General features: G+C 70.1%; 48 protein-coding genes and 1 pseudogene (1 of these 49 running past the window's edge). 29 read left to right on the top strand and 20 right to left on the bottom strand.

Annotated elements, in window-relative coordinates; genetic code table 11:
* The 3 genes in view from ACT3T9_RS15560 to ACT3T9_RS15550 are tightly spaced (at most 31 nt apart) and all read right to left on the bottom strand, a layout consistent with a single transcriptional unit that may run on beyond the window.
* A protein-coding gene (locus ACT3T9_RS15560) for a DUF885 domain-containing protein (protein ID WP_444606980.1) crosses the window boundary here: on the bottom strand, positions 1-1,337 show its 5' portion. It extends 343 nt beyond the left edge of the window; only the first 1,337 of its 1,680 coding nucleotides appear in the window; it begins with the start codon at positions 1,335-1,337; its stop codon lies off the left edge, out of view.
* A gap of 31 nt (positions 1,338-1,368) precedes the next feature.
* Positions 1,369-1,653 carry a hypothetical protein gene (locus tag ACT3T9_RS15555; protein ID WP_444606979.1) on the bottom strand — a complete coding sequence of 95 codons (285 nt, stop codon included), beginning with the start codon at positions 1,651-1,653 and terminating at the stop codon, positions 1,369-1,371.
* On the bottom strand, positions 1,650-3,239 hold the full coding sequence (locus tag ACT3T9_RS15550; protein WP_444606978.1) for an acyl-CoA carboxylase subunit beta: 1,590 nt from the start codon (positions 3,237-3,239) through the stop codon (positions 1,650-1,652). The genes ACT3T9_RS15555 and ACT3T9_RS15550 overlap by 4 nt, the downstream gene beginning before the upstream one ends.
* A gap of 180 nt (positions 3,240-3,419) precedes the next feature.
* Between ACT3T9_RS15550 and ACT3T9_RS15545 the strand changes: the two genes are divergently transcribed.
* From ACT3T9_RS15545 to ACT3T9_RS15505, 9 genes are all read left to right on the top strand, one after another.
* Positions 3,420-4,337 carry a biotin--[acetyl-CoA-carboxylase] ligase gene (locus tag ACT3T9_RS15545; RefSeq protein WP_444606977.1) on the top strand — a complete coding sequence of 306 codons (918 nt, stop codon included), beginning with the start codon at positions 3,420-3,422 and terminating at the stop codon, positions 4,335-4,337.
* A 45-nt stretch (positions 4,338-4,382) separates the two neighbouring features.
* Positions 4,383-5,603 carry an adenylate/guanylate cyclase domain-containing protein gene (locus ACT3T9_RS15540; protein ID WP_444606976.1) on the top strand — a complete coding sequence of 407 codons (1,221 nt, stop codon included), beginning with the start codon at positions 4,383-4,385 and terminating at the stop codon, positions 5,601-5,603.
* A gap of 128 nt (positions 5,604-5,731) precedes the next feature.
* On the top strand, positions 5,732-6,427 hold the full coding sequence (locus tag ACT3T9_RS15535; RefSeq protein WP_444606975.1) for a response regulator transcription factor: 696 nt from the start codon (positions 5,732-5,734) through the stop codon (positions 6,425-6,427).
* Positions 6,428-6,430: 3 nt separating this feature from the next.
* Complete coding sequence (locus ACT3T9_RS15530; protein WP_444606974.1) at positions 6,431-7,894, top strand: ATP-binding protein; 1,464 nt, start codon at positions 6,431-6,433, stop codon at positions 7,892-7,894.
* A gap of 153 nt (positions 7,895-8,047) precedes the next feature.
* Positions 8,048-9,229, top strand: a complete 1,182-nt coding sequence (locus ACT3T9_RS15525) for a 5-(carboxyamino)imidazole ribonucleotide synthase (RefSeq protein WP_444606999.1) — start codon at positions 8,048-8,050, stop codon at positions 9,227-9,229.
* A complete protein-coding gene (gene purE, locus ACT3T9_RS15520) occupies positions 9,226-9,744 on the top strand; it encodes a 5-(carboxyamino)imidazole ribonucleotide mutase (protein WP_441443319.1) in 519 nt (172 codons plus the stop codon). The genes ACT3T9_RS15525 and purE overlap by 4 nt, the downstream gene beginning before the upstream one ends.
* A 113-nt stretch (positions 9,745-9,857) precedes the next feature.
* Positions 9,858-10,544, top strand: coding sequence for an acyltransferase (locus ACT3T9_RS15515; RefSeq protein ID WP_441443318.1), 687 nt, complete (start codon positions 9,858-9,860; stop codon positions 10,542-10,544).
* A complete protein-coding gene (locus ACT3T9_RS15510; protein ID WP_441443317.1) occupies positions 10,541-11,650 on the top strand; it encodes a DegT/DnrJ/EryC1/StrS family aminotransferase in 1,110 nt (369 codons plus the stop codon). Before ACT3T9_RS15515 ends, ACT3T9_RS15510 begins: the two co-directional genes overlap by 4 nt.
* A complete protein-coding gene (locus ACT3T9_RS15505; RefSeq protein ID WP_444606973.1) occupies positions 11,647-12,654 on the top strand; it encodes a Gfo/Idh/MocA family protein in 1,008 nt (335 codons plus the stop codon). The genes ACT3T9_RS15510 and ACT3T9_RS15505 overlap by 4 nt, the downstream gene beginning before the upstream one ends.
* A gap of 73 nt (positions 12,655-12,727) precedes the next feature.
* Here the strand turns inward: ACT3T9_RS15505 and ACT3T9_RS15500 are convergent, their stop codons facing one another.
* Positions 12,728-13,861 (bottom strand): glycosyltransferase family 4 protein, encoded by a 1,134-nt coding sequence (locus ACT3T9_RS15500; RefSeq protein ID WP_444606972.1) that lies wholly within the window; start codon positions 13,859-13,861, stop codon positions 12,728-12,730.
* 80 nt (positions 13,862-13,941) lie between these two features.
* Here ACT3T9_RS15500 and ACT3T9_RS15495 point away from each other — a divergent pair, with 80 nt between their 5' ends.
* From ACT3T9_RS15495 to ACT3T9_RS15485, 3 genes are read left to right on the top strand one after another with little or no spacing between them, the layout of a single operon-like run.
* Positions 13,942-15,306, top strand: a complete 1,365-nt coding sequence (locus tag ACT3T9_RS15495) for a lipopolysaccharide biosynthesis protein (protein WP_441443314.1) — start codon at positions 13,942-13,944, stop codon at positions 15,304-15,306.
* A gap of 41 nt (positions 15,307-15,347) precedes the next feature.
* Entirely contained in the window at positions 15,348-17,033 is a 1,686-nt protein-coding gene (locus ACT3T9_RS15490) for a hypothetical protein (protein ID WP_444606971.1), read from the top strand.
* Entirely contained in the window at positions 17,030-19,129 is a 2,100-nt protein-coding gene (locus ACT3T9_RS15485; protein ID WP_444606970.1) for a DUF6541 family protein, read from the top strand. The genes ACT3T9_RS15490 and ACT3T9_RS15485 overlap by 4 nt, the downstream gene beginning before the upstream one ends.
* On the opposite strand, the gene ACT3T9_RS15480 is transcribed toward ACT3T9_RS15485, so the two are convergent.
* Both ACT3T9_RS15480 and ACT3T9_RS15475 read right to left on the bottom strand, forming a co-directional pair.
* Positions 19,126-20,667 (bottom strand): glycosyltransferase, encoded by a 1,542-nt coding sequence (locus tag ACT3T9_RS15480; protein WP_441443311.1) that lies wholly within the window; start codon positions 20,665-20,667, stop codon positions 19,126-19,128. The two genes, ACT3T9_RS15485 and ACT3T9_RS15480, sit on opposite strands and share 4 nt — an antisense overlap.
* A 24-nt stretch (positions 20,668-20,691) precedes the next feature.
* Positions 20,692-21,834 carry a hypothetical protein gene (locus ACT3T9_RS15475; RefSeq protein ID WP_441443310.1) on the bottom strand — a complete coding sequence of 381 codons (1,143 nt, stop codon included), beginning with the start codon at positions 21,832-21,834 and terminating at the stop codon, positions 20,692-20,694.
* 125 nt (positions 21,835-21,959) lie between these two features.
* Between ACT3T9_RS15475 and ACT3T9_RS15470 the strand changes: the two genes are divergently transcribed.
* Positions 21,960-23,129, top strand: a complete 1,170-nt coding sequence (locus ACT3T9_RS15470; RefSeq protein ID WP_444606969.1) for a glycosyltransferase family 4 protein — start codon at positions 21,960-21,962, stop codon at positions 23,127-23,129.
* A 36-nt stretch (positions 23,130-23,165) separates the two neighbouring features.
* Here ACT3T9_RS15470 and ACT3T9_RS15465 read toward each other — a convergent pair whose 3' ends face one another.
* From ACT3T9_RS15465 to ACT3T9_RS15450, 4 genes are all read right to left on the bottom strand, one after another.
* The gene (locus ACT3T9_RS15465; RefSeq protein ID WP_444606968.1) at positions 23,166-25,121 is read right to left on the bottom strand and encodes a DUF6541 family protein; all 1,956 of its coding nucleotides are present in this window, start codon (positions 25,119-25,121) and stop codon (positions 23,166-23,168) included.
* A gap of 148 nt (positions 25,122-25,269) precedes the next feature.
* Positions 25,270-26,325: an acyltransferase gene (locus tag ACT3T9_RS15460; RefSeq protein WP_441443307.1), complete on the bottom strand. Its 1,056-nt coding sequence runs from the start codon at positions 26,323-26,325 to the stop codon at positions 25,270-25,272.
* Positions 26,322-26,750, bottom strand: a complete 429-nt coding sequence (locus ACT3T9_RS15455; protein ID WP_444606967.1) for a DUF2304 domain-containing protein — start codon at positions 26,748-26,750, stop codon at positions 26,322-26,324. Before ACT3T9_RS15455 ends, ACT3T9_RS15460 begins: the two co-directional genes overlap by 4 nt.
* Positions 26,751-26,754: 4 nt before the next feature.
* Entirely contained in the window at positions 26,755-28,080 is a 1,326-nt protein-coding gene (locus ACT3T9_RS15450) for a nucleotide sugar dehydrogenase (RefSeq protein WP_444606966.1), read from the bottom strand.
* A gap of 168 nt (positions 28,081-28,248) precedes the next feature.
* On the opposite strand from ACT3T9_RS15450, the gene ACT3T9_RS15445 reads away from it, so the two are divergent.
* Positions 28,249-28,968 (top strand): glycosyltransferase family 2 protein, encoded by a 720-nt coding sequence (locus ACT3T9_RS15445; protein ID WP_442332587.1) that lies wholly within the window; start codon positions 28,249-28,251, stop codon positions 28,966-28,968.
* A 30-nt stretch (positions 28,969-28,998) separates the two neighbouring features.
* Here ACT3T9_RS15445 and ACT3T9_RS15440 read toward each other — a convergent pair whose 3' ends face one another.
* A complete protein-coding gene (locus ACT3T9_RS15440) occupies positions 28,999-29,979 on the bottom strand; it encodes an LCP family protein (RefSeq protein ID WP_444606965.1) in 981 nt (326 codons plus the stop codon).
* Between the two features lie 609 nt (positions 29,980-30,588).
* Between ACT3T9_RS15440 and ACT3T9_RS15435 the strand changes: the two genes are divergently transcribed.
* The 6 genes from ACT3T9_RS15435 (at position 30,589) to ACT3T9_RS15410 (ending at position 37,655) form a co-directional block, all read left to right on the top strand.
* Positions 30,589-31,596: a glycosyltransferase gene (locus tag ACT3T9_RS15435; protein ID WP_444606964.1), complete on the top strand. Its 1,008-nt coding sequence runs from the start codon at positions 30,589-30,591 to the stop codon at positions 31,594-31,596.
* Positions 31,597-31,649: 53 nt separating this feature from the next.
* Entirely contained in the window at positions 31,650-32,489 is an 840-nt protein-coding gene (locus ACT3T9_RS15430; RefSeq protein ID WP_444606963.1) for a glycosyltransferase, read from the top strand.
* 135 nt (positions 32,490-32,624) lie between these two features.
* Positions 32,625-33,785: a UDP-galactopyranose mutase gene (gene glf / locus ACT3T9_RS15425; RefSeq protein WP_444606962.1), complete on the top strand. Its 1,161-nt coding sequence runs from the start codon at positions 32,625-32,627 to the stop codon at positions 33,783-33,785.
* 57 nt (positions 33,786-33,842) lie between these two features.
* Positions 33,843-35,948: a glycosyltransferase gene (locus ACT3T9_RS15420; protein ID WP_444606961.1), complete on the top strand. Its 2,106-nt coding sequence runs from the start codon at positions 33,843-33,845 to the stop codon at positions 35,946-35,948.
* Positions 35,945-36,871, top strand: coding sequence for an ABC transporter permease (locus tag ACT3T9_RS15415; protein ID WP_444606960.1), 927 nt, complete (start codon positions 35,945-35,947; stop codon positions 36,869-36,871). Before ACT3T9_RS15420 ends, ACT3T9_RS15415 begins: the two co-directional genes overlap by 4 nt.
* Before the next feature lie 13 nt (positions 36,872-36,884).
* On the top strand, positions 36,885-37,655 hold the full coding sequence (locus tag ACT3T9_RS15410) for an ABC transporter ATP-binding protein (RefSeq protein WP_441443297.1): 771 nt from the start codon (positions 36,885-36,887) through the stop codon (positions 37,653-37,655).
* Between the two features lie 92 nt (positions 37,656-37,747).
* Here ACT3T9_RS15410 and ACT3T9_RS15405 read toward each other — a convergent pair whose 3' ends face one another.
* Both ACT3T9_RS15405 and cofE read right to left on the bottom strand, forming a co-directional pair.
* Complete coding sequence (locus ACT3T9_RS15405) at positions 37,748-38,494, bottom strand: TIGR03089 family protein (protein WP_444606959.1); 747 nt, start codon at positions 38,492-38,494, stop codon at positions 37,748-37,750.
* Positions 38,491-39,594: a coenzyme F420-0:L-glutamate ligase gene (cofE, locus tag ACT3T9_RS15400; protein WP_444601068.1), complete on the bottom strand. Its 1,104-nt coding sequence runs from the start codon at positions 39,592-39,594 to the stop codon at positions 38,491-38,493. Before cofE ends, ACT3T9_RS15405 begins: the two co-directional genes overlap by 4 nt.
* A 141-nt stretch (positions 39,595-39,735) precedes the next feature.
* On the opposite strand from cofE, the gene ACT3T9_RS15395 reads away from it, so the two are divergent.
* The 3 genes from ACT3T9_RS15395 to ACT3T9_RS15385 are packed head-to-tail and all read left to right on the top strand — an operon-like array spanning position 39,736 to position 45,190.
* Positions 39,736-40,035, top strand: a complete 300-nt coding sequence (locus ACT3T9_RS15395) for a WhiB family transcriptional regulator (RefSeq protein ID WP_299304560.1) — start codon at positions 39,736-39,738, stop codon at positions 40,033-40,035.
* 12 nt (positions 40,036-40,047) lie between these two features.
* Complete coding sequence (locus ACT3T9_RS15390; RefSeq protein ID WP_444606958.1) at positions 40,048-43,548, top strand: hypothetical protein; 3,501 nt, start codon at positions 40,048-40,050, stop codon at positions 43,546-43,548.
* A complete protein-coding gene (locus tag ACT3T9_RS15385; RefSeq protein WP_444606957.1) occupies positions 43,541-45,190 on the top strand; it encodes a DUF5719 family protein in 1,650 nt (549 codons plus the stop codon). Before ACT3T9_RS15390 ends, ACT3T9_RS15385 begins: the two co-directional genes overlap by 8 nt.
* Before the next feature lie 134 nt (positions 45,191-45,324).
* Here ACT3T9_RS15385 and ACT3T9_RS15380 read toward each other — a convergent pair whose 3' ends face one another.
* Positions 45,325-45,780, bottom strand: coding sequence for a metallopeptidase family protein (locus ACT3T9_RS15380; RefSeq protein ID WP_442332191.1), 456 nt, complete (start codon positions 45,778-45,780; stop codon positions 45,325-45,327).
* Between the two features lie 159 nt (positions 45,781-45,939).
* Here ACT3T9_RS15380 and ACT3T9_RS15375 point away from each other — a divergent pair, with 159 nt between their 5' ends.
* Together ACT3T9_RS15375 and ACT3T9_RS15370 are read left to right on the top strand one after the other, a co-directional pair.
* Positions 45,940-46,257 (top strand): DUF3499 family protein, encoded by a 318-nt coding sequence (locus tag ACT3T9_RS15375; RefSeq protein WP_442332192.1) that lies wholly within the window; start codon positions 45,940-45,942, stop codon positions 46,255-46,257.
* Positions 46,250-48,052 (top strand): phosphomannomutase/phosphoglucomutase, encoded by a 1,803-nt coding sequence (locus tag ACT3T9_RS15370; RefSeq protein ID WP_444606956.1) that lies wholly within the window; start codon positions 46,250-46,252, stop codon positions 48,050-48,052. Before ACT3T9_RS15375 ends, ACT3T9_RS15370 begins: the two co-directional genes overlap by 8 nt.
* A gap of 80 nt (positions 48,053-48,132) precedes the next feature.
* Here ACT3T9_RS15370 and ACT3T9_RS15365 read toward each other — a convergent pair whose 3' ends face one another.
* Positions 48,133-48,981: an RDD family protein gene (locus ACT3T9_RS15365; RefSeq protein WP_441443289.1), complete on the bottom strand. Its 849-nt coding sequence runs from the start codon at positions 48,979-48,981 to the stop codon at positions 48,133-48,135.
* 116 nt (positions 48,982-49,097) lie between these two features.
* On the opposite strand from ACT3T9_RS15365, the gene ACT3T9_RS15360 reads away from it, so the two are divergent.
* Together ACT3T9_RS15360 and ACT3T9_RS15355 are read left to right on the top strand one after the other, a co-directional pair.
* On the top strand, positions 49,098-50,093 hold the full coding sequence (locus ACT3T9_RS15360; protein WP_441443288.1) for a stage II sporulation protein M: 996 nt from the start codon (positions 49,098-49,100) through the stop codon (positions 50,091-50,093).
* A gap of 41 nt (positions 50,094-50,134) precedes the next feature.
* On the top strand, positions 50,135-50,788 hold the full coding sequence (locus tag ACT3T9_RS15355) for a class I SAM-dependent methyltransferase (protein WP_441443287.1): 654 nt from the start codon (positions 50,135-50,137) through the stop codon (positions 50,786-50,788).
* Positions 50,789-50,835: 47 nt separating this feature from the next.
* On the opposite strand, the gene ACT3T9_RS15350 is transcribed toward ACT3T9_RS15355, so the two are convergent.
* The 5 genes from ACT3T9_RS15350 to ACT3T9_RS15330 all read right to left on the bottom strand — a co-directional run bounded on the left by ACT3T9_RS15350 (position 50,836) and on the right by ACT3T9_RS15330 (position 56,272).
* Positions 50,836-52,134, bottom strand: a complete 1,299-nt coding sequence (locus ACT3T9_RS15350; protein ID WP_442332194.1) for a DUF58 domain-containing protein — start codon at positions 52,132-52,134, stop codon at positions 50,836-50,838.
* A gap of 10 nt (positions 52,135-52,144) precedes the next feature.
* Positions 52,145-53,173, bottom strand: coding sequence for an AAA family ATPase (locus ACT3T9_RS15345; protein ID WP_441443285.1), 1,029 nt, complete (start codon positions 53,171-53,173; stop codon positions 52,145-52,147).
* The gene (locus ACT3T9_RS15340; protein ID WP_444606998.1) at positions 53,170-54,264 is read right to left on the bottom strand and encodes a DUF4350 domain-containing protein; all 1,095 of its coding nucleotides are present in this window, start codon (positions 54,262-54,264) and stop codon (positions 53,170-53,172) included. Before ACT3T9_RS15340 ends, ACT3T9_RS15345 begins: the two co-directional genes overlap by 4 nt.
* 188 nt (positions 54,265-54,452) lie before the next feature.
* Positions 54,453-55,127, bottom strand: a complete 675-nt coding sequence (locus tag ACT3T9_RS15335; RefSeq protein ID WP_441443284.1) for a DUF4129 domain-containing protein — start codon at positions 55,125-55,127, stop codon at positions 54,453-54,455.
* Entirely contained in the window at positions 55,124-56,272 is a 1,149-nt protein-coding gene (locus ACT3T9_RS15330; protein WP_441443283.1) for a glycerophosphoryl diester phosphodiesterase membrane domain-containing protein, read from the bottom strand. Before ACT3T9_RS15330 ends, ACT3T9_RS15335 begins: the two co-directional genes overlap by 4 nt.
* A gap of 190 nt (positions 56,273-56,462) precedes the next feature.
* On the opposite strand from ACT3T9_RS15330, the gene mtrA reads away from it, so the two are divergent.
* Together mtrA and ACT3T9_RS15320 are read left to right on the top strand one after the other, a co-directional pair.
* Entirely contained in the window at positions 56,463-57,158 is a 696-nt protein-coding gene (mtrA, locus tag ACT3T9_RS15325; RefSeq protein WP_441443282.1) for an MtrAB system response regulator MtrA, read from the top strand.
* A gap of 61 nt (positions 57,159-57,219) precedes the next feature.
* A pseudogene (locus ACT3T9_RS15320) lies at positions 57,220-57,671 on the top strand (MtrAB system histidine kinase MtrB); the annotation flags it as partial.

Raw genomic sequence — 57,671 nt, 5'->3', positions numbered from 1 at the left:
ATTCCCAGCCGGTCACCGTCATCGGACAGATGGCCGAGCTGGTCCATCAGCCGCTCGGCATAGAGGGCCCAGCCCTCCCCGTGGCCGGAGACCCAGCACATCAGGGCGCGCCAGCGGTTCAGCGTGCTCGCCTGGAGGGTCTGCGTCCCTACCTGCAGGTGATGTCCGGGGACTCCCTCGTGGTAGACGGTCGTGGTCTCCAGCCAGGTGTGGAACTCGGTGGTCCCGGTCGGGACGTCCCACCACATCCGGCCAGGACGGGTGAGGTCCTCGCTGGGGCCGGTGTAGTAGATCCCGCCGGAGCCGGTGCGGGCGATCCTGCACTCCAGCCGACGCAGCGGCTCCGGGATGTCGAAGTGGGTGCCGGCGAGGTCCTCGATCGCCCGGTCACTGAGGTTCTGCATCCAGCTGCGCAGCTCCTCGGTGCCGTGCAGGATCCGGGCCGGGTCGGTGTTCAGCGCGCCCTTGGCCGCGTCGACGGAGCGACCGCCCCTATTCCCGGCGCGGGCGTTGATGCGCTCCGCGACCTCTTCCTGCTCGGCGACCACCGAGCGCAGCTCCTCGATGCCCCAGGCGTAGGTCTCGTCGATGTCGATGTCGGTCCCCAGGAAGGTGCGGGAGGCCAGGGCATAGGCGTCGCGCCCGACGGCGTCGTGCTCCGGGGCGCGGGGGGCGAGCGCCTCAAGCTGCTCGGCGAGGTCGAGATAGCCGCGCGCGGCGGCGCCCGCCGCCTCTGTGACCTGCGCGCGCTGGGCGTCATCGCCCATGGCGTCCCGGGCGAAGCCGGCGAAGAAACCGTCCTCAGCGGCATAGCCGCGAGCCTGCTCCGCGCCGAGCAGGAGCTGGCGGCGGGAGGAGAGCACACCGTGCTCGGCGGCCTCCTGCAGCGACTGGACCCAGGTGCTCAGCGTGCGGGGCATCGCCTGCATGCGCTGGGCGATCACGTGCCAGTCCGCGGCGGTCTCGGTGGGCATCTGATCGAGCACATCGCGGGACTGCAGCGGGGACGCGAGATTGTTGACGGCCGCGATATCCAACCGCTGCTCGGCGCGCTCGAGCTCGAGCCCCAGACGCTCGGTGAGTGCGGCGCGGGTGACGGAGTCCACCGCGTCCTGATCGGGGAGCTCGGCAACGCGGGACAACAGGGTCCGGGCGGCCTCGGTGCGCTCCTCGACCGCGGCCGGAGAGTAGTCGGTGACCTCGGTGTCGTAGCCGGGGATGCCGAGCGAGGTGGCGAGGAATGGATCCAGGCGGGCACTCAGCTCGACGTACTCGTCGGCCAGGCGATCGAGGGCAGAGGCGGTGCGCACGGGGGCGGAAGCAGCAGGCTCGGGCATGCGCCGCAGTCTAGTGCGGAGCGCGGCCGGTTCAGCGATCCGAGAACTGCCAGGCCGACGGAGAGGGCAGCCCTCTCAGGCCGTGGGCCCGGGGATGGCAGTGCACGGGGTCGGCCCATGCACCAGCGCCGGCGCCCTGGCCCTCGGCGAGAGTGCGTTCCTCGGCCTCGAGCCGGCTGGTGACGCTCATCGCGGAGATCACCACCGCGATCGCGGCGAACTCGTCATCGCGGAGGTAGCCCTGCACGAGTCGGACGTCGGAGGGCCGCACCGGCGGCGTGCTGGCGGGGCCCGTCGTGGTCTGCGGAGCGGTCACAGCGGGATGTTCCCGTGCTTCTTGGTGGGCAGGGTGTCCCGCTTGGTGCGCAGCGCGCGCAGCGCGCGGGCCACCTCCACCCGGGTGTCGGCCGGGCGGATCACGCCGTCGATCCACCCTCGCTCGGCAGCGGTGTAGGGGTTGGCGAACTGCTCGTCGTACTCCGCTTCGAAGCGTCTGCGCTCGGACTCGACGTCCCCGCCCTGCTCGGCGACCTGGCGCAGATCGCCCCGGTGGAGGATGTTCACTGCCCCCTGGGAGCCCATCACGGCGATCTGGGCAGTGGGCCAGGCGAGGTTGATGTCCGCGCCGAGCTCCTTCGAGCCCATCACGATGTAGGCGCCGCCGTAGGCCTTGCGGGTGATCACGGTGATCAGCGGGACGGTCGCCTCGGCGTAGGCGTACAGCAGCTTCGCGCCGCGACGGATGATCCCGCCGTACTCCTGATCGGTGCCGGGGAGGAACCCGGGCACGTCCACGAAGGTCAGCACCGGGATGTTGTTCGCGTCGCACAGCCGCACGAATCGTGCCGCCTTCTCGGAGGCGTCGATGTCCAGGGTGCCCGCCAGATGCGAGGGCTGGTTGGCGATGATGCCCACGCTGTGCCCCTCGACGCGGCCGAAGCCCACCAGGATGTTGCGTGCGAACAGCGGCTGGACTTCGAGGAACTCCTCATCGTCGAGCACCGCCCGCAGCACCGTGAGCATGTCGTACGGCTGGTTCGGCGAATCCGGCACCAGGGCATCCAGAGCGGTGTCCGCCGGGGTGGGGTCCTGCACGAAGGGGACCGGGAAGGAGGGGGCTGGGCTCAGCGTGTTGGCGGGGAGGTAGCTGAGGAGGTCCTTGACGTACTCGATCGCCTCGGCCTCGTCGGGCGCCATGTAATGGGCGACCCCGGAGCGGGAGGAATGGGTGCGCGCACCGCCGAGCTCCTCGAAGCCGACGTCCTCACCGGTGACCGTGCGGATCACATCGGGCCCGGTGATGAACATGTGGGAGGTCTTCTCGACCATCACGATGATGTCCGTCAGTGCCGGCGAGTACACGGCACCGCCGGCCGCCGGCCCCATGATCAGGGAGATCTGCGGGATCACGCCGGAGGCGCGGGTATTGCGCTTGAAGATCCCGGCGAACATCGCGAGCGAGGCGACGCCCTCCTGGATGCGGGCACCGCCGCCGTCGAGAATGCCGATGATGGGCACCCCGGTGCTCAGTGCAAGGTCCTGGATCTTCTGGATCTTGCGACCGTGGGCCTCGCCGAGGGAGCCGCCGAAGACCGTGAAGTCCTGTGAGTACACGCACACCTGGCGGCCGTCGATGGTGCCGTAGCCGGTGACGATGCCGTCCCCGGCCGGCCGCTTGGCGTCGATCCCGAAGCTGCTGGCCTGGTGGCGCACGAAGCGGTCCGTCTCGACGAAGGAGCCATCGTCCAGCAGATCGGAGATCCGTTCCCGGGCGGTCTTCTTGCCCCGGGCATGCTGCTTCTGGACCGCGAGCTCATCGGCGGCGGCGACCGCAGCGGCGTCACGCTCGCGCAGGTCCTCGAGTCGCTGGGCGGTGGTGAGCGGCCGCGGAGCGTCGGTCACGGAGCCTCCTGCTGCGGCCTGCGAGGCCGCGTAATGATCCGGCGGATGGACATCGGGATACTACGCTACAGAGGTCCGACGGCGGTCGCTCACGCCGCGACGGCACCAGCGTCCGCCGCGGCTCGGCGATCGGCGAGGTCCACCCCGGACAGCAGGACGAGCGGCAGCACGAGGAGCGGCATGACGAGCACGGCTGACCCCGCAGAGCCCGACAGCTCAGGATCCCGCGACTCCGCAGCGGTGCAGCGCCCTGCCGGACCGGGACCCGTCATCCTGCGGCGCGGCACGGTCACCTCGACCCAGGACGAGGCGGCGCGCCGGCTGCGTGACGGGCAGGAGCCGCCCTTCGCCCTCACCGCCCGCCGCCAGACGGCCGGCCGGGGACGTCTCGGCCGGGCCTTCGCGAGCCCCCAGGGGTCGAGCCTCTCCCTCACCTACGTCCACCGCAGCGGACTGGCGCCGGCCCACCGCGGCTGGATCCCACTGGCGGCCGGGCTGGCCGCGGTCACCGCCCTCGGCGAGGTGCTCGGTCTGCGGGCGACGCAGGAGATCGGCCTCAAGTGGCCCAATGATCTGCATACGGCGGACGGGCAGAAGCTCGGAGGGATCCTGGTGGAGGGGCGGGGTGCGCAGGCGGTGCTAGTGGGCATCGGACTGAATCTGCGTGGGCCGGTGCGTCAGCAGGACGGCGCCGTCGTGCCCGGCGCCGCCTGGCTGCGGGGAGAGGGCGGTCTGCGCCCGACGGGCGACGCAGGGCGGCCGGATGACCTGCCGGATGAGGAGCTGCGGGAGCGGCTCGAGAGAGCGCTGGTGAGGGCACTCGCGCAGGAGCTCGACCGCCTCGAGTCCACTGGGGGAGACGGCGTCCGCTCCGGGATCCGCGACCGCTACACTATGACGTGCCTCACAGTGGGGCGTCACATGCGAGTCGATCCTCTGGGGGATCTCGACACGGGGGGAGAGCGTTCGAGCTCCTGGTACGGCCTCGCCCGGACCGTGGACGACCACGGCAGGCTGGTCGTCGACCGTGAAGGAGTCGGGCAGGTGGCCGTGGATGTCGGAGATGTGAGGCATCTGCGGCTCGGACAGTCCCCGTGACCTCATGAAGCACTTGAAGGACATCGAGCAGGAGGAGCACGTCACGTGACCGGAGGCATGGAAGACCTGGAGCGCGCCGCAGGCCAGGAGGGGAGCACCGCTCCCCGTGAGCCGTCGCCGGTGCCGCAGGAGGCCGTCCCGGTGGAGTCCGTTCCCGTCGAGACGGCGGAGCTGCCCGATCTTTCGGAGACCGGGTCCGGCCAGGCCTCGCTGGACGACCGGGAGATCCTCGACCTCAACAAGCGGTTCGCCGCCGTGCGCCGCAGCGTCGGCGCCCTGGAGAAGGTGCTGCTGCAGGGGCCGCGCAAGTACTCGCGCCGAGATCTCGCCGATCAGCAGGACATCCCCGAACGCCTCACCTCCGTGTACTGGCGCTCGCTGGGCTTCACCCCCGTGGACGAGGACACGGTCGTGTTCACCGAGGAGGATGCCAATGCGATCGGCGACCTCTCCGCCATCGTCGAGGAGGGGGTGATCACCGAGCGAGCCTTCGCGAGCATCTCCCGCGGCCTGGGCTTCCATATGGGCCGGCTGGCGATGTGGATCACCGAGGCGCTCGTGGACGAGGCGAAGTACGCCGACGGCCTCGACGACGCCCAGGCCCGTCAGCAGATGCTCGATTCGATCCCGGAGCTGCTGGAGATCTTCGAGTCTCAGGTGATGTTCACCTTCCGCCGGCAGCTCGCCGCCTACGCGGCACGCGCCGGCAGCGAGGTCCTGCATCGCGACACCGATGAGCTGTTCCCGCTCCATCGGGCCATCGGCTTCGCGGATCTGGTCCAGTTCACCCGTCTCGCCCAGGACCTGCCCGGTGCCGAGCTGGCCGACATGGTCGGCCGCTTCGAATCGGTGAGCCGGGATCTCATCTCCGTGGGCGGCGGGCGCGTGGTCAAGACGGTGGGCGACGAGATCATGTTCCTCGCGGACACGCCCGAGGACGGCGCCCAGATCGCGGTCAGCCTCGCCGAGACGATCACCGCCTCGCCCGACCTCCCGCCCGTGCGGGTGGGGCTGGCGTGGGGATCGATGTTCTCCCGCTACGGAGATGTGTTCGGCCCCACGGTCAACCTCGCGGCCCGCATGGAATCCGTGGCGCGACCGGGAGTCGTGCTGGTCGATGCGGAGACCGCCGCGGCCGTGTCCCAGGCGCTGCCCGGCGGATTCGCACTCACCGACGGCGAGGAGGTCGAGCTCCACGGGATCGGCGGCGTGCGCGTCCACGAGATGCGGCGCGACCGCTCGGCGCCGCTGGACATGGGCCTGTGAGCCGCAGCCGGCGACTGCCGCCAGTTCCCGGGTTCGCTGAGATCGCGGCGGACCTGTGATGATGGACGGACGCCTGGCCCCGCCCCGGACCGGGCAGTCCCTGCCGGCATCGTCGTAGGATGGAACCCGTGACACGACTGCTACTCGTCGAGGACGACTCGGCCATCGCCGAACCACTCTCCCGCGCACTGGACCGGGAGGGCTACACCGTGACGCGTGCGTCGCGGGGAATGGACGCGCTTGCGATCGCGGCGGGACCCGAAGCGATCGACCTGGTGATCCTCGACCTCGGCCTGCCCGATCTCGATGGTCTCGAGGTCGCTCGGCGGCTGCGCAAGGGCGGGCTCGAGTCCCCGATCCTGATCCTCACCGCCCGCGCCGATGAGGTCGACGCCGTGGTGGGTCTCGACGCCGGCGCCGACGACTATGTCACCAAGCCGTTCCGCCTCGGAGAGCTCCAGGCCCGCATCCGGGCCCTGATGCGGCGCTCCCAGGCGATGGAGGAGTCCGGGGACAGCTTCGACGTCAACGGCGTGATGCTCGACGTCTCCGCCCGCCGCGCCTACGCCGACGGCGAGGAGCTGAGCCTCTCCGCCAAGGAGTACGACCTCCTCACCGTGCTGGTCAGGGAGTCCGGCAGCGTCGTCACCCGCGACGATCTGATGCGCGAGGTGTGGGGCGCCGAATGGTGGGGCTCCACCAAGACCCTGGACATGCACGTCTCCTGGCTCCGTCGCAAGCTCGGCGACGATGCCACCGATCCCCGCCGGATCACCACGGTGAGGGGAGTGGGCTTCCGCTTCGAGACCGGCTCGGAGAGCTGACCGGTGCGGCAGCGCGTGCTGCAGGCCACCATCATCACCGTGCTGCTGGCCGTGCTCATGCTCGGGATCCCGCTGGGCGTCTCCTGGCTGACACTGGCCAGGCAGAGCCTCACCAATCAGGCGAACAAGATCGTCGACACCGTGCGCATCGACACCGAGGCGCGGCTCCAGGAGGGCGGCGAGATCGATGAGGCGCTGCTCCAGCGCCGTGTCGATGCGCAGACGGACCTGAACATCGCGATCTCGGTGGTCCACGACGGCGTCACCTACTCCGCCGGCGACCCACCCGGAGAGGGCCCGGAGAAGGTCACGACCAACGGCGCCTCCGGGCAGTCGATCGCCGTCTACATCCCGCAGTCGGATGTGCGTGCGCACAACGCGAGCGCCTGGGTGCTGATCACCGTCGCCGGACTGGCGGCGCTGTCCATCGGCGTCTCCGTGGCGCTCTGGCAGGCGCAACGGATCTCGATGCCGCTGGCCCGCCTCAGCCGACGTGCCGAGGAGATGGGCTCCGGTCGCTCCCGAGGCCCCTGGCACGCCTCCGGGATCGCCGAGATCGACGACGTCGCCGAAGAGCTCGCCCGCTCCGGCGCGATGCTCAACGAACGCCTTGAGGCGGAGAGCCGGCTGGCCTCCGACGCCTCCCACCAGCTGCGCACCCCGCTGACCGCGCTGTCGATGCGGCTGGACGAGATCCTCTCGACCAGCTCCGAGGAGTGGGTGCGCGAGGAGGCCCGCATCTCGCTCGAGCAGATCGATCGGCTCACCGAAGTGGTCCACGACCTCATCAACGCCCCTCGCGCTTCCCAGCGCCGCACCCCCGGTGTGGTCGAGCTGCGCAATGTGCTGACCCAGCAGAGCGAGGAGTGGTCGCCGGCATACCGGCGTGCCCACCGGGAGCTGCGCGTGCAGGTGCCGCGCAGCGCTGCGGTCTGGGGTTCGACGGGACCGCTCACCCAGGTGATCGCCACGCTGGTGGAGAACGCGCTCGCCCATGGCGGCGGGCGCACCACGGTCAAGGTGCGCCGCAACGACCACTCGACCGTGGTCGAGGTCTCCGACGACGGCGGAGGCATCGACCCCGAGCTCGGGGCGCGGATCTTCGAGCGATCCGTCTCCGGGCGGAGCTCCAGCGGCACCGGCGTGGGCCTGGCGCTCGCCCGCACCCTGGTCGAGGACGACGGCGGGCGGCTCGAGCTGCTCACCGAGAACCCCACCACCTTCGGAGTGTTCCTGATCTCCGCGCCCGGTGACGACGGTGATGAGGACGACTACGAGGAGAAGCGCAGCGGTCGCAGCGCACGAGCCGCACGGGACAGCCGCAGCGGACGATTCGCGAAGGCCGCCCGCGGGGTCCGCGCCGATATGGCGCCGAGTGCTGCACAACGGCTGCGCCACGGCGCGGATGACCTCGATTCCCTGCCTCAGGGGTCCGTGGTCCGGCGCCGTCCGCGCTCCCGCAGCTGACCTCGTACACTGGCCGCCGTGTCGATGACCCCGCCCCACCCTGAGCAGACCATCCCTCCGACGGCGACAGTCGCCCCTGCGGCCGCTGCCGCTCCTCAGAGTCCGGTGGGTGCCCGCAGCGTCGGTCTCATCGGCGCCGGGCAGCTGGCCCGGATGATGATCGGCCCCGCGATCGAGCTGGGCCTCACCACGCCGGTGCTGGCCACCGACCCCGCCGAGAGCGCCGCAGCCGTCGCCGCGCAGGTGCGGATCGGTCGGCACGACGACGCGCAGGCGGTGAGCGCCCTGGCCGCCGAGGTGGACGTGATCACCTTCGACCACGAGCATGTGCCCACCCAGATCCTCGAGGACATCGAGCACGCCGGGATCGCCGCGGTGCGACCCGGCCCCGCGGCTCTCGTCCACGCCCAGGACAAGCTGGTGATGCGCGAGCGCCTCACGGCCCTCGGCCACCCCTGCCCGCGCTGGTGGCGGATCGGATCCGCGGCGGATCTGGAGGATGCGCTCGCCGAGAGCGGCGGCCGCATCGTGATCAAGACCCCTCGCGGCGGCTACGACGCCCACGGAGTGCAGATCATCGAGCGCGCCGAGCAGGCCCAGGACTGGCTCGCCGAGCACGGCGAGCTGCTCGCCGAGGAGCTGGTGCCCTTCACCCGCGAGCTCTCCGCCCAGGTCGCGCGCCGGCCCGGGGGAGAGGTCGTGGCCTACCCCGTGGTGCAGTCGGTGCAGAAGGACGGGGTCTGCTACGAGGTGGTCGCACCCGCGCCCGGCCTCGATGCGCAGAGCCAGCAGCCGATCCAGGCCCTCGCCCTCGCCATCGCGGAGGACCTCGGCGTCACCGGGATGCTCGCCGTCGAGCTGTTCGAGACACCGGGCGGCGAGGTGCTCGTCAACGAGCTCGCCATGCGCCCCCACAACACCGGCCACTGGTCCATGGACGGCGCCGTCACCGGCCAGTTCGAGCAGCACCTGCGAGCAGTCGCCGATCTGCCCCTCGGCGCCACCACCCCGGTCGCACCGGTCTCGGTGATGGTCAACCTGCTCGGCGGCGCCGCCGAGGACCTCGCCCCCGGCGCCCACGCCGCACTCGCCGCCGATCCGGAGCTGAAGATCCACCTCTACGGCAAGTCCGTGCGACCCGGTCGCAAGATCGGGCACGTCACCCTCACCGGCACGGACGCGGACGAGCTGCTCGAGCGCGCCCACCGGGCCGAACGACTGATCATCGACGGGCCCGCGCCCGTCACCGCAGCGCCTGCCACAGGCGCGCCCGCCACCGCAGTGCCCGCCACCGGCGCGCCCCTCACTGTCGAGACCTCAGGAGAGACCCGATGACCGAGAACACCCTCCGCCCGCTGGTCGGCATCGTGATGGGCTCCGACTCCGACTACCCGGTGATGAAAGCCGCGGAGGAGGCGCTCGCCGAGTTCGAGATCGGAGCCACCGTCGAGGTGATCTCCGCCCACCGGATGCCCGAGGACATGGTCACCTGGGGCCGCAGCGCCGCCGAGCGCGGGCTGCGGGTGGTGATCGCCGGAGCAGGCGGCGCCGCCCACCTGCCCGGCATGCTCGCCTCCCTCACCCCCCTGCCCGTGATCGGGGTGCCAGTGCCGCTGAAGCATCTCGACGGCATGGACTCCCTGCTGTCGATCGTGCAGATGCCCGCCGGGGTGCCGGTCGCGACCGTCTCCATCGGCGGAGCGCGCAACGCCGGACTGCTCGCGGCCCGGATCCTCGCCGCCGGCGCTGATCAGGAAGCGGAGCGCCTCCGGGAGCGGATGATCGCCTTCCAGGCGGAGCTGCGAGAGGTCGCGCTCGCCAAGGGGGAGAAGCTGCGCGCCTCGCGGTGACTCAGCCCGCCAGGTGAGAACGCGGTGAGGATCGTGTGCACGTTCTCCCATCACGCTGCATCGCAGGGCGTTCCTCCCGATCATCGGCCAGTGCTCGCGGTATCGTCGGCTCCATGAGCGATACCCCTGCCTACCGGGTCGCCCCGGGGGCCGACATCTCGGACGACGCGACCATCGGCGACGGCAGCTCCGTCTGGCATCTTGCCCAGGTGCGCGAGGGCGCCCGGCTCGGGACGGACTGCGTGATCGGCCGCGGTGCCTACATCGGCTCCGGGGTGCAGATGGGCAACGGCTGCAAGGTCCAGAACTATGCGCTGGTGTACGAGCCCGCGAAGCTCGCCGACGGCGTCTTCGTCGGCCCCGCCGCAGTGTTCACCAACGACCACTTCCCGCGAGCGGTCAACCCGGATCTCACCCCGAAGTCCGCCTCCGACTGGGAGCCCGTCGGCGTGACCTGCGAGACCGGCGCCTCGATCGGAGCCCGCGCCGTCTGCGTGGCTCCGGTGACCATCGGTGCCTGGGCGATGGTCGCCGCGGGCGCCACCGTGGTCAAGGACGTCCCCCCGCACGCGCTGGTGGCGGGCGTTCCGGCCCGGCGCCTCGGCTGGGTGGGCCGCTCCGGCGAGAAGCTGATCCCTTCCTCCGACGGGACCGATGCCTGGATATGCCCCACCACGGGCGAGTGGTACATCCACGATGACTCCACCGGCGGGCTGCTGCTCGCCTCCTCACCCTTGGCCGACGCGCCGCGCCCGGCCACCCTCACCGACCCCGATGGACAGGATGGACTCCCCGCATGAACAGCGAACTCACGATGATCCCGCCGGCGAAGCCAATCATCGGCCAGGAGGAGCGGGACGCAGTGGATCGCGTGCTGGCCTCGGGCATGGTGGCGCAGGGACCGGAGGTCGCGGCGTTCGAGCAGGAGTTCTCCGCCGCGCTGGCGGGTGGCCGTGAGGTGGTGGCGGTGAACTCGGGCACCTCGGGTCAGCATCTGGGGATGCTGGCGCTGGGCCTGAAGCCCGGTGATGAGGTGATCGTGCCGTCGTTCACCTTCGCGGCGACGGCGAACACGGTGGCTGTGTCGGGCGGTGTCCCGGTGTTCGTGGATGTGGATCCGGAGACGTTCACGGTGGATCCCGCGGCGATCGAGGCGGCGGTCACGGAGCGGACGGTCGGGATCCAGCCGGTGCACCTGTATGGGCATCCCGCGCCGATGGACCAGATCCTGGCGATCGCGGCGAAGCATGGTCTGTGGGTGTTCGAGGATGCGGCGCAGGCCCATGGCGCGACCTGGCAGGGTGCCCAGGTGGGCACCTTCGGGCAGGGTGGGATGTACTCGCTGTATCCCACGAAGAACATGACCTCGGGGGAGGGTGGGATGGTCTCCTGCGCCACGCCGGAGATCGCGCGTCAGGTGAGGCTGCTGCGCAACCAGGGGATGGAGAAGCAGTACGCGAACGAGGTCGCCGGGTTCAACAACCGGATGACGGATATCCATGCGGCCATCGGGCGGGTCCAGCTGGGCAAGCTTCCGGCGTGGACGGCGACGCGGCAGGAGAACGCACGGTTCTTCGATGCGAATCTGACCGGTGTGGTGACGCCGGTGGTGCGTGAGGGTGCGACGCATGTGTATCACCAGTACACGATCCGGATCGAGGGCGCGACGGCGGCGGAGCGGGATGCCTTCGCGGCTGCTCTGCGGGAGGAGCACAAGGTGGGCTGCGGGGTGTACTACCCGACCCCGGTGCATCGCCTGGAGACGTTCAAGACTGAGGTCGATCTGCCGGTGACGGAGATGTTGGCGGAGGAGGTGCTGTCGTTGCCGGTGCATCCGAGCATCTCGGAGCTGGATCGGGAGCGGATCGTGGCGGCTGTGAACACTGTGGCGAAGGCGGGGGCATGAGCATGCTGGGCAGGAAGAAGCCGCTGCGAGCCGGGCTGATCGGGCTGGGGATGATGGGGCGCCATCACGCGCGGAACCTCCGCGCGCTGGAGGGCGTGGAGCTGGTTGCAGCGGCGGATGCCCACGGCGATCCCCATGGTGCGGCGCCCGGGCTGGAGGTGCTCCCGGATGTGGACGCGCTGATCGCGGCGGGGATCGACTATGCGGTGGTCGCGGTGCCGACCCAGTTCCATCGTGATGTCGCGATCGCGCTGGCGGAGGCCGGCGTGCACACCCTGGTGGAGAAGCCGCTGGCCTTCGACATCGGGGAGGCGGAGGAGATCACCGCCGCGTTCGAGAAGGCTGACCTGGTCGGCGCGGTGGGGTATATCGAGCGGTACAACCCTGCGCTGCAGGAGATGCGTCGCCGGATCGCCGACGGCCAGCTGGGGGAGATCTACCAGATCGTCACCCGTCGGCAGGGCGGATTCCCGGCCCGGATCGCGGATGTCGGGGTCGTGAAGGACCTCGCCACCCATGACCTGGATCTGACGGCGTGGGTCGCGCAGTCGCCCTATGCCTCGGTCGCGGCGACGTCGACCCGTCGCTCCGGCCGGGAGGACGAGGACATGGTCTCCGTCGCGGGCCGGTTGGAGGATGGCACGATCACCAATCATCTGGTGAACTGGCTGACGCCCTTCAAGGAGCGGGTCACGGTGGTCACGGGGGAGAAGGGCGCTCTGGTGGGCGACACCCTGAACGCGGATCTCACCTTCCACGCGAATGCTGATGCGGCGACGAACCTGTGGGAGTCGATGGCGTCGTTCCGGGGTGTCAGCGAGGGTGACTCGATCACCTACGCGCTGCAGCGTCACGAGCCGCTCGCGACCGAGCACCGGGCCTTCCGCGACGCGATCAACGGGGACCCCTCGAACATCGTCACCATGCGCGAGGGCCTGCACACCGTCCGCACCGTCGAAGCCGTGCTCGAGAGCGCGGAGAACGCGAAGGTCGTCGAACTCTGAGTCGACCCGACACATAGCCGCGAGGCCGTCCCGGAACGCATCCGTTCCGGGACGGCCTCGCTGCTCATATGCGTCAGCGCAGAAGGGTGCCGTAGTGCTCTGCCAGCGCTGCGGCTCCTGCATCCACGCTGCGGTCACGGATCACGAAGCTCCGGGCAGCCTCACCGATCTGCGCCCGCATCGCCGGCCCGTCCGGAAGCCACTGGCGCAGCGCCTGGGCGACGTCTGCCGGCTGCGGATCTGCGCTGAGCACCGCTCCGGTGACTCCATCGTCCACCATCTCCGCCTTGCCATCGTCGCCGCTGACGACCGCGGCCATCCCGCAGGACTGCGCCTCGAGGATCACCAGCCCGGCCCCCTCGCTGTGGGACAGCAGGAGGAGCACGTCGGACCGACGCATGTGCTCGCGCACCCCGTCACGATCGGTGCGCCCTGCGAAGCGGATGTGAGCGCTGCCCGCAGCCTGTTCCTCGAGCGTCCGGCGCAGGGGCCCCTCGCCGAGGATGACCAGCTCGTGGGGAACATCTCGTGAGAGCTCCTGGGAGGCACGGATCACGAGGTCGACACGCTTCTGCGGGATCAGGCCGCCGACATAGAGGAGGCGCGCGGGTCGATCCTCCGTGTCGGCCGCCGGGGCAGGGGTGAAGAAGTCGGTATCGATGCCCTGGTAATGGACATGGAGATGCGCGGACGACGCACCGGCGGAGACAGCCAGCCTGCGCTGATGGTCGCTCACAGCGAGCAGCAGCTGCGAATGCTCGAAGGCGCGACGCACCTCGCGCGCGTGGACCCGCTGGAGCCCGCGCGGCCCCACACGACCTGCATGGACGACATCGGTCCCGTGCAAGGTGGTGACCAGGGGGGTGCCCATCGCCCTGGCCGCCCGGATCGCGCCGCTGCTCCAGGTCCCATGGTGCTGATGGATCAGATCAGGCTGCAGTCGCATCAGCACCGCGGTCTGGAGCGGCATCGCCAGCTTGGCGAGTGAGGCGCGGGCGCGGTAGGAGACGGGAAGGTCGAGGGCGGCCGTGGCGGGGATGACCGTCTCTCCCGGTTCGATCGAGGCCGCGAGCGGCACGGCATGGAAGCGATATGGCGCGCGGCGGCGGAGGAGTGCCTCGGCGTGCGCGGTGACGAAGTAGGTAGGGGGGATCGCCAGCAGAGCGGTGGTGAGCGCGACGTGCGCGCTCTCATGCGTCGTGGTCAATCCCGGCCTCGTCTCTTCTTGGTCACATCTGCCCTCGGTGCGCGGCAGGCGTCCTGATCCTACCGAGACCGTCGCCTAGCATGGCGATGTTCAGAACCGACGGCCCTGCCCCGGCCGATCGACGTGGAGGGGGCGACCTGATGGCGAAGAAGGGCTGGCTCGTCGACCGCTTCCAGCGTCTGATGCAGAAGTACCCCACGCTCCGGCACATCGCCACGCTCGCCTCGGGGACCGCGATCGCTCAGATGATCGCGCTGGGCGCCTCGATGATCACGGCACGACTCTTCACCCCGGAGACCTTCGGCCAGTTCGCGATCTACGGATCGATCGTGTCGATCGTTGCGACCATCGCCTCGCTGCGCATGGATCTGACCATCGTGCTGCCTGACAACGACGACTCGGCGCGCCGCATCGCGAAGATCGGGACCGTCTCGAACGTGTTCTTCGCCGCTGGGGCATCTCTTGCGGCGTTCCTGCTCCATGACCTCATCGTGGACATCTACGGGAGCCGGGAGCTCGCGATCTGGATGCCCTTGGTGGGCCTCTCCATCTTCTTCCTGGCTCAGGTGACGGTGCTCCAGTACTGGTTCAACCGCAAGAAGGACTACCGCACGATCTCGCGGAACCGCATCCAGCAGATGGCCGGGTCCAGCGGTGGGCAGGTGACCGCCGGCCTCGCGGGCTTCACCACGCTGCCCGGGCTCATCATCGGCACGGCGATCGGACCCGCGTTCGCGTTCTTCAATCTGCGGCGGAAGTCCCAGGAGCTGCTCGCACCGATCCCGGAGGACACCCCGAGCAGCCTGGATCTCCTGCGGCGCTACAAGAAGATGCCGCTGCTGAATCTGCCCAACGCACTGATCGACGGTATCCGGCTGAACGGGATCCCGCTGATGATCGGCCTGGTGGCACTGGATTCGGTGGGCCAGTTCAGCCGTGCCTGGAGCATCTTGCAGGTGCCGATCGGGCTCATGAACGGCGCGATCTCCCAGGTCTTCTTCCAGAAGATGTCCACGGTGAAGCCCGGCGAGATGTACCCCCTGGTGAAAGCCACGATGATCCGCGCCATCCTGATCTCCATCGTCCCGTTCGGGCTGATCTACCTCGTCTCGCCATGGTTCTTCCTGCTCGTGTTCGGATCGCAATGGGATCTCTCCGGCGAGATCGCGCGAGCACTGACACCATGGCTGGCCATGCAGTTGGTGACCTCCCCGATCTCGACGCTCTTCGTGGTGACGGAGAACCAGATCTGGCTGCTCGGATTCTCGATCGTGTTCGCCGCCGCGCCGCTGAGCCTGCTGTACTTCTCCACTCTGCCGCTCGTCACTACCCTGACAATCGTCGGTGGGGTCATGGCCCTGCTGCTGGTCGGCCTGCTCGGCATGGCGCTGGTGGCGGCGCGCCGTTTCGATGCACGCCCTCACGAAGCGGCGCACGCGTCATGACAGACAAGAACCGTCAGAAGGGCTGCTCTATGCGCATCCTCATGATCACTGCTGCTCGAACGGACTCCGCCGGGCCGCTCTCCTTGGCGTCCGTCATCGAGCGGGCCCGCGTGCTGCAGGCCCAGGGCAACGAGGTCGCTGTCCTCCATCTGCGTGCTGCGCCGCTGCTGCGACGGGCTCGCTCGGCCCCGCAGCTGTCGACGGACGCCGGCATCGAGGTGCTGGGCGTCCAGGTTCCGCTGCTGAGCGGCCCCCTCCGTGGCCAGCTGCCGGGAGTGCTCCGGCGGGTGCTGCCCCGCGCGTTGCGTGCTCAGGGCTTCCTCCGTCCCGACCTGGTTGTGGCCGAGGCACAGCTTCCTGCGGCGAGCGCGGCGCAGGTCCTCTCGGTGCTCTCCGGGATCCCGCACCTCATCGTCGCCGCGGAGGAGCACGACACCGTGCCGAGCGGCCGGCGCGACAGGGAGATCCTCGGCCATGCGCTCCTGGAGGCCGTCGCAGTGGCCGCGACCCCGGATGTCGGGGTTCAGCTGCGGCGCCATTGGGTGCTGCCCCATCTGGAGACCCTCGCCGCAGAGAACCGGGAGGAGTGGGCCGCCGCACTCGATGCGCTCTCGCAGCGGGCACTTGCGGCGGCCGTCGGTCCGCGAATGGTCTTCCATGCCCCCTATGTCCTCGCCCCCTCACCGACGACCGCGAGTCGGCAGCGTCCGAACATGATGCTCGAGGCGTTCAAGGCGAACGGCCACCGCGTCCATCTCATGACCGGGGATCCTGTGCAGCGCCGCCGCGACTTCGCGGATCTGCGACGTCGCCGCCGGGCAGGGCAGGAACTCTCCTTCGTGTACTCGGAGAACTCGACCCAGCCGAATCTGCTGTCCACGAGTGCTTTTCACGGGATCTCCCCGGTTCTGGAGGCGCTGCTGCTGGCGTGGTGCTCACGAGCTGGCATCCCCTTCGGCCAGTTCTATCGTGATGTGTACTGGCGCTACCCCGAGAAGCAGGCGAGCGTCGCACCCTTGCGACGCCTGGTGATGCAGGCCGGATACCGCTTCGACCTCCTGGCTCTGCGAGCGTTCGATGCGCACTTCTTCCTGCCGTCGAAGTCGATGGGGCCGGTCATCCCCGCGCCGGAATCGCGGTGCACCGAGCTGCCGCCGGGGGCGCAGATCCGGGATGCCGAGCCGGGGCAGGGTCTGCACCTGCTGTATATCGGCGGGGTCGGGCCCGGCCATGAGATCGACGAGTGCCTGGCCGCACTGCAGCGGGTCGAGAAGGTGAGCCTGACGATGGTGGTCCCGCCCACCGCGTGGGAGGCGCAACGCGAGCGCTATCTCCCGCTGCTCACCGAACGGGTGCACGTCGTGCATGCCAATGCGGGCGAGCTCGCAGAGCTCTACGACGGAGTCTCGGCGTGCCTCCTGCTCGTCGAGCCCAACGAGTATCGGAAATTCGCAGTGCCGATGAAGCTGTACGAGTACCTCGGCTATGGCAAGCCGACCCTCGCCTCTGAGCACACGCTCGCGGGCGAGATCGTGGAGGGCCTCGAGATCGGGTACACCGCTGCCTACGAGAGGGAGTCGATCATCGAGCTGCTGGAGCGTCTCCTTCGCGATCCCGCGGAACTCGAGCGCTGCACCGAGCGGGTGCAGGAAGTGCGGCATGAGCAGAGCTGGGCCGTCAGGGCCGGTACGGTCCAGGAGACGCTGACGGGTGGCCCCGGCGCATGACTCTGCAGCTCGTTCTGGACTGGATGGCGCTGCTACCCGTCGCGGCGCTCCTCGTGCTCGCCCTCTACCTTCCCGGCGTCGGTGCGCTGGTCATCCTCCGCACCCGACTGAGCGTCGCGCTCGCCGGAGGGCCGTTGCTGACGGCGAGCCTGCTGGGCATCGGCGGAGTCATGCTGCACACGCTCGGTCTCCGATACCACGCCCTGTCCTACCTGGTGCTGATGCTCCTGCTCTGGGGCGTGGCGCTGCTCCTGCGGTACCTGCTGAGCAGGAAGGCGCGCTGGCGCCGAAATGCCACCGGGCACTCCGTGAGGCGTCACCTGCTCCAGCTCTCCCGGTCCCACGTCCTCATCCTGGCGGGCGCTCTGGTGCTGGGCATGGCCAGCATGTGGATCCCCACGATGCTGATGATCGACCCCGCCGTGCCGAACCCACGGGTGGACCCCATGTACCACTACAACGTGCTCAATTCGATCGGAGAGACCGGATCGGTCTCGATGTTCGCCGCCGTGGACTACACCTACGGCGTGCAGGTGCGGCACGTGACCTATCCGACGGTCTGGCATGCGATCACCGTCCTGGCCGTGCCTCTGGTGGGCATCGTGCCGGCCGCCAACCTGGTCGCCTACTTGGTGACGCCGATCCTCTTCGTGGTCAGCAGCGCCCTGTTGGCGCGCATCGTGTTCCGGCGACAGCTCCTCGCGACCGCGGTCGGCGCGATCGCCGCCGGCATCCTCCCGGCCTTCCCCGGCGGTCTCGCGTTCACGAAGTCCTTCTGGCCCAATGAGCTGGCGGTGGCCATGCTCCCCGGTCTGCTCGTCGTCCTCATCATGTTCCTGCGCCGCTGCCGCTGGGGCCTGTTCCGGCGCCGGCCCGCCACCTTCCTGCTCGACCTCACGATCATGCTCGCCGCGGCCGGAGGGCTGGGGCTCACACACCCCTCCGTCTTCTTCAGCTTCGTCATGATCGTACTTCCCCTGCTGATCCTCGAAGGGACGAGGGCGCACAGCGTGGTGCGACGCAGCATGTCGCCGCGGGCGCGCACCATCCTGGCGAGCGTTCTGGCCGCGGTCGTGATCGTCGTGGTGCTCCTGCTGCTCGTCCCGGATCAGGTGCGCAGCTTCCTGATGCGGGAGAGCATCGCGCAATGGAACGATGTCACGCTCAAGGGCGTCAGCATGATCGCGAACTGGCCGACCGACGTCTCCAATCCCGCGGGCGTCCTCACTGCGCTGGTCTACATCCCCCTCCTGCTGGTGGGCATCGCCCTTCTCTCGCGGCGCCGCGACCAGCGCTGGATCGTGTGGGCATGGGCCCTCCAGATCGCGATCATCATCGGCTCCTACTTCCCGGTGCCGGTCCTCTCAGCCCTCGCGGGTCTCTGGTACGCCGACACCTTCCGGCTCTATGCGATCCAGGCGGTGATACTGCCCTTGGCCGTCGCGGCGGTGGTGCTCTGGGCTCATGGGCGGGAGCCTGCCGCGCCGTCCGGCCTGAGGAGGGTGCCGATACGGCTGCGACAGGTCTGGGCCTGGGGCGCGATCAGCGCGGCTCTGCTGGGCACCGGATACATCACCACGGGTGGCGCACGGCAGGTCGGTGTGGGGTCCACGTCTCCGCGGCCTGTCGCCTCCGCGGAGGAGGCCGCTCTGCTCGAAAGGATCGGCGATGACCTGCCTGAGGGCTCCGTCGTGGTGGGCGATCCGGCATCCGGGGTCGCCTATCTGCCGGTCGGAGCGGAGGTGGAGTCGGTCTTCACCCAGATGAACGTGCGTGATGTCGATGAGGACGGCATCTTCCTGATGGAGAACTTCGACGAGATCGAGACCGACCCACGGGTATGCGAGGTCCTGGAGTTCTACGGGATCGGGTACTTCTACCAGGACGTGAGCTACGAGTACAACTACAGCGAGCGCGATGAGGTGATGCCCGGCTTCTACACCGTGGACACCTCCGACGGCTTCACGCTCCTCGACGAGGGCGGCGACGCCCGGTTGTGGCGGATCGATGCGTGCGGGCCGGTCGAGGCTCCGGGTGAGGATTGGTGGAACCGCGAGAAGCGGATCCAGCCCTATGTGGAGGAGCTCGGTTCCTAGCCCTGGAGGAACGAGAGGTAATCGGCGCGGATCGCGTCCGGCTGCCGGGAGCTCCGGATCCAGGCGCGGGCCCGCTCCGCCTCGGCGTCGAAGGCGCCCGGAGTGCTCAGGGATCGGATACGGTCCACTGCGGACTCGACGTCCTCGATGATCCAGTCCGCGGGATACACCATCTCGGCGCCGCCCCAGGGAGCGATCTCGGGCCAGTTGCGCACCACCGGCACACAGCCGGATGCGGCGGCCTCGGCGACGGACTCGTGCGTCCCCTCGCTCACCGAGGAGGACAGGATGAAGCCGGTCCGAGCCAGGAGCTCGGGCACATCGGAACGGTATCCGTCCACCATGACCCCCTCGCCGAGCTCCTCGATCTGTGCGGCGATGTCCTGTGCCCAGGAGGCCGTGCTCGCGATGGCGGTCTGCTCCAGAGTGGGGCCGACCAGTCGCAGGACGTATCTCGGATCCTCGGCGCGGAGCCTGCGGAGCATCTCGAGGGAGAGCGCGACGTCCTTGGTCGGGACGGCCCAGCCGATCTGCACCAGCTCGAACCGTCGGCGATCCTCTGCCGGGGCGAAGGCCTCGAGGCTGTGCACATTGTGGAAGGTGGGCCGCTGCGGTGCCTGCCGGATGCGCGGGGAAACGGCCTCCAGCATGGTGCGGAGCGGAGGCGAGACGAAGCCGATCGCGTCATAGGCGCCACCGCGGGCGAGCAGAGGGTACGGGGTGAGGCATTCGAAGCGGTGGATCCGGGCGACGGTCCTGACCTGATGGGCCGAGAGATCCAGGAAGCTGAACCAGGCGAAGGGCTGCACCCCCCATTCGACGAAGACGGTGTCCGCCCACGCGAGTGGCTCCTCGAGTGCGGCGGGCACCGGATGGAGGCGGCCCGAGCGGTTCCAGGTGCTCCGCTGGCGCATCACGAGCCCGTGGGTGGGGCGCTCCGCGAGCGGCAGCTGCGAGACGTCCACGGTGCGGAACTCGATGCCCGCGTGCTCGTGGAGATCCTCCTCGACGCGGCGGATGAAGGTCCAGGAGGAATGGCACAGGATCAGCACGCGCAGCGGCTGGCCATCCCCTCTGCTGCGTGGTGGCGTCCCCCCGGTGGGGGCCGGTGCGGGATCCGCCTCGAGCAGCATCGCCCTGCCGGCGGCGGAGTCGCGGAAGGGCGCGAGGAACTCGTCGGTGCGCAGCGCGAGCGGTGAATGCAGGGGCCCGTAATGCGTGGAACGGTGATAGGCCAGCAGGATGGCCAGGTTCGTCCATGTCACACTCTGCTGGTGACGGCCGCGCGCCAGGGCGTTGTCGGCCAGGGCCAGCAGCTCGGTCAGCAGGGGGAGGAGGTCATCCCACGGGATCTGGTGCCCGCCCTCAAGTTCGGCGAAGGCCTGCGCACTGCGTGTGAAGGTGCGCCCGGCGCGGCCGCCGGCGCGCTCGGCCACTGCACGCCCTGCGCCTCCGATCGGGCTCGCAGAACCGAGGACCTGCACGGAGCGGTTCCGGAGGAAATCGGTGATCTGATCGACGCGGGGGAGTGAGGACACGGTCTTCTCCTGGATGGGGTCAGCTCAGCCCTGGAGCAGGCCGCGCATGATGTCTCGGGCCACCTCGGCGTCCTTCTCGAAGCTGAGCTCGCGGGAGGCGGTGTCGGAGGCGTTCTTCCAACCCCGGAGGTCCTCCGCGGTGATCGATGCCAGTGATGCCCTGCACTGCTCGACGGAGAAGCCCTCGGCGATGGGCCCGAGCCCGTGCTCACGCACGACCGGCACCATCTCCTCGCTCGGGCCGATGGCGACGCCGAGACGGCCTTGCACGAAGTCGAAGAGCTTGTTGGGCAGCGTCAGGCGGGCATTGGTGTTGAAGGGCTCGATCCAGAAGACGCCGAGGTCGTACTGGTTCAGGACCTCCGGGAGCTCGGTCGGTGCCACCGGATCGTGGAAGCGGATGCGCGCGTCGCCGGCAGCCCGTGCGTGCAACGCACGCATATACGCACCACCGTCATTGGCGGGCACGAGGTAGAGGTCGAGGCTGAAGCGGGCTGGCAGCGCCTTGACCACGTCCAGCATGAGCTCGAGGTTCCGCCCGGGGACGGCGGATCCCGAGTGCACCAGGCGCACCTGGTCCTCGAGCACCGGCGAGGGGGCGAGCTCCTGCCACCGGGAGGCGTTCCGCATCACGCGGGCGGCGACCCCGTATCGCTCCCGGTAGAGCTCGGCGATGCTCCCGCCCACTGCCGTCACCGCAGCATTGCGCGGCAGATAGGTGCGGCACAGGTAGTCCATCAGGGGAGCGACGAGCAGTCGCCAGGACAGCACATGGGTGCGCTCCTCGGGGGCCCACTCGTGCATGTCCGCCCAGATCGGCGCACCATGGGCGACGGCGTCGGCGAGAGCCAGGATCCGCGCCTCGTTGGCGACCACGGCATCGAATCGGCGACCCTCGAGCGCACGCATCGTCCACCGGATGGCGGGGGCGGCGGGCGCTGCCCTGCGCCACTGCCGCGTTGCCAGGAGCGCCACGCCGGGCAGATCCTGGGGGAGGGTCTTCAGATGGTCGGGAACTTCGATGTGCTCGCTCGCACCCTCGGGCGTCGGACCGTAGCCGACCGTCGTGACCCGACCGAACTCAGCGACGACGGAGAGCTGCCGCAGGACGCGTGAATCACGGTGGATGGGGGAGAGGCTGATGAGGAGGATCTCGGGCTCGGACACGCCTTTCATTGTATAGACGCGCCCGGCGTGCACCGACCGTCGGAGCCGCGTTCGAGGGTGCTACGGTGAACCGGCCCAGGAGGGCCCGGATGACCCGGATGACAAGAACGGAAGGTCACCACGTGGTGTCGAAGCACTCCCCCCTGACTCGAGGCACGTTCGTCGTCGCCACCCGGCTGTTCGCCCCTGAACCGACTCCCGCGGCATCCCGCAACGAGGCGCTGGTGCGGGCGATGGAGCGCGCAGGGCACACCGTGCGCGTGATGACCACCACCGCGCCAGGGCTCAAGCAGATCCCTGACCGGGTCTCCGAGATCTCCCGCTGGCCCGTCAAGCGGGACCGCCAGGGGCATGTCAAGGGGTACGTCTCCTACCTGAGCTTCGATATCCCGCTGTTCTTCCGTCTGCTGGCCCAGCGTGACCTCGCCGGCGTCGTCTCCGAGCCGCCTCCCACCACGGGACTGGCCGTGATGGCCGCAGCCGCGCTGCGACGGGTGCCCTATGCGTACTACGCCGCCGATGTGTGGGCGGATGCGACCGGCACCGTCGAGGGTGTCCCGTGGATCGTGCGGAAGGCGGTCCGCGTCATGGAGAAGCTGGTCTGGCGCCGCGCGAGCGTGCTGCTGGCCACCTCGCAGGGCGTCCACGATCGGATCATCGAGCTGATCGGGCCGCGGGCTTCGGTGGCAGTCGTCGGCAACGGCATCAACATCGACGACTTCACGCCGGAGGGGCCGAGCGCGGAGGAGCCCGGTCCGTACTTCGTGTACACCGGGACCGTGTCCGAGTGGCACGGCGCAGGGATCTTCCTGGACGCGTACGAGCGAGTGCGGGCTGATCATCCTGGCCTGCGGATGCTGTTCTTCTCCGAGGGTGCGCACCGGGACGAGCTCGAGCAGCGGGCCCGGGACCGAGGGCTCGACGGGGTCGAGTTCCGTCGTCGCCTGCCCGCCCAGGAGATCTCCGCCTATATCCGAGGCTCCGTCGCCTCCCTGAGCTCGGTCACCCCGGGCCAGGGCTACGACTTCGCGGTCGCCACCAAGATGTTCGCTGCCACGGCCTGCGGGATCCCGGTGATCCAGTCCGGTGACGGCTACGGCAACCGCCTGGTCGAGGAGAACGGCCTGGGCTGGTCGACCCCCTACGACGCGGAGTCGGTCGCCGCGGCGATGCGGGCCGCGCTCTCGGGCGAGGACCGCCCGGATCCCGCACTGCTGCGTCGCTGGACCGAGCAGGACGCAAGCCTCGACGCGAGCGGGGACCGCGCGGTCACGGCGCTCGCGCCGCTCTTCTGACCGACTGGTTTTCCGAACGACTGGTCTTCTAGACGACTAGTCGGCCGCGCAGTCGATCTCGATCATGATCGAGTGGTCGGTGCGGCCGATCACCGTCCCCAGCGCCGGGCTCGCCTGGTCCAGGCGGGTGAACCTGCCGCCCACGTTGTACGGTCGCTGATCTGCGTACACGTAGCCGATGTTCGCGTCTTCGAGCCGCGCACAGGCGGCTGGATCCTCGGGAGCGGCGAGCACATCGTCCATCCGCTGCTCATCCGTCGAACTGGGGCGCATCCCCGCCGCGGGAAAACGCACGGTCTGGCCTGTCATCCCGTAGAGGTGAGCGCCGCCGGAGAAGGGACTGGCCAGCAGCACCTTGTCGGTGTCCATCATAGCCCCGACCTCCTGGAGCATCGCGTACTCCTCGGCGTCGAAGTAGCGGGCTCTCCCGGTCATATCCAGATCCAGGTTCCGCCCGGCGTACTCCAGGCGCGGCCCGATGGTCGAGGCGGCCAGCAGCACGCAGGCGGCCAGGCCCAGGATCCTCAGGAACTGCTGGGCAGGTCGTTCGATCCTGCGCACTTGACGGTCGAGGTGGGCCAGCCCCGGGACCACCAGCAGGCACACCACCAGGGTGAACAGCATCGAGATGCGGTCCTGACCGCTGTACCAGAGCGCCGAGAGGCGCAGCGAGGAGTCGATCGCGGCGTCCATGTACAGCACCAGCGGCACCAGCAGCACCACCGGCAACACCGCGCTGCCTCGCCGCAGATGTGCCCAGACCCCCAGGTAACCGAGCAGCCACAGCAGCGGCCCGGTCGCCATCGCCCACACCGTCAGCAGTCCGGAAGACATCTCGCCCACCGCGCGGAGGGGGGAGATCACCAGCCCCCCGACGAAGTCGCCGGCGACCCCGGAGGCGGGGAGCACGGCGATCACGAGGACCGGGAGCAGCCCGAGCAGGACCACCACAGCGCTGAAGCGTGCGAGGCGCGGGCGTCGACGGCGCTGCTCGACGGCTCCGGCCAGGGCCGCAGCAGTGATCAGCAGGCACAGCGCGATGAAGACGTTCGGATGCATCAGGCCCAGTCCCACAGCGCCCAGGACGATCGCGACCACGAGCGGGAGCACCGTCTCTCCGTGGTGCCCGGAGAGACGGAAGCGCAGGGCGCGGAACCCGGCGACGGTCACCCCGAGCACGCCCGGCAGGAAGGCGGAGGCGACGAGGTTGGGGATGGCCGCGAGATGGATCCATTCGCTCAGCGGCACCGCGGGGGCGATCGCGGCGGCCGTGCCCGCAGCCAGCGGTCCCCAGCTCAGTCGTGGCCACAGCATACGGGTCAGGAACATGATGCCGTAGACCCAGGGCACCAGGGCGAGCATCAGGGTCGCGGCGTTCAGGACGATGGGCGTCGGGGCGAGCGGCACCAGTGCCGCGATGTCATGGAACGCCGCGGGGTAGACCCCGCCTGAGCCGTCGGTCGTCGAGAGTGAGGCGAACCTCAGGGTCGAGCCGTAGCCGGTCTCCCGGATCCATTGCAGCGCGCTGAGATGGAACAGCGCATCCCATCTCTGCAGCGGCTGCCCCGGTGAGCCGAAGGAGGCCAGGATCGGGACCACGGCGAGAGCCGTCGCAGCGGCCAGGACCAGCAGAGAGACAGGCCCTCGAACCAGCAGCGGACGGGAGGTGCCCGCCGGTGCGGTGTGCAGGTCCGACCCCTGGCCGTGACGGGCTCGTGCAGAGCGCAGCCATCGTTCGATGGCGAGCCGCAGTCCCCAGAGCACGAGGCCGGCGAGCACCGTCATCAGGAGCGCGGACACCAGATTCCACGGCATCCCGATCAATGCGACGACGATCGCGCCGCTGCCGAAGACGCAGGCGGTCACCGCTGGTGCGACGGCTGCGGCGGCGCGCCACGCGATGCCGAGCGCGCGAGCGAGGACGACGCCCGGCAGGTAGGCGAGAACCAGGGCGAAGGCGGCCGCCCAGGAGAACCAGAGCAGATCGATCATGCGCGAAGGGGGAGGACCCCGGTGACCGAGAAGCCACGACGAATGGAGAGCACGGGCTTCCTCCTGGAGTAGGACTCGGGGCGCGGACCTGGAGGCCCCACCACTGGGCAGTGGTGGGGCGAAGCCAGCGTATCTGCCAGGCGGAGGATCAGAAGATCCGCCTCAACAGCGGAGTCCGCTGACCGATCAGCGCGATGACGGTCGAGAGCAGCACGGTGAGCGTCCAGGTGAGAGCCATCGGGCCGACATCGTAGACATCGAGCACCGGGAACACCTCGCGCAGCACGACGAGCACCGCGAAGTGCACCAGGAAGATGCCGAAGGTCGCGTTCCCGAGGGTGCGGAGCCTCCGCTCGGTGCGTTCGGAGACCCGCCAGCCAGCGCACAGGCTGGAGACGGACGCCATCAGCACGACGGAGTAGGCGACGACGGGCAGCGACCCGTAGACGGGGGCGAGGACCGCGACCCACGTCGGGGCAGCTCCTCGACTGGCGACGAACAGCCAGGTGATCAGGGCGATGAAGCCAGGGACCGTCACCAGGCCGAGGGCCCCCGCCCAGCGGGGTATCGGTTTTACCAGGACTGCGCGGCCGAGCACGAAGTACCCGGTGTACAGCAGGAAGAACGTGAGGCTGCCGGCGGCGACCGGGACCATCGAGATCGACCCGCGTCCTCCCGCCTGCCCGGCGACCGTCACCAGGACGGTCCAGCTCGCTGCGAACAGCCCCACGATCCAGCTTCGCCGACCCTCATCGTCCGCGAGGAACGACGCCAGCAACGGGGTGATGAGGTACAGGCCTGCGATCGCGAAGAGGAAGTACAGGTGCGTGTACGTCTCGCCCGTGATGATCAGGTCGACCAGCTCCGCGAAGGAGCCGACCGGGCTCCCCGACACCAGCCCGCGGATCACCACCAGGTAGAAGGCCGACCAGACGACCAGCGCCGGGACGACGCGTGTCATCCGGCGGCGCAGGAACTCTGCGGGGCCGTGGCGATGTGCTCGAGGGTCGAGGCTCAGCGCCCCGGACATCATGAAGAAGATCGGCACGGCGCACTTGAACGCCATGTCGAGCGCGACGATCCCGAGGCCCGCCTCACCGGCCCCGACCCCTCCGCCGACGACATGGATCACCACGACGCCGAGGACGGCGAGGATCCGGGTGACGTCGAGAAAAGGCAGGTAGGTGCGCTCTTCTCCGTTCATTCCGAGCGGGGGGTGCGGAGCTCGCGCTCGCGGTACTGCCAGGGCTGCTCAGCCTCGTCCAGCGCGAGCCGGCGCGCCAGGTGCGTGGTGCGCTTCTCCGCGGCCTTGGTGCGGGCCTCCTGCAGAGCGAGGAAGCCCAGCAGCACCAGCACCGTCGCATAGAGGAGCAGGTCAGCGCCGCGGCCCACCCCGACGATATTCGCGACCCGGCTGAGCGCTCCCGGGAACAGCACTGTCACCACGGCGAATGCGGCGAAGGCGAGGATCAGCAGGCGGCGCACCGCGAGCTGCTTGGCGCCACGCTTGATGAACAGCCAGGCGACGATCGCCACGATGCCCAGCACCAGGAGGAGCTGGATGATGAAGGTCCGGCTGCCCACCCCGAGGTCGGGGCCGAGGGCCAGGATCATGTCGGTGGCATCCATCGGCTCAGGCCTGGTCGGTCTGCTGGTGGGTGGAGGCGGAGCCGTCGCCGAGGACGAGGCGGGGGGTGCCCTGCCAGTTCTCGGCGGTGGTGATGTTGCGGCCGTCCACGATCAGCTTGATCCCGGGCACGTCCGCTGCGGTGAGGTCCTTGTACTCGGCGTGGTTGGTCTGGACGATCACCAGATCCGCGGCGTCGCCGAGGTGGTACGGCGCCCAGCCGAAGCCCTCGATCTCCGCGTCGTCGTAATAGGTGTCGTGGACCGCGACCTCGGCGCCATGCTCACGCAGCGCCTCGACCACGGGGAACACACCGGAGAACGCGGTCTCCTTCACCCCGGTGCGGTACGAGGCGCCGAGCACCACGGCCTTCATGCCCTTCAAGGAGCCGAGCAGGTTCGCGGCCCGGTCCACGAGCTTCGCCGGGACCGATGCGTTCAGGGTGCGGGCGGTGCGGACCGTCTCCGCGTGCTGGTCGGTCGACAGGTACAGCCGCGGGTAGACCGGGATGCAATGCCCGCCCACGGCGATGCCGGGCTGGTGGATGTGGGAGTAGGGCTGTGAGTTCGACGCCTCGATGACCTTGTAGACATCGATGCCGTTGTCCTGCGCGAACAGCGCGAACTCGTTGGCGAGCCCGATGTTCACATCCCGGTAGGTGGTCTCGGCGAGCTTCGCCAGCTCGCTGGCCTCGGGGGAGCCGAGGTCCCACACGCCGTTGGGCTTGTTCAGGTCCGGGCGCTCGTCGAACTGGAGCGCGGACTCGTAGAACTCGCGGGCCCGCTGCGTGCCGGCCTCGCTGATCGCGCCGATCAGCTTGGGGTACTTGCGCAGGTCCTCGAACACGCGCCCGGTCAGGACCCGCTCGGGGGAGAACACGGCGAAGAAGTCCACAGACTCCTTCAGCCCGGAGATTTCCTCGATCATCGGCACGAAGCGGGTGCGCAGCGTGCCCACCGGCAGGGTCGTCTCGTAGGAGACGAGGGTGCCGGGAGTGAGGTGCTCGGCCAGGGACCGCGTCGCGGCATCCATCCACGCGAAGTCGGGCTCCCAGGTGGCGTCGTTCACGAACAGCGGCACCACGATCACGACCGCATCCGCGCCGGGGATCGCCTCGGCGTAGTCGGTGGTGGCCTTCAGCTTCCCGGCCGGAACCAGCTCGGAGAGCTTCTCCTGCAGGTGCGCCTCACCCGGGAACGGCTCGGTCGCGGCATTGATCAGCTCGACCTGGCGCGGGTTCACATCGACCCCGACCACCTCGTGGCCGGAATCGGCGAACTGCACCGCGAGCGGCAGCCCGATCTTGCCCAGAGCGACAACAGCTGTCTTCATGTCGATTCCTCCTCGTGGGGCACCTCTCGGATGCCGCGTGCGCGTCGATGACCACCAGGGGCAGTCCACCGTGACAGGGTATCCTCAACGGCCGTTCGGGATCCTGCATCCCGTGCCGCCGAATCGTCGGTGTTCTCACGTCCGTCCGGCACCCCAGAAGGAGAGCACTTGAGCACGTCCGATCCCGCACCCGAGGTGCCCGCCACCTCAGAGTCGCCCGGTGCTGACAGCACCTGGTTCGTGGTCCCCCTGTTCAACGAGGGCCAGGTCGTCGCGGACGTCCTGCGTGACCTGCGCACCCGCTACCCGCTCGTGGTGTGCGTGGATGACGGCAGCCATGACGACTCCGGCAGGATCGCCGAAGAGGCCGGTGCGGTGGTCGTCCGCCACCCGTACAACATGGGGCAGGGCGCCGCACTCAAGACGGGCATCGACTACGCGCTGCGTGACCCGAACATGCGGCAGATCGTGACCTTCGACTCGGACGGTCAGCATCAGGTCGACGACGCCGCCGCGATGATCGCCCAGCGCGAGGCCGAGGGTGTGGACATCGTGCTCGGCTCCCGCTTCCTGGACTCCCGCACCAAGCCCGGGCTGCTCAAGCGCGTCGTGCTGCGCGGCGCCATCTGGTACACGAATCTCACCACCGGCGTGAAGCTCACTGATGCGCACAACGGGCTGCGGGTGCTGGGACGCGAGGTCTGCGAGAAGATGGCCATCGAGCAGAACCGGATGGCGCATGCCTCCGAGATCGTCGAGGAGATCGGGCGCCACAAGTTCACCGTGGCCGAGCATCCGGTGCACATCCTCTACACCGACTACTCCCGCTCGAAGGGCCAGTCGGTCCTGAACTCGGTGAACATCGTCATCGACATGCTGTTCCGCTGACGCCGCAGCTCTTGCAGCCTGCGGCGCTGCTCATGGCGCGGGGGCAGGCTCCGCGGAGCCGTCCGCCACGGAGGCGAAGAAGGCGGCGACGTCGTCCTCATCGGTGAGCAGTGCGACCCCGGAATGCTTCGTCTGGTACTCGGGGTTCTCGATCGGGATGCTGAGCGTCCCTCCCGAGTTCATGGCGCTGCGAGCGGTCAGGGCCATCCGGCCCACATCGACGATCCCGGTGCCCTCGCTCGTGGTCAGCGCTCCCGAACCGGCCCCGGCCAGGCGCAGCTGGCTGATCGGGTTCAGCATCACCGCCGGTGAGGTGACGCGATCCATCAGCGCCCCCACGAACTGCTGCTGGCGCTGCTGGCGTCCCATGTCTGCGGTGGGATCGAAGTAGCGGGCCCGCACGAAGGAGAGCGCCTGCTCCCCGCCCACGTCGTGGCAGCCCTCGGTCATGACCAGCCCCGAGCGTCTGTCGTCGACATCCCGGTCGATGCACAGGTTCACGTGGCCCACCGCATCGACCACCTGCGCCACGCCGTCGAAGCCGACCTCGACGTAGTGGTCCACGGTGAGTCCGGTGAACTGCTCGACGGTCTCGACCAGCAGCGGAGCCCCGCCGAAGGCGTAGGCCGCATTGAGCTTGTATCCACCCTTGCCGGGGATGTCGACCAGGGTGTCCCGGGGCAGCGAGATCAGGTAGCTGTTCCCGCCCGGGGCCTTGTGCAGGAGCATGATCGTGTCCGTGCGGGCACCTTCGGTGCCGTCGGACTCGACGGTGTCCCCGCTGCGGCTGTCGGAGCCTGCGATGAGATAGGTGGTTCCCGGGGTGTTCGCGGCCTCGGACAGCGTCTCGACGTGTTCGATCCGGCCCTGCGTCCACAGCAGCAGCCCGGCGCCCCAGCCCAGCACCACCACGATCACCAGGACCAGCAGCGTGGCTCCCAGCCGCACCGGGCGGGAAGTGCGCCGGGGGTTCCGGGAGGTGCGGGGGAGCGGAGCCCCGCCGGGCGGCACGACGGAGGGCCTACCAGTCTCCCGGTCGCCAGGGCCGTGATCACGATGGCCGTGGTCACGATGGCCGCGGGCAGGCCGTCCATCGAGGTCGGCGTCGCGACGCGGGCCCTGCGGGGGAACGTCGGCGCGGGCCTCGGGGACACCCTGCCGAGCTCCCGGCAGAGCAGCGTCGGCGCGAGGCATCGGACGGGTGGGGGTCGGGCCGTCGGCGGCGGGGGAGGCTGGACGCCGTCCCTGCCTCGGAACCGGGCGGGCGCTGCCACCGGCTCGCGCGCGGTGGCCGCCGGGACGTCGAGGCCCTCCCGGTCGAGGGGAGCGTGGCGGTGGCTGGTCGCTCACAGCTGTCTCCTTCCGGCCGGAGCCGTGCATTCGGGGGCATCGGGGGCATGCGGGCTCCGGTGGGCGAGGTCCCTCGGCGCATGCGGCGTTCGTCAGGGTAGCCGCCCGGGCGCATCCCGCGGCGCTGCGGCACGATGGCGCGTCGCTGTTCCCAGGAACCTCCCGAGAACCTTCACACCGTGGTCATCAGGGAGGTGGGCCCGGGTGCCCGGCGCTCCGTACACTGGGGCCGTGCCGCCGAGGCGGCGCGGACCAGCAGCAGGAGGCGCAGTGACCCATTCCGCACCCGCAGGCGACCGGACGTCGCGGCAGAGCACCGCGCACCCCGACGCGCTCTCTGCGCGCGTGGTCGCCGTTGTGGTGACCTACAACCGCGAGACGCTGCTGCAGGAGTGCCTGGATGCACTCGCGGCTCAGGAGCGACGCCCCGATGCGGTGATCATCATCGACAACGCCTCGACCGATGCCAGCGGCACCGTCGCGGACCTGCATCCGCTGAATGCGGACGTCGTCCATCTGCGCCGCAACGTGGGTGGAGCGGGCGGCTTCGCCGCTGGCATAGCCCGCGCACTGGTGCGCCATGAGGCGGACTGGGTGTGGGTGATGGATGACGACACCGTGCCGCGCCCGGGCGCGCTGCATGAGCTGCTGCGCTCCCTCGAGGCCTCCCCGGTGCGGTTGAGCGTGCTCAGCTCGCGGGCCGTGTGGACCGACGGGCGCGACCACCCCATGAACACCCAGCGCAGCAGGCTCGGGGCGAGCGCGCAGGAGAAGCGTGACGCCGCCCGTGCCGGCGGGCGGCCGATCCGCACCGCGAGCTACGTCTCCGCGCTGCTGAACGGCCAGGACGTGCGCCGGCTGGGCCTTCCCTATGCGGACTACTTCATCTGGTCCGACGACTTCGAGCACACCGGGCGCCTGCTGCGGCACGGCCGGGGGCTCCAGGTGCCCGGCTCCGTCGTCGAGCATCGCACCGCCCGGTTCAGCAATGCCCAGACCAGCCCCGGTTCTCGTTTCTACTATGACGTGCGCAACCGACTCTGGGCCCTGCTGCGCACCAGCTCCTTCACGCCGCTGGAGAAGGTCGTCCACGGCGGCGCCACCGCTCTGGGCTGGCTCCGGCTCCTGCTGCGCCACCGCGGTGACCTGCTCGGCGTGGGGCTGCGTGGCCTGCTCTCCGCTCTACGCCGCGGCCCGCGACCGTCCACGACGGTGCTCCAGGCCGATGGCGAAGCCGCGGCCGACATCCGCGCGATCGAGAGGGCGGCCGGTCGGTGAGCGAACCGGATCACCCTCCCGCGACCGGGCACCCTGCCCCGTTCGCGGTGCTGATGCCGTTATGGGGACGCGATCTCCCGGATCGTGTCGAGCTCGCCCTCAGCTCGGCGACCGTCGATCAGCAGCGTCGCCCCGAGCTCCTGATCCTCACCGTGGACGGACCGCTGCCGGAGGCGCTCGAAGCGCTGGTGCAGCGAGTCGTCGCCGGGGAGTTCGGACCGTCGCAGGTGCTTCGACATGACTCTCACCGAGGGGTCGCCGCAGCGCTCCAGGACGGGCTCGAGGCCAGCCCCTACGAACTGGTCGCGCGCGCGGATGCGGACGACATCTGCCGGCCCGAGCGGTTCGCGCTCCAGATCCCGAGCATGGAGGAGCAGGGCCTCGACCTGCTGGGCGGTGCGATGCGAGAGTTCAGTGACCGGGTCGAGCCCGGCCAGGGGCCCTTGCGCACGAGGCCGCTCGAGCACGACGAGATCGTGCGCTATTTGCCGCATCACAGCCCCCTCCATCACCCCACAGTGGTGCTGCGGCGCTCGGTGGCGCTCGCCGTCGGCGGCTATCGGGACCTTCCGCTGCTCGAGGACTACTGGCTGTGGGAGCGGATGATGCTCGGCGGTGCCCGGATGGGGAACCGTCCCGAGGTCCTCGTCGACTATCGGGTCGACGAGGAGCTGTTCGCCCGCCGGGGCGGCTGGAGGCTGTTCTCGAGCGACCTGCAGCTGCAGCGCCGGATGCTGCTGGACCGGGTGATCGGCCCGGGACGGTTCGCCCGGAACGTCGTGCTGCGGGGCGCCTACCGCTTCGCCCCGGGCTGGGTCCGCCGCATCGGCTACCGTCGCTTCATCGAGCAGAACGTCGAGGTCCCGCACCCCTCGGTGTCCATCACGTCATGAGGCAAGCCACACCTCTCGGCGCGCCGAGGGCGGGGCTCCTCCCATCGGTCGGGCTCCGATACTGTGAGCGAGTCTCCGGCGGACTCCACCGCACGCATCGAGCGGACTCCTCCGCACGCATCGAAAGGACCTCCTGTGTCGACTCCTGATCTCCTGATCGTCGGTTCCGGCCTGTTCGGCCTGACCGTCGCTGAGCGCGCGGTCGCTGAACACGGCGCGAAGGTGACCATCATCGACCGGCGTCCTCACGTCGGCGGCAACGCCTATTCCGAGGCCGATGAGCAGACCGGCATCGAGGTGCACAAGTACGGCGCGCACCTCTTCCACACCTCGAACGAGCGGGTGTGGGAGTACGTGAACCGCTTCACGGATTTCACCGGCTACCAGCACAAGGTCTTCACGAACCATCAGGGCGTGGTCTACCCGATGCCGATCAACCTCGGCACCGTCAACCAGTTCTTCCAGTCCGCATACACGCCGTCGGAGGCGCGTGCGCTGATCACCGAGCAGGCGGGTGAGTTCGCGGGCAAGGACCCCGAGAACCTCAACGACAAGGGCATCTCGCTGATCGGGCGACCGCTGTACGAGGCGTTCATCAAGAACTACACCGGCAAGCAGTGGCAGACCGATCCCAAGGACCTGCCCGCGTCGATCATCTCGCGCCTGCCCGTGCGCTACACGTACAACAACCGCTACTTCAACGACACCTACGAAGGGCTGCCCACCCAGGGCTACACCGCGTGGCTCGAGCGGATGGCGGACCATCCGAACATCGAGGTCAAGCTCGACACCGACTTCTTCGACACCTCGCAGCCGCTGAACAAGGACGCTGTGCGCGGGAACATCCCGGTGGTCTATACCGGCCCCATGGACCGCTATTTCGACTTCGAGCTCGGAGAGCTGGGCTGGCGCACCATCGACCTGGAGACCGAGCACCTCGACGTCGGCGACTTCCAGGGCACCTCGGTGATGAACTATGCCGACGCCGAGACCCCGTACACCCGCATCATCGAGCCTCGCCACTTCCACCCCGAGCGCGACTACTATCCCACCGATCGCACCGTGATCCAGCGGGAATACTCGCGCTTCGCCGAGTCCGGGGACGAGCCGTACTACCCGATCAACTCCGGCAGCGATCGCGAACGGGTGCTGGCCTATCGCGAGCTCGCCGATGCCGAGCCCCGCACCCTGTTCGGTGGCCGGCTGGGCACCTACCAATACCTGGACATGCACATGGCCATCGGTTCGGCCCTGTCCATGGCCGATAACAAGCTGTCCGACCTGCTGCGGGCGTGACCCGAGCGCCCCGCCGCCCTGCCGCGGGGCATCCGCCGAACGCCGACGAGGAGCACCATGAACGCCACCACCGCCACTGCGGCACCCCGTGAGACCGACCAGCCCGTACCGGGCGCCCCGCAGCGCCTGCTGCAGCGTCTGATCCTGCCTTTCGAAGCCTCCCCGGACATCGTGCCGCTGTACATCGAAGCGTCTGACGCCCGCTCCGGAGCCACCGGCGGAGCCTTCGGGCTCGGCGGGAGCTCGGACCGCGCCGACAAGGGTGAGGCGGACGGTCACGGAGCGCACCGCACCACACAGGCGGTGGTCGACATCAGCGAGCTCAGCGAACGGCATGCGGCCCGCATCCCGGCGCAGACGATGCGCTCCTTCGGCACCTACTTCAATGCCTTCCCGGCCAGCTACTGGCGGCGCTGGACCCCGGTGCGGGCGATCCGGCTGACCATCCGCACCGCCGGCTCCGGCCATCTCGTGGTGATGCGCTCGACCGCTCGCGGCACCCTGCAGCGCCAGGAGTCCCGCACCATCAGCGGTGCTGGCGAACAGGTCTTCGAGCTGCCGTTGACGGCCTTCGGCGATGGCGGCTGGTACTGGTTCGACGCCTATGCCGGGGCGGAGGATCTGACGATCCTGGGCGCTGAGTGGACCGCCGACGCGGACCTCGCCCGCACCGAAGGCAGCTTCTCGATCTCCATGACCACGATGAACAAGGTCGAGTACTGCCTGGAGAACATCCGCACCCTTGCCGAGGATGACGATCTGCGTGCGCTGCTGGACGTCATGTACGTCATCGACCAGGGCTCCGATCGGTTGAACGACCATGCTGAGGAGCTCGCACCGCTGCAGGAGTCGCTGGGCTCGAAGCTGCGGGTCATCGAGCAGGGGAATATCGGTGGGTCGGGCGGCTTCTCGCGCGGGATGTATGAGGCGTCGACCGCCGGTGCCTCCACCTATGTCATCAACTGCGACGACGACATCGTGCTCGAGCCGGAGTCGCTGATCCGGATGGTGACCTTCGCGGACTTCGCCACCCGCCCCACCCTGGTCGGCGCCCACATGTTCGACCTCAACAATCGTTCGGTGCTGCACACCTTCGGCGAGGTCGTCGATCCCTGGCGCATCCAGCCGGCGCTGGCGAACGACGGCGGCGAGATGGGCCACGACTTCGCGCTGGATCCGCTGCGCTCGACCCCCTGGCTGCATCGCCGCGCGGACGTGGACTACAACGGCTGGTGGAGCTGCCTGATCCCCACCGAGACGGTGCGCGCGATCGGTCTCAGCCTGCCGGTGTTCATCAAATGGGACGACGCCGAGTACGGGCTGCGGGCGAAGAAGGCCGGCTATCCCACGGTCTCCCTGCCCGGCGCGGGGGTCTGGCACATGAGCTGGGTGGACAAGGACGACCTGGTGGGCTGGCAGGCCTACTTCCATGAGCGCAACCGCATCATCACCGCGCTGCTGCACTCCCCGTACGCCCGGGGCGGCCGGGTGGTCAAGGAATCGCAGTTCATGGATGTCAAGCACCTGATCTCCATGCAGTACTACACGGAGGCGGGCCGGCTGATGGCCCAGCAGGACGTGCTCGAGGGCCCCGACGCCCTGCACCCCTCGATCGGGACCAAGCTTCCCCAGATCCGGGGGATGGCCGCGGACTTCGACGACGCGGTCGCCAAGAAGGACCAGGACCTGTACCCGCCGGTCCACATCGACAAGCCGCCCCGGAAGGGACGTCCCTTCACTCAGCCGCATCGGCTGATGCTCCCGGTATGGACGGCGAAGACCCTCGCCAAGCAGCTGCTGAAGCCCACGCAGCCCCGGTCCGCGGAGAACCCGCAGACGGTGATCCCGCACCTCGACGCGAAGTGGTGGCGGCTGTCCGCCTACGACAGCGCACTGGTCTCCAACGCCGAGGGCACCCAGGTCGCCTGGTACAAGCGCAACCCGCAGCAGGTGCGCGAGATGCTCACCGAAGCGATCACCGCCCACCTCGAGCTGCACCGCCGCTGGAACGAGCTGCGTGACAGCTATCGCGAGGCCTCCTCGCGGATCACCTCCTTCGACGCCTGGGAGCAGACCTTCGCGGACAACCCGGCGCCAGTGCGGGAGCGTGACCGGGAAGAGGGCTCTGAGCTCGGCGGCGGCACCGGAGGCTCTGCGGCGTGACCGCGACCGGAACCGGCAGAACTGCGCGGCTTCCGTCGCGCGCGGAGCAGGCCGAGGGCTGGCGGGCCCCGGGGCAGGACGCAGGTTGGCTGAACCCGATCCGCGAGCGCTTCCTGCTGCGCCTGCTGGTGCGCAAGGAGCTGCGGGTGCGTTACCGCGGCAGCGCCCTGGGCATGCTGTGGAGCTACGTCAAGCCCGCCGTGCAGTTCATCGTCTTCTACATCGCGCTGGGTGTCTTCCTGCAGCTCCAGCGCGACACCCCCGCCTACGCGGTGTACCTCTTCAGCGGGATCGTGGTGGTTAACCTCTTCGGTGAGGTGTTCGGCAACGCCACCCGTTCGATCACGGGCAACCAGGCGTTGGTCTCGAAGATCTATCTGCCCAGCGAGCTGTTCCCCTGGGCGAGCATGATCGTGGCGCTGGTGCACTTCCTGCCCCAGCTCGCGGTGCTGGTGGTGGGCGCCCTGCTGTTCGGGTGGTTGCCCTCGTTCACCGCAGCGATCGCCTTCGTGCTCGGGATCGTGATCCTGGTGGTGTTCACCATGGGGCTCGGCATGATCACCGCGGCGCTCAACGCCGCCTTCCGCGATGTCGAGAACTTCGTGGATCTGATCGTCATGGTCGCGACCTGGCTCTCGCCGGTCCTCTACCGGATCTCGATGGTCCAGGACGCGATCGGGGGGACCGTGTGGTGGTGGCTGTATCAGCTGAACCCGCTGACCATCGTGGTCGAGCTGTTCCACGTCGCCTTCTGGCGCTATTCACCCTCCGTGGTCGAGGCCGTCGCCGCGGATCCCTCGCTCACCGCCGCGGGCGAGCCCTTCGGGCTGTGGTGGGCCGGGCTGCTGATCGCGGCGGTGACCTTCGTGGCCGGCAACGTCCTCTTCGAGCGCTCGAAGCGGCGCTTCGCCCAGGAACTGTGACAGGAGCGCCCGGATGAGCCCGAACATCGACTCCGTGCCCGCCTCCGCCGCGGTCCCCACCGACCGCGAGATGGTGCGCATCGAGCACGTCACCAAGCAGTTCTCCCTGCGCCACGACCACTCCCTCAAGGAGCTCGTGTTCTCGGCGCTGAAGCGCAAGAAGCTGGCCGACTCCTTCCTGGCCCTGGACGACGTGGACCTCACGGTGCACGCGGGGGAGACGGTGGGGCTGATCGGCTTCAACGGCTCTGGGAAGTCCACCCTTCTCAAGACCATCTCCGGAGTGCTCTACCCGGACCACGGACGGGTGCTCCTGCGGGGCCGGGTGGCGGGCCTGATCGAGGTGGGCGCCGGCTTCCACCCCGACCTCTCCGGGCGCGAGAACGTCTACCTCAACGGCGCCATCCTCGGGATGAGCCGCGAGCAGATCGATGAGAAGTTCGAGGAGATCGTTGCCTTCAGCGAGATCGAGGAGTTCATCGACACCGATGTGAAGTACTACAGCTCAGGGATGTTCCTGCGCCTGGCCTTCTCCGTGGCGGTGCACACCGAGCCGGACATCTTCCTGGTCGACGAGATCCTCTCCGTCGGCGACGAGCCGTTCCAGCGCAAGTGCCTCGAACGGATCCGTGAGCTGCAGGAGGCCGGCCGCACCATGGTGGTCGTCTCCCATGAGCTCGAGATGCTCGAGAAGCTGTGCACCCGCATCGTGGTGCTCCGTAAGGGGCAGGCCATCTTCGACGGTGACCCCACCGAGGCCGTCGCGACGCTCCGCGCGGGCTGAGCCGCCTCTCTCAGCTCTCAGGGCTGCCCGAGCCGTCCGAACAGCTTCCGCCGGGCCATCTGAGCGGTCCGAGCAGCACCCGTCTCGGGCTGTCAGCGAGGGCGGAGCCTTTCGGTCACGCCCTCCTCGCGCTCCTGGTGCTCGCCCACCGCGCTCGCGGGCCCCACGATCCCGCCACCGGCCAGGAGTGCCCCGAGCAGCTGCGCGGCCGCGGGCAGCCCGTCGTCCTCCACCAGCACCCGGGGGAGGGGCGTGCCGTGCGCCGTGCTCGGCCGCTGCGGGACAGCCGGCTCGAGCGGCGCGGGGCCGCTCCAGCGGGGCAGAGCCACCCCGAGCCGGTCGGAGCTCCCTCGCACCTCGCTGAGCCAGTCGTGGACCAGCGCAGGCAGCTCCCCGTCGTAGCGCGGTGCGAGCGAGACCGCCTGGAGGGCGAGCACCTCATCCGCGCTCTCGGCCAGCTCCGAGTCGGGTCGGTCGGTGGCGACCACCTGCGGCGACGGGACCGGAAGCACTGCATCTCCAGTGCCCGCTGCGTCACCTGCGGAGCCCTCACGGTCGTACCAGGTCACCTCCGCGCCGAGGGACCAGGCCGCCAGGGCCAGCACCAGGCGCTTCCAATGGGGAGGGAGATCCAGGACCATCTGGTCGCCCGGGGCGAGCGCGATCTCGTCGTGAAGATGCCCGATCGCCTTGATCACCCAGTTGGCGAGCACGTGGCCGGACAGCTCGATCCGAGACGCTTCGCCGTACCAGGCGAGCACCGGGTTCGGACCGGTCTGTTCCAGGGCGCGCAGCAGCTGGGCACCGGTGTCCATGCTCGGCGTGCGGTGCTCGCTCATGTCAGGTCCTCCAGAGGATCGGGGACGGAGATCTCGAGGGAGATCTCCGGCAGGGCGGCGGCGAGGGATTCGGCACCCAGCGCGGTGCGGATCCGTTCTGCGAGCGTCGCAGCGTGGATCAGCGCGGCGGTCGAATCGTCCGCGGCCTCCACCACGATATGCGGACGATCCTGTGCACCCGCTCTCAGGTGGGCCGCTGCGGTGCCGGGCAGCTGCCCGGCCCGGGGCAGGGACGCGACAGCGAGTGCCCGGGCGATCCGCTCCCCATCAGGCTCGGGAGACATCCGGGCGATGGGCTCCTGCTCCGGAGTCAGCCCTAGGGAGACCCAGACCGATTCGAGGCTGGGCCGACGGAACCAGTCATCGCTCCCGGTGCGGGAGAGCTCCCGAGCCGGCACATCATCCGCGGTCGCGGAGGCGACTCCCCGCACCAGAGCGGCCGGCACCCCGCTGGCCTTGCCCTTGACCAGATCGGCGGCGGCGGCGAGCTCATCGGCGAGGTTCCGCACCGTGACATGCAGCGGCCGACCATCGGCGTCGGTCCCTCCGCGCAAGTCCTGCAGCGCACTGACACCCGCGGCGCCGAGCGCGATGTCCCCGACCCCCACTCGCCAGACGCGGGAGGAGGTGTCGGTCAGCAGGACGCCCAGATCCACGCCCAATGACTCGACCAGGTGGGCGCGGAGCTCCCGCGCGCAGGCATCGGGATCCTCGGGCAGCAGCAGCGGTCCCTCGGGAGCGTTGGACGAATCGACCCCGGCGGCCGCCATCACCGGGCCGGACGCAATCTGCACCACGGAGGTGACCACCCGCGTGTGCAGACGGCGGGCGACGGTGCGCACCGCCGCGGCACGGATCGCTTCGTCACGATCCTCGGGGGCCACGCGCAGTCCCAGCGCCTTGGAGACGACCTTCGTGGAGATGCACAGCACGTCGCCGTCGGCCGGGGACAGCGGGGCCAGGGCCGCGGTGAGCAGGGCGCCGAGGTCGTCGCCCTCGCGGATCTCGCCGAGCCCGGTGACGGGCAGTACGGTGACCGGCGAGGGGGCCGGATCAGGCGTGCGCGATGCTGCCTGTGCAGGCGGTGAAGCGATGGACACGGGGCCTCCCGGGAATGTGATTCGGATGCGATATGCAAGGCGACGCGCCGACGCCGCTTGACGGACCATAACTACACCGGTGTACTTTAGGGCTCCAACGGGCCTTCGGTGGTCGACACAGCAGTGGAAGGAGTGGTGGCCATGGATGCGGAACGAGTCGAAGACGACGCGCGTGCCGAGCTGTCCCTGCTCGATTTCGCCGGGCAGGACTCCGACGACGTCGAGCTGACCTGGCAGGAGCGTGCCCTGTGCGCGCAGACCGACCCGGAGGCGTTCTTCCCCGAGAAGGGCGGCTCCACCCGCGAGGCCAAGAAGGTCTGCGTCTCCTGCGAGGTGCGTGCCGAGTGCCTCGAGTATGCCCTCGAGAACGATGAGCGCTTCGGGATCTGGGGCGGACTGTCCGAGCGTGAGCGTCGCAAGCTCAAGCGCCGGGTGGTCTGACATCCTTCCCTGGTGAGCGACCGTCACATCACCGCGGTCGTCCTGCTGAGCGGGACGACGACCCCGCGCACCCATGACGCGCTGCGCACCGCGCTGACGGCGCAGTCCCGTCAGGCCGATCGGATCGTGGTGGTCGCCCCGTCGAATCTTGCCGAGGAGGTCGGCGACGCTGTCGCGAGGGACCTCGGTGACGGCACGATCGATGAGATCCTGCCCGTCTCTGGCGCGCTCAACCGCGCCGGGACGGTCCGTGAGACCCTCGCGCTCCTCGCCCGCGACACCGATTCGCGCGACCGCACAGACTCCCGCGACCGCACAGACTCCCGCGACCGCACAGACCCCCGCGGCGGCGACTCCCACAGCGGCGACCACTCCCACAGCGGCGACGATTCCCACAGCAACGACGACCTCTCCCACCGCGACGCGGCACCCGGAAGTGACGCAGAGCCCCGAGGAATCCCCGAGAGCAGCGAGAAGGCAGCGCGGCCCAGCAGACGCCGCGCCCGCGCGGTCGACAGCGCCGCCGTCGAGCGTGAACGCACCCAGCAGGCCGAGGACCTCGCCCGGGTTCCTCTGCGCCTCCGCGAGGAGACCTCCCGGACAGGCCGTCGCGTCGCGGCCGCTGAGGGCGCGGCCAGCGAGTCCTGGCTCTGGTTCGTGGTCGATGGCGCGACGCCAAGCCTCGACGCCCTCGAGCATCAGCTGGAAGTGGTCGAGCGCTCGCCGAACACTGCGGCGATCGGCGCGAAGCGCGTACGCCAGGTGGAGAACGGGGACGAGCTGCCCCTGACCGCCGAGAGCGCGGATGCCCTCGTGGACGTCGGCCTGACCCTCACCCATGGAGGCCGGATCATCACCGGGGTCGACCCCGGCGAGATCGATCAGGGACAGGCCGACTGGCGCCAGGACGTCCTCGCGGTCCCGCTGCCGGGCATGCTGGTCCGTGAGCTGACCCTGCGGGAGGTGGGCGGCCTCGACCCTGATCTGCCCGCGCCCTGGGCCGAGATCGACCTGTGCCGGCGCATCTGGCGGTCCGGCGAGCGGGTCGCGGTCCAGGCCTCCGCCCGGGTGCTGCACCCCTCTCCCACCCGCCCCCTGCTCGAGCGCCTCCAGGAGCAGCGCACCGGGCAGGTGCTCACGCTGCTCAAGCAGCGTCGGCTGGTCCACGCCCTGCTCACCCTGGTGCTGCTGCCTCTGGAGACGCTGCTGCGGATGCTCGGCGCGGTCGCCGCGTCCGCTCCGCGCCTCGCGCTGATGGAGCTGCGTGCCGCGCTGGCGGTCCTGCCGCGGGTGCGCCGTGTTCTCGCCCGCGGGCGGAAGGACCGGCGCCGGTCGCGGGTGCCGCGCGGGCGCCTGGCCCCGCTCTACCTGCCGCGCGGCGAGGGAATGCGGCGGTGGGTCGACGACACCTGGAGCCGGCTGTTCGCAGACGACGACCGGCGCCGACGGATCCGGTACACCACCTGGGGGATCGCTGGGACCCGGCACGGACTCGAGGATGCCGACTACGGCCGTCACATCGTGTGGACCGGCGTGGTCGGTCTCGCGGCGGCGGTCCTCGGGCTGTTCGCCCTGCGAGGCCTCTTCGGCCGCGGGGAGCTCGCCGGCCCCGGGCTGCGCCCGCTGCCCGAGAGCTGGGATGCCCTCTGGGCCGCGGCCTGGTCGAGCTGGATCCCCGGCGGGCTCGGAGAGCGTGGGCCTGGTGACACCCTCATCAGGCTGCTGGGGCATCTCCCTCTCGGCGGGGGGCTGCTGATCGAGGTCCTGGTCTTCGCCGCAGTACCGATCAGCGCCCTGCTGGCGTGGTGGGCCTCCGGCGCCATCACCCGCGCTGTCGGCGCCCGCCTGGTGATCACCACCGTGTGGGCCCTGGCACCGTCCCTCCTGACCGCGCTCGCGGTCGGGGCCTGGCCGCTGCTGCTGGTGCACATGCTGCTCCCGCTGCTCGCTCTGGCCCTCGGCCGCGCCATCGGACTGCCGCACAAGGTCTCGCAGGCCAGCACGTCCGCCGCCGCTGCGGGCGGGCTGCTGCTGCTGGTGATCGGAGCGGTCCAGCCCGTGCTGGTGCTGCTCGCCGCGGCAGCACTGGCGCTGATCGCGATCGCCGTCCCCGGCCGGCGGCGCCGTCTGCTCTGGGTGCTGCTGCCGTCCCTCGCCCTGCACGCCCCCTACCTCCCGAGCTATCTCGGCGATCCCCGAACGCTGCTGGCGGTGGCGGGGGTCCCGCCCACGGGAGGGACCGCTTCGACCCTCGATCTGGCGGGGCTCTGGCCGGTCGCTCCCCAGGTCCAGGGAGTGTTGATCCCGTTGGTGGGGGAGACCGCGGCGCTGCTGCTTCCGCTGCTGCCCGTCGCCCCGGTCGCGCTCGCCGCACTCTGCGCCCCGCTGCTGGCCGGCGCCGCTGGACGTGCCGGACGCTTCAGCGTGCTGCTGGCCGCACTCGGCCTGCTGACGGTGCTCCTGGCCCGCGGCACCTGGACCGGTGCAGCAGCCGGGCACCTGGTCACGCCACCGCTGCACGCACTGCTCAGCGTCATCCTGCTGGCCCTGGCGATCGGCGCGGCTGCCACCTTCGACGGCCTCGCGCGCAGGGAGGCGCATGATTCCCGCCTTCGGCGCGCGGCCACCGGACTCATCGGCACAGTCGTGGCCCTCGCCTGCCTCGCGACCGTCATCGGCTGGACGCTGGTGCTGCCCGGCCAGCTGCAGCTGGAGCGGACCGCACGAGGGCAGGTTCCGGCCGCAGCTGCGGACCAGGGCCGCACCGACGCCCGCGCCCGCGTGCTGGTCCTCACCGGGGAGGACGACGGCGCCGTCCGCGCCGAGCTGGTTGTGCACGGCGGGGACACCGTCATCCAGCATGCCGTGATCGCCGACGCCCGGGACGTCGCCACCGTGCAGGCAGGCAGGGCCGTCGATGACGATCCCGCCTCCGCAGCGCTGCGCGAGACGGTCGCCGGGATGCTCTCCGGTGGCGGGAGTCAGGCAAGCATGGACGCCGAGGACCAGGCCGTCGCCCATCTCGCCATCGCCTATGTCGTGGTCCCGGGCGATCCGGCCCAGCAGCAGGAGCTGATGCGCACCCTGGACAGCTCCACCCAGCTCGAGAAGGTCACCGAGAGCTCACGGGGCGGTCTGTGGCGAGTGGTCGATGCCGCGCCGCGGGCACTGGTCGCGGGCGGCGCGGCCCCGCTGCCCCTGGCCAGCGAGGTGATCGAGGCGTCGGGGACGATCCCCGCCGAGGACGTCGAGCGCACCGTGGTCCTCTCCGAGCGCTTCGACACCGACTGGCGGGCGACCCTCGACGGTGACGAACTCGTCCCCGTCGAGATCGACGGCTGGGCGCAGGGGTTCGTGGTGCCCGCAGGAGCCGAGGGCGAGATCGATGTGCACCGGGAGCAGCCGCTGCTGCTGCTCTGGCGGCTCCTGCTCTACGGCGCGACCGCGCTCACCGCACTGCTGGCGATCCCCTGGCGGGTCCGCACCCGCACGGCTGAGGAGATGTATGGCTGAGCACCCGACGCTCGACGAGCGCGCCCTGCTGGACGAGCACGGGGAGCAGCCGGTGCCGGAGCACCCGCGCCGGAGCGCGGCCAGGGTCCTGCTGTCCCTGGCCGCCGTGGTGCCGCTCGCCCTGGCCGCCGGCGCGCTGGCCACCGCTCCCTCCGAGGACGTCCCGTCCGTGCAGCGCGCGACGGTCGAGTCGGAACCCGGCGCCAGCACCCGCTGGTGCCAGGGACCGCTGCTGCTGCCCGAAGAGCTCCTGGACAGCGGACCGGACAGCGAGCTCGCCGTGACCCCTCCCAGCACCGCGATCTCCCTGCGCACGACGTCCGTCGAACCCGGCTCATCGGTCCTGTTCGGCACCGTCAGCGGTTCCACCACGCAGCAGGAGGACGACGGATCCGTCCGCGCCCCCTCGATCACCGCCCGCGGCGCCGACGGCACCGATCTGGGGGACCAGCCCGTCTCCCAGGACATCGGGGTCTCCGTGCTGGACCTGCCGGCGGCCGAGGGGACCCCCCACGTCACCTCGGCGACCTCCGAGGACGGGCGACCGGTGACGGACACCCTCCAATCCACGATCACCTCCAGCGGGGACTACCGCTCGCTCGCGGTCTCCCGCTGCGCCGAGCCTGCGACCGAGGCGAGGTTCCTCGGGATGTCGACCGACACCGGGGACAGCTCCGTGCTGGTGCTCCACAACCCGACCGAGCGTCCCGTCACCGCTTCGGTGCAGCTGTGGACCGAGGAGGGGCCCGCCGCGATGGAGGGACGCAGCCAGGTCGTCGTGGCCCCGGGGGCGGAAGAACGAGTGCTGCTCGAATCCATCGCCGCCGGTCAGGCCGCTGTCGGGGTGGACGTCTCCGTGCTCGGCTCACCGCTGGCGATGCACGTCCAGACCACCGAGCGTGACGGGCTCACCCCCGGCGGCGCCGAGATCCTCTCGCCCCTGCCCGCCGCATCGACCGAGCTGCAGATGCCTGGGGTGGACGTCGCCGGGACACCGCCCACGCTGGTGCTCGCAAACCCCCAGGGCGTGGACACCACGGCTACGGTCGAGGTGCACGGTGCCGAGGGCGCACTCGAGATCCCTGCCCTCGAGAAGATCGAGATTCCTGCCGGCACTGTGCTGCGCACCACGCTGGACGGACTGCCCGACGGCACCTATGCCGTGAGCGTCCGCGCCGCAGACCCCATCGCCGCGGTCACCCGCAGCGTCCGCACGGGGAAGGACTTGCCCGGGGACACCGTCGGCGCCCCGGTCGACTTCACACTGGTGGCCCCTGCTCCCGCGCTGCGCTCCCACGCCATGAGAGCCCAACCGAACCACCCCGGTGCCGGCGAGCTCACTCTGATCGGCACCGCGGACTCCGCGGTCACCGTGGTGCCGATCGCGGCCGACGGATCCGCCGGCGCCCCCGTGGACGTCTCCGTGAGCACCGGCTCGACCACGACGGTCACCGCGGAGCAGCTGCAGATCGGCGGCGGCTCGGCCGCCGCGCTCAGCGTGGTCCCGGAGGTGCCCGGAGCAGTGCATGCGAGCTGGATGCAACGAGCTGACGACGGTGCCGGGGGCGTGCTGCTGTCCTCCGTCCCGGTGCTCTCCGACCAGGGCGGCGGGGAGCCGGTCGTGGTGCGCCTGGCGGAATGACCCGAGCTGGTCAGCTCACGGAGTGCGGAGCACAGAGCACTGAGCACTGAGCACTGTGCACTGAGCACTGAGCACTGAGCACTGTGCACTGAGCACTGAGCACTGAGCACTGTGCACTGAACATGGCTCCCGGATCACGCGCTCCAGGCCTCGGGATCCACATCCTCGGGCGGGATGTTCAGCAGCGAGCCGATCTGCTCGGACAGCACCTGACGCACCAGCATCTCCAGCTCAGCCTCGTCGGCGCAGCGGGTCTGCAGCGGTCGTCGGTAGACGATGACCCGGGCAGGGTTGCTGCGTGAGGGCGGGATCACCCTTCCGAGCAGCACCGTCGCCTCCTCCCAGGGGGCAGGATCGGCCGGTGGCACCTCCTCGACCAGCACCTGCATATGCGCCAAGCGGCGCGGGAACCGCTCGGCGAGCATCGCCCCGGCGTCGGTGACGAGATCGTCGAAACGATCCCGGCGGGTGCGGTAGCCGGGCAGGTGGGGCGGGATCAGGTCCCAGCGCCTCCCGCGGCCGCGGCGATCGCGGCGGCGCGGACCCTGACGAGGGGCCGGAGGTCCGGGGAGAAGCGGCTCGACATCCATGGATCGCACTCTAGTTCCCGTCCTGCCCGAGGATGGGCGGCCCGCGCCGCGGTATCAGGGCGCGCCCTCCACCGGCAGTCGAGCCACCTGCGTACACTGCTGGATGTGCCTGCTCGTGAATGCTCCCGGACCGCCTGCTCCAGGCCAGCCGTCAGTTCGTTGACCTTCGTATACGAGGACTCGACGGCGGTGCTCGGCCCCCTGTCCAGGACCAGCGAGCCCCACGCCTACGACCTCTGCCGCGAGCATGCGACCCGGATGACCGCGCCCCGCGGCTGGGAGCTGCTGAGGGTGCCTGGCGCCGAAGTGGTCAGCGACGACCTGGTCGCGCTGGCCGACGCCGTGCGTCCCCAGCAGGCGAGCTCCGAGCCGGCCCCGACCTCGTCGCGCGGGACCGCCCGCAGCTCCCGTGACACGCCGTCCCGTGGTGCGGCTCCCGCCCGCCACCTGCATGTGGTCAGGAGCACGAATGACTGAGCCGATGACTGAGCCGAACAGCCGTCGAACCCCGTCCTCAGCCGCCGTCCATGACCTCGCCGGCATCGTCAAGACCAATGATGTGCGCGGCGTGGCGGGCGAGGAGTTCACGGTCGAGATCGCACGCGCCTTCGGTGCCGCCTTCGCAGACTTCCTGGACGACCCCGAGCTGATCGTCGCCCACGACATGCGCCTGAGCTCTCCGGAGCTCTCCCGCGCCGTGATCGAGGGCGCAGTGCGCCGAGGCGCGATCGTCGCCGATGCGGGCCTGTCCTCGACCGATCAGCTCTACTGCGCCTCAGGACTGCATCGTGCGGCCGGCGTGATGATCACGGCCTCCCACAACCCGGCGGCAGACAACGGAATGAAGCTGTGCCTCCCCGGCGCCCGTCCGGTGGGACGGGACACCGGTCTCGACGAGATCCGCCGCGGCGCCGAGGCCTACCTCGAGGCGGGCGAGATCCCGACGCACGGAGAAGGCCGCTCCGAGGGCATCGACACCCTCGCCGACTACGCCGCCACCCTCCACGAGCTGGTGCCCCTGACCGGGACCCGTCGGCTGCGGGTGGTGGTCGATGCGGCCTCCGCAATGGCCGGACACACCGCACCCGCGGTGCTCGGAGTGCTTCCCCAGATCGAACTGATCGAGCTCCATTTCGAGCTCGACGGCAGCTTCCCCCACCACCCCGCCGATCCGCTGCGTCCGGAGAATCTGGTTGACCTGCAGAACGCGGTGCTCCGTGAGGGTGCGGACCTCGGCCTCGCCTTCGACGGCGATGCCGATCGCTGCGTGGTGCTGGACGAGAACGGGGTGCCGGTGCCGCCCTCGGCGATCACCGCCCTGATCGCCCAGCGCGAGATCGCCCGTGCCCGTGCCGCCGGCGAGGAGCACCCGGCGGTGGTCGCGAACCTGGTCTCCTCTCGCCACGTGGCAGAGGCCGTCCGTGAGGCCGGGGGAGAGCCCGTCCGCACGCCCGTCGGCCATGCGCTGATCAAGGCGATCATGGCCGAGCGCAATGCGGTGTTCGGCGGTGAGCACTCCGCTCACTACTACTTCCGGGACTTCTTCTTCGCTGATTCCGGGATGCTCGCCGCACTTCATGTGCTGGCCGCCCTCTCGGAATCCGACGCGCCCTTCTCCGCAGTGGTCGCGGCGCACGACCCCTACGCCGCGAGCGGCGAGATCAATCGCCGGGTCGACGACGCCGCAGCGGCTCGTGATCGGGTGCGCGACCATATGACCGCGCTGCCCGGCGCGCGCATCGATGATCTCGATGGACTCACCGTCGAGCACTGGGACCAGGAGCTGGCAGTCGAGGATCGCTGGTGGTTCTCCCTGCGCTCCTCCCACACCGAGGCACTGCTGCGGTTGAACGTCGAGGCAGAGCGGGAGATCACCATGATCCGGATCCGGGACGAGATCCTCGCGCTCGTGCACGAGGACGACCTCGTCGAGGGCGCGACCCCCGGCACGGTCTCAGGCACGGCTCGAGGCCTGGTCGACGGGTCTGCGGCGTCGAGCTCCGACGGTACCGGCAGCGACGGGACGTCGGCGGCTTCAGATCGAGAGGGAGCGGGCTCCATGGTCCTTGCAGCGGGAGCGAGCGGCGCGGATGTGCCCAGCTGGGTGCGCGCGATCCTGCGCTGCCCGGACTGCGGCGGTGAGCTGCGTGATGTGGAGCGGGCGATGCAGTGCAGCAGCTGCACACGGGTCCACCCGGTCGAGGGCGGGATCCCGGTGCTCATCGCCGGGCGCCAGCAGGTGCCGACGGCACAGGAGCCTGCGCGCAGCTGAGCTGAGCAGCGACGGCGCCACTGCCCCGCAGCGGCGACGCGAGCGGCACGGTCCGCGGCCCGGTTCCGGATCGGTGTCGTTCAGGCGCTGAACGGCACGGCGCGGACCTCGGCGGACAGCTCGCGCTGCCACTCCTGGTTGCGTCGCAGGCGCTGCTCGTCACGGCGGGACCGTTCGGCGAGCACCGCGGTGAGGAATGACTCCGGGTCGGTGCCCGGCGGTGGCGCCGGGGCGACGTGCGGCAGAGTCCGCCGCAGCAGATCCCGGGAGAGCTGACGGCGGGACTCCGGGTTGATGGTGGACGCCCTGGGCAGGAACGAGCGGACATCCTGCATCAGCGTGACCGGCAGGCGCCCGACGTCCGCCCCCTGCACCCAGTCCTGCAGCGAGGCGGGCACCTCGACGCGCTGGGGAGTGCGGTCACGCATCCGCTCCTGGATCACCATGGTGCCGGCCAGCAGATCGCCCACCCGCCGTGACCGGCGGTCGATGACCGAGCAGGTCAGTGCGATCGCCCCGGAGGTCGACCAGATCTCGAGCATCGCCATCACCGCGCGGATCAGCGATTGGCGCACGTGGACGGGCCCGCCGTCATCACGCACCACCCTGGTCCCCATGGCCAGGCGGCCCACCGAACGGCCCCGCAGCAGCAGCTCGCACAGCACCGGGTAGCCGACGTACGCGAGCACCGACATCACCAGCACCGCGGCGACGACCATGCCGTCATCGAGCTCGGCACGGGCTGCGAGCCAGGCCATCGCGATGGTGCCCCCGACCAGGATCGCGAGCTGGAGCACCCCGTCGATCACGGCGGAGAGCATGCGGGTCGCGAAGGATGCCGTGCGCAGGTCCAGCAGCACAGCGTCTCCGGTGATCAGGGCATCGCGATCGACGGGGGAGACCGTCGCTGTGGTTCCCATGGTTGCCATGGCCCCATCCTGACACCGCAGCGGCGTGGAGGTCAGCGCCGACCGTCGGCTTACGACGCCCTGGCCTCCGACTTTCGTCGGCGGTCCCGAGCCCCGCGGGACCCTACCCTGAGAGCGTGGACACCGACGCCTTCATCGCCGTGCACCGACAGCAGTGGGACCGGCTCCAGGAGCTCTCCCGGAGCCGGCACCTCGACGCGGCCGGAATCGACGAGCTGCTCTCCCTCTATCAGGAGACCTCCACCCACCTGTCGACCGTCCGCTCCACCAACCCCGACCCGGCATTGATCTCCCGTCTCTCCCTGCTGGTGCACCGCGCGAGACTGCGGATCACCGGCGCCCGCATCCCGCTGTGGAAGCACGCCCGCACCTTCTTCTGGGAGGACCTGCCCGCGGCGCTCTACGAGGCGCGGTGGACGGTGGCCCTGGCGGCCGGGCTCTTCCTGGTCTCGGCCCTGGTGACGGGCTTCTACTTCGGATTCGACGCCACGGCGAGAGGGCTGGTGGTGCCCGAGGCGGCGCAGCGCTCCCTCGCACAGCATGAATTCGTCAGCTACTACTTCCAGGGCGAGGCCTCGGGATTCGCCGCCCAGGTGTGGACGAACAATGCCTGGATCACGGTCCAGGCGGTGGTCTTCGGCGTCACCGGATTCTGGCCGGTGATCATGCTGGTGCAGAACGGGCTGAACGTCGGCCTGTCCGCAGGGGTGATGGGTGCCTACGGGGGGCTGGACACCTTCTTCATCTATATCCTTCCGCACGGACTGCTCGAGATCACCTCGGTGCTGGTCGGCGCCGGTGCCGGACTGCGCACCTTCTGGGCCTGGGTACGGCCGGGCCCGGTGCCGCGGCTCTGGGCGCTCTCACGATCCGCGCGCGCCTTGGTGACCGTCGCGATCGGGCTGGTGCCCGTGCTGCTGGTCTCAGGATTCATCGAAGCCTTCGTGACCCCGAGCACCCTGCCGCCCGCGGTGCGGATCGGCATCGGCGCGGCGGCCTGGCTGGCCTTCATGGTGTTCATGCTGGGCCGTGGCCGCCAGGTGCATCGCGCCGGCATCACCGGGGATCTCTCCGCGGAGCTGGTCGGCGACCACCTCGCGACCGCCGGCTGAACGGAGACATCCGGCTGCGGGGATCCGCTACGCTCAGTGCCGTGCAACGCAGCCACTCCGACCGTGACTTCTCCGAGTACAACGCGGCCCAGGCCGAGCGAGCGGTGCGCCCGCTCGCTCAGCGGGCCGTCGCCCTCGCCCATAGCGACGCGGCGGAGGAGCTCCCCGGCGGGAATGAGCCCACCTCGGGGAACGATCCCACCGCCGGGAGAGATCGACCGGTCGCTGTCGAGCTCGGATGCGGTCGCGGCATCGAAGCACGATTCCTCGCCGAGAACGGATTCACGGTCCACGCCTATGACGTGGACCCGAGCGTGAGCGGCGCCCTCGAGGAGCTCGCCGCCGAGCTGCCGGTGCACGCCGAGATCCTCGACCTCTCGCAGCTCCGTGAACTGCCCGGGGCCGATCTGATCCTGGCCTGCGCCTCCCTGCCCTTCCTGCCGCGCGGGTCCTTCGACACGCTGTGGGACGTCATGAGGGCCGGGCTGCGAGCGCGGGGGATCCTGGCCGTGGACCTCTTCGGAGAACGTGACGACTGGGCAGGGACGGACGGCACCTTCCTGACCCGGCCGGAGGTCGAGGCCCTGCTGGACGGGCTCGAGGTGCTCGAGCTGGTCGAGGAGGAACGCGATGGACGCTCGTTCAGCGGCCCGAAGCACTGGCACACCTACCGCGTCCTCGCCCGTCGGCCCTGAGCCGCGGCGCCCCCTCCGGTGATGCCCGGAGGGGGACGGCGCACGGCTCAGAGCTTTCCAGCGGCCTTCAGGGCGAGATAGGCATCCGCGAGAGCCTGGGGGGCCCGATCCGGCGGGGCATCGACCACATGCGCGCCGACCCGCTCGAGGGCGTGAGAGACGCCCGATCGCTCGGCGCGGGCCTGCTCTGCCGCCGCCGCGAGATACACGGACTCCAGATCGCCGCGGCCCGCGGCGAGCTCCTCGAGCGCCGGATCGGAGACCGAGGCGACCACGAGTGGATGGTCCCTGGCCAGACGGGCCGCCACCGGCAGCAGCCCGGTGTGGACCACAGAGGGCTCGACCGGGGTCAGCAGCACCACCAGGGAGCCCCGACGGGCGCGCTCTGCGATGGTGCTCGCGGCGAGCTCCCAGTCGGTCTCCACGAGCGCCGGATCCACCGCAGCGGTCGCGGTGACCATGTCGTGGAGGACCTTGGTGCGGGTCGAGCCGAGCACCGACAGGTGGGGGATGCGGTCCACGCAGATCAGATCCACCCGGTCACCGGCCTGCCCCGCGAGCGCGGTCAGCAGCAGCGCGGCGTCGAAGGCCGCATCCAGCCGGGTCGACTCACCGAGCCGGCCGGCCGAGGTGCGCGAGGTGTCCACCACGATCAGCACATGACGATCCCGTTCGGGTCGCCAGGTGCGCACCACCACGCTGCGCCGACGGGCGGTGGCGCGCCAGTCGATCGAGCGCACATCGTCCCCGTCCACGAAGTCGCGCAGGGAGTCGAACTCGGTCCCCTGCCCACGCTGATGGATCGCCGCCAGCCCCTCGAGCTCGCGCAGCCGCTGGACCCGCGACGGCAGATGCCGGCGTGACCCGAAGGGATGCAGGGCCAGCAACCGCCCCGGGGTGTCGACCGCGGTGGTGCGCCGGGCCAGCCCCAGCGGGCCGCGTGAAGCGACCAGCAGCGTGCGCGAGCTGTGCTCTCCGCGGCGGGTGGGGGTGAAGCTCTGCGCGACGGCCCGTCGTTCCTGTGCGGGGACGTCGAGCGCGCAGCGCTGGGCGTCGAGCCCGGCGGTGGGGTTCCAGGCATCGCGCACCTCGAGCCGAGCGGTGCGTGAGGTGGGATTCGTCAGCAGCAGTCGGCCGCGGACGGTGTTGCCGAGCCGCACCTGCGTCGGCGCCTCGCGGCGTACCCGGATCCGGCGCGGGTCCGGGGCCGTGAACGCATCGGCGAGGATCACCAGCGCCCACAGCGCCACCAGGATCAGCACCACCCACCACTGGGGCCAGAGCACGATCACGGGCAGCGCGAGCAGCGCGACCAGGGCCGCGCGCGGGGTCAGCGAGATCCTCATCAGCCCTTCCTCAGCGGGGTACCGGCACGGAGGCGAGGGTCGCGGCGAGCACGGCCTCGACCTGGGTGCCCTCGAGCTCGGCCTCGGTCGTCAGGCGCACCCGGTGGGAGAGCGTGGACAGGGCCATGGTCTTGACGTCATCCGGCGTGATGAAATCGCGCCCGGAGAGATAGGCCCAGGCCCGGGAGGTGCGCAGGAGCGAGATCGCGCCGCGCGGTGAGACCCCGAGGGTGAGGCTGGGGGAGCGACGGGTGGCCCGGCACACGTCCACGATGTACTGCACCACGGGATCCTCGGCCACCACCGCGGCGACATCGCGCTGGGCGCGATGCAGGGAGGGGATGTCCACCACTGCCCGCAGACCCATCGCCGCGAGGTCCGTGGTGTCGAAGCCATCGGCGTGGCGACGCAGCACGTCCACCTCGACCTCCCGCTCCGGCAACGGCATGACGGCCTTGAGCAGGAAGCGGTCCAGCTGGGCCTCGGGCAGGGTGTAGGTGCCGTCGAACTCGATCGGGTTCTGGGTGGCGATCACCACGAAGGGGTCAGGCAGCGGCCGGCTCGCCCCGTCGACGGTCACCTGCCGCTCCTCCATCGCCTCCAGCAGCGCGGACTGCGTCTTGGGCGGGGTGCGGTTGATCTCGTCGGCCAGCAGCAGATTGGTGAAGACGGGGCCCTCGCGGAAGACGAGATCGCTGGTGGCGGTGTCGTAGATGAGCGATCCGGTGATGTCGCCGGGCATCATGTCAGGGGTGAACTGCACGCGCCGCATCCGCACATCGAGCGCTGCGGCCAGCGAGCGGACCAGCAGCGTCTTGGCGACGCCCGGCACGCCCTCGAGCAGCACGTGCCCGCGGCACAGCAGCGCCACGACCAGGCTGGTCACGGCCGCGTCCTGCCCCACCACCCCCTTGTGGATCTCGGTGGAGAGGCGCTGGAGCTGGGCGCGGGTGTCCTGGTCGACATCAGGACCGGCGCCGGGCACCTCGGTGGTGGTGGGTGCGGCGGGCGGGACGGCGCCCGGGGTGGGGTCAGTCATCGGTCGATCTCCTTCTCGAGATGGTCGAGGTCGTGTGCGAGGCGCACGAGGTCCTGGTCGCTGGTGACGGGGGCGGGTCCGAGCAGCGTGCGCAGCTGCTCGGGGGAGCGGTCCACATGCGGTGCGAGCGCCGCCAGCAGACCGTCGAGGGCGGATTCACGGCGCAGCCCGAGACGATTCGCGAGCCGGGTCGCCGTCGCCGATCGCAGCGCTGTCGCGGCGGCCTGCCGGCTGCCGGACTGCTGGAGCAGCCGGGCCCTGCCCAGGACCAGCTCCTGGGGGCGGACGGTGACTGGCAGCGGCTCGACCACGACCGGTCCGAAGCGTCGGCTGAGAGCCACCAGCGCGACGGTCGCGATCAGCAGCAGCCACAGCAGGAGCGGGCCCGCCCAGTCCGGCAGATAGCCGAGCAGGGTCTGCGAGGTCGAGCCCATCGGATCGGTCGCAGAGGGGACGTACCAGCTCAGCTCGCCTTCGGCCCCGAGGAGGTTCAGCACCAGGGCGGAGTTGTCCGCCCGGCCCAGGGTGTCGTTGGTGAGCAGATCCGCGCTGCCCAGCACGACCACCCCCTCATGCTCGGCCACGAGCGAGCCCTGCTCGGTGCTGAAGCAGGAGCTGCCCTCGCTGTCGCCCGCGACCCGGTACAGGGACGCGGCACCTCGGATCGCCTCCTCGGCCGCGGGGACCAGGACCGCTTCGGCCTGATGCTGGAGATCGCCGCAGCCGGGGCCGGCTTCGATCAGGGTCTCGGTCCGCACCGCGCCCGAAGGCATGATCTCCGGAGAGACGAAGGAGAGGGTCACCAGATCGGGGGCGACCAGCACCAGGCGTCCGTCCCCGTCCTCATGGGCCTCGGCGAGGGTCATCAGCTGGTCGGCGCTGAGGCTCCGCGGGGCGGTGACCAGCACGGTGCGGCCGTTGCGCAGCGCCTCTGCGGCGTCGGCCGTGTGGCGGTCCACGCCCACGTCGACGCCGAGATTCCCGAGCACCTGGACCACTGCCTTCGAGCCCTGACCGGTGGGAGCATCAGGCTCGAGCGGCCCGTCCCGGTAATACCCGCGGGCGATCGAGGCCAGGATCGCGGCGAGCATCGCGAGCACGATGAGGACGGTCAGCCAGGGGCGCCGGCGGGAGGGCCGTGCCTGTCGGCCCTCCGCACGGTCTGAGCCTCCTGTCCGGTCTGTTGCTCTCGACGGTTGCGATGCTCCCGAGGGCGCCGACGGGTCGGCGGGTGCCGACGGGCCAGCAGGTGCCGACGGGGCGGGGGCGGGACCGAGGCTCATGTGCTCGTTCCCGTCACCGGTGCACGGACCGGCTCCTCGTCGCCGACGGCGGACAGATCCGGCACGGACTCGGCGATGTACTCGGCCAGGCGCAGCAGATCATCCGCCTGCTTGACGGCGACGGTGCGGTGGGAATAGGCGGCGGTGTCGAAGGCATCTGCGCCGCGCTGCAGGCGCCCCCGCAGCTCAGGGAACGGGGCGGCGGCGTGGGCGGCAGCTTCGTGCGCGGTCATCCCGGCGGACACATCCAGCAGGGTGCGCTCCTCGAGATCGCGCACCAGCCCGCGCAGCGCGAGCACGGTGCCGTCGTCGATGCGACCCGCACCGATCGCCGCCCTGGCCGCGTCGCGCAGCTCGGCGCCGCTGAGCACCGGTTCCGCATCGAGCTCGGCCGCGACGGAGAGGGCATGGCTGCGGCGGATCAGCCCGGTGCGGCGCAGCACGAGGACCACCAGCACGACCAGCGCCACCACGATCAGCACGGCGATCCCCGCCTGTGTGGCCGAGGAGCCGTCGATGCCGTCGAGAACCTTCATCAGCCAGTTCTCGAGGGCGCTGAGCACCCAGGCCACGAACCCGGGGGAGTCGTCGTACTCCGGCTTCGAGAGCTCTTCCAGGACGCGGGTGCGTGCCTCGTCGGGATCCAGGGGCGGGGGAGCGGCGGGGTTCACCGGATCCCTGTCCCGTCCCAGTGCGCACGGGCGCGGCGCGTCAGCTCGACGTCCCAGGCCTCATGACGCATCCGGTTGTCCGCATAGACGGCCACGTAGCCGGCGGAGAGGAACGGGGCCAGCAGGAACGTCGCCGCATAGCTGCCCACCATCGAGAGGATCGTCAGCACGGTCATGCCCAGCAGCATCGCCTCGAACGAGCTGATCAGCAGGATGGCGACGTAGGCGAGCATGGCGATGGTGCTGAACACGCCCACGATGACCTGCACCGCGATCATGTAGAGCAGGTACAGCAGGAGCGTGGTGCCCAGCACTCGCCAGAGCCGACGGCCGCGGGTCATCGCGAAGCTGCGCCGGAGCGAGCCGAGCACCCCGGCCTCCTCCAGTACGAGCGCGGGGATGGCGAGCACCGTGCGGGCCCAGACCCAGAGCGAGGCCAGCACCGCGGCGACGAGGCCGATCACCAGCAGCGTGATGGTCACTGCCGTCGCCTCCTGGAGCAGGATCAGCGGGAGCATCCCCAGGCCCAGCAGCACCACGAAGGCGACCGTGCTGAGCAGGCCGATCAGCAGGACCACCGCGACGGCGGGCAGCCCGCGGCGGCGCATCGTGGCCCACATATCGGCGGTCGAGACGTGATCGCCGACGGCCTCTCCGAGCGCGACGCGGGTCAGCGCCACGGTCACCAGCGCCGAGGAGAGGAGCGAGACGATCATGGTCACCACGCTCGAGACGACCATCAGCACCACGTCGCGCAGCGATCCCAGCCCGGTGGTGGTGGTCTCGGGATCCTCGAACACGGCCTGCATGTCACCGATCATGGGGACCATGCTCGCGCCGGTCGCGAAGGTCATGATCACGAAGGCGACGCCGTAGACGGCTGCGGCGACGCCGAGCACCGAGCGAGCGCGCAGCCGATAGATCCGTACCGCCGCTCCGAGCACCTCGCCCAGTCCCAGCGGCCGCAGCGGGAACAGCGGCATCGCCTGGACCAGCTCGCGACGGGGCCCGCCCGGGGGCGGCGCGGAGTGCTGGCCCGGTGCGCCGTCGGTGGGCTGCGGCCCGAACGGCCCGCCGTCAGCGGACGACGGCGGGGAGGGCTCGCCGGACCCCTGTGCTCCCGGGGCGGTCCACTGCGTGCTCATCGGTCCTCCTGCTGCTGCTGGCGGGTGCTGTGCGGCCGGTTGCCATGTCCGGACGGGGTGGGAGCGGATCTCCAGGACCGACACTACGGAGTGCGGGCACCGCAGCTGATCCGACGAACGTCGAAGACCTCGCGTCTTCCGGACACCCCTGGCCCCCGCCTCCCAGCTCCTGACCCTCGGCGGTGGCACAATGATCCCCATGACGACGCCTTCACGGATCCTCGTGGTCGATGACGATCAAGCGATCGCCGAAATGGTCGGCATCGTCTTGCGCGGCAAGGGCTACGAGGTTGCGACCTCACCAGATGGAGCCTCCGCGCTGGAGACCTTCCCACGCCTGCGACCTGACCTGGTCCTGCTCGACCTCATGCTGCCCGGAATGGACGGGATCGAGGTGTGCCGCCGGCTGCGCCGGGAATCCGGGGTGCCGATCATCATGCTCACCGCCCGCACCGACACCGCAGATGTGGTCGAGGGCCTCGAGGCGGGGGCCGATGACTATCTCACCAAGCCCTTCGAACCCGAGGAGCTGGTCGCCCGGATCAAGGCCCGGGTGCGGCGGGTCGAGGCCCCCACCACCGAGCAGCTTGCGATCGGTGATCTCACCATCGACGTGGACGGTCATGAGGTGCGCCGCGGTGACGAGCTGATCTCGCTGACTCCGCTCGAGTTCGACCTGCTCACCCAGCTCGCCCGCAAGCCGTGGCAGGTGTTCACCCGTGACGTGCTGCTGCGCGACGTCTGGGGATACCGCCACAGCGCGGACACCCGTCTGGTCAACGTCCATGTGCAGCGGCTGCGCTCGAAGATCGAGCACGATCCGGAGAACCCCGCGATCGTGGTGACCGTGCGCGGGGTCGGATATCGCGCCGGGGGCGGATCCTGAGAGCACCGGCATGGTCGTGAGCACTCTCGAGGGCAGCGGCCCGTCTCCGGTGAGACGGTCGATGATCGACGTCGATCCGCGCAGCTGGCCGCTCGCCCTCCGGGTCGTGCTGGTGACCACCCTGCTGTCCGTCGTGGCGTTGCTCGTGGTCGGCGCCTATCTCTCCTCGGTGATCGCCGACGGGCTCTACGAGCAGCGCCGGGACCGGGTGCTCGAAGAGACGCTCGAGGTCAGGGGTGATCTCACCGAGAGCCTCACGCAGGTCTCAGGAGCCACCAGCACCCAGCAGCAGGACGCTGTGAGCGCCTTCGTCCAGACTTCGGGCGGGCAGGGAGGTGGTGACCGCCGCGAGGTCGCGCTGGTGCCGGTGGAGACGACAGGCACGGTCTTCCCCGTCGCCTCCTCCGATCGGACCCTCTTCGACGAGGTCGACGACGAATTCGCCGCAGCGGTCGCGGAGCAGCCGGAGACGATCTCCTGGCGCTCGATCGGACGCGAGGACAGCTGGGGGGA

It is taken from the genome of Brachybacterium sp. AOP29-B2-41, assembly GCF_052378395.1.
In the GTDB taxonomy this organism is placed as follows: domain Bacteria; phylum Actinomycetota; class Actinomycetes; order Actinomycetales; family Dermabacteraceae; genus Brachybacterium.
The sequence above is the reverse complement of the archived record's forward strand: the minus strand, read 5'-3'. Positions and strand labels throughout refer to the sequence as shown.

What these genes read in the sequence shown, in the direction of transcription:
- ACT3T9_RS15485 (WP_444606970.1), top strand. Translation starts at nt 17,030, where the DNA reads ATGACTCTGCAGCTCGTTCTGGACTGGATGGCGCTGCTACCCGTCGCG.
- ACT3T9_RS15465 (WP_444606968.1), bottom strand. Translation starts at nt 25,121, where the DNA reads ATGATCGATCTGCTCTGGTTCTCCTGGGCGGCCGCCTTCGCCCTGGTT.
- ACT3T9_RS15545 (WP_444606977.1), top strand. Translation starts at nt 3,420, where the DNA reads ATGACGAGCACGGCTGACCCCGCAGAGCCCGACAGCTCAGGATCCCGC.
- ACT3T9_RS15515 (WP_441443318.1), top strand. Translation starts at nt 9,858, where the DNA reads ATGAGCGATACCCCTGCCTACCGGGTCGCCCCGGGGGCCGACATCTCG.
- ACT3T9_RS15380 (WP_442332191.1), bottom strand. Translation starts at nt 45,780, where the DNA reads ATGGATGTCGAGCCGCTTCTCCCCGGACCTCCGGCCCCTCGTCAGGGT.
- ACT3T9_RS15385 (WP_444606957.1), top strand. Translation starts at nt 43,541, where the DNA reads ATGGCTGAGCACCCGACGCTCGACGAGCGCGCCCTGCTGGACGAGCAC.
- ACT3T9_RS15510 (WP_441443317.1), top strand. Translation starts at nt 10,541, where the DNA reads ATGAACAGCGAACTCACGATGATCCCGCCGGCGAAGCCAATCATCGGC.
- mtrA (WP_441443282.1), top strand. Translation starts at nt 56,463, where the DNA reads ATGATCCCCATGACGACGCCTTCACGGATCCTCGTGGTCGATGACGAT.
- ACT3T9_RS15420 (WP_444606961.1), top strand. Translation starts at nt 33,843, where the DNA reads ATGAACGCCACCACCGCCACTGCGGCACCCCGTGAGACCGACCAGCCC.
- ACT3T9_RS15330 (WP_441443283.1), bottom strand. Translation starts at nt 56,272, where the DNA reads ATGAGCACGCAGTGGACCGCCCCGGGAGCACAGGGGTCCGGCGAGCCC.
- ACT3T9_RS15350 (WP_442332194.1), bottom strand. Translation starts at nt 52,134, where the DNA reads ATGAGGATCTCGCTGACCCCGCGCGCGGCCCTGGTCGCGCTGCTCGCG.
- ACT3T9_RS15490 (WP_444606971.1), top strand. Translation starts at nt 15,348, where the DNA reads ATGATCACTGCTGCTCGAACGGACTCCGCCGGGCCGCTCTCCTTGGCG.
- ACT3T9_RS15430 (WP_444606963.1), top strand. Translation starts at nt 31,650, where the DNA reads ATGCCGTTATGGGGACGCGATCTCCCGGATCGTGTCGAGCTCGCCCTC.
- ACT3T9_RS15505 (WP_444606973.1), top strand. Translation starts at nt 11,647, where the DNA reads ATGAGCATGCTGGGCAGGAAGAAGCCGCTGCGAGCCGGGCTGATCGGG.
- ACT3T9_RS15455 (WP_444606967.1), bottom strand. Translation starts at nt 26,750, where the DNA reads ATGGATGCCACCGACATGATCCTGGCCCTCGGCCCCGACCTCGGGGTG.
- ACT3T9_RS15370 (WP_444606956.1), top strand. Translation starts at nt 46,250, where the DNA reads ATGACTGAGCCGATGACTGAGCCGAACAGCCGTCGAACCCCGTCCTCA.
- ACT3T9_RS15405 (WP_444606959.1), bottom strand. Translation starts at nt 38,494, where the DNA reads ATGAGCGAGCACCGCACGCCGAGCATGGACACCGGTGCCCAGCTGCTG.
- ACT3T9_RS15450 (WP_444606966.1), bottom strand. Translation starts at nt 28,080, where the DNA reads ATGAAGACAGCTGTTGTCGCTCTGGGCAAGATCGGGCTGCCGCTCGCG.
- purE (WP_441443319.1), top strand. Translation starts at nt 9,226, where the DNA reads ATGACCGAGAACACCCTCCGCCCGCTGGTCGGCATCGTGATGGGCTCC.
- ACT3T9_RS15410 (WP_441443297.1), top strand. Translation starts at nt 36,885, where the DNA reads ATGAGCCCGAACATCGACTCCGTGCCCGCCTCCGCCGCGGTCCCCACC.
- ACT3T9_RS15340 (WP_444606998.1), bottom strand. Translation starts at nt 54,264, where the DNA reads ATGCTCGCCGCGATCCTGGCCTCGATCGCCCGCGGGTATTACCGGGAC.
- ACT3T9_RS15395 (WP_299304560.1), top strand. Translation starts at nt 39,736, where the DNA reads ATGGATGCGGAACGAGTCGAAGACGACGCGCGTGCCGAGCTGTCCCTG.
- ACT3T9_RS15365 (WP_441443289.1), bottom strand. Translation starts at nt 48,981, where the DNA reads ATGGCAACCATGGGAACCACAGCGACGGTCTCCCCCGTCGATCGCGAT.
- ACT3T9_RS15460 (WP_441443307.1), bottom strand. Translation starts at nt 26,325, where the DNA reads ATGAACGGAGAAGAGCGCACCTACCTGCCTTTTCTCGACGTCACCCGG.
- ACT3T9_RS15525 (WP_444606999.1), top strand. Translation starts at nt 8,048, where the DNA reads ATGATGATCGGCCCCGCGATCGAGCTGGGCCTCACCACGCCGGTGCTG.
- ACT3T9_RS15345 (WP_441443285.1), bottom strand. Translation starts at nt 53,173, where the DNA reads ATGACTGACCCCACCCCGGGCGCCGTCCCGCCCGCCGCACCCACCACC.
- ACT3T9_RS15495 (WP_441443314.1), top strand. Translation starts at nt 13,942, where the DNA reads ATGGCGATGTTCAGAACCGACGGCCCTGCCCCGGCCGATCGACGTGGA.